Genomic DNA, 54,769 nt, shown 5'->3' on the forward strand with positions numbered 1-54,769 from the left:
CACACAGTGCACTGGGCTATCACCCACCAGCGCCCGAGACCATCATCCCGATGGAACACAGGCCGATCATGCACTAACAATAACATTGGACCCGTCAGATAGGGCTGCTCAATCCTGTCGCGATGTTCGAAGAGCGCGCCTCGCGGGGCGAGGTTAACAATTGGCGCAAGAAGTGGCTTCATTCGCCTAAACAGCACGATATGGCGGGCACCCATGCGACGCGTGTCCTCAATTGGGCGGTGGAAGAGGGGAAGCTGAAAGAGCATCACTGCCACAAGCTCAAGAAGCTCTACCAATCGAACCGCACAGAGATCATCTGGACGAGCGGCGATATCGCCCAGTTCAACAAACACGCGCCTAAATGGGTCCAAAGGATCCTGACCGCAGGATGCGAAACCGGTTTGCGAGCAGCTGATCTGGTTCAGGTCCAGATGGACCAATTCGAAGACACGCCGCACGGCAAGCGCCTTCGTTTCAGGACCAGTAAGCGCGGCCAGATCGCATATATCCCTGCCACCTCAGCCCTTGAGAAACTGATCGCAGAGACGCCGGAAGGCCAAGATGTGTTGCTGGTGTCAGAGCTTGGCAGGCCTTTGACGGCCCGTTGGGCATCGAACCAGATCACAAAGTGGCGGCGCGAAGCTCAGGTCCCCCCGTGGATCGACGGCAGGGAGAAGACTCTGTCTGACACGCGCGGGACGGCGGCGACAAGATTGCTGAATGCCGATCTGTCTTTGCGCCAGATCGCGGTGCTGATGGGGTGGTCGGTTCGCTACGCGGCGCAGGTAATCGAGCATTATGCGCAGGTTAGCCCGGACGAAAGCGATGCGGTTTTGCGCAAGCTCAATCGAGCAAAATTACTGTCTCAAGACACAAAAATGTAAACGCCCCTGTAAACGCGGGGCCTCAAACACGGCAAGGAGTGATGTAAGTGATTGTTTTTAAATGGAGGCGAGTACCGGAATCGAACCGGTGTACACGGATTTGCAATCCGCTGCGTCACCACTCCGCCAACTCGCCTTTGTAAGTGTTTTCAAACACTTGTAGTGGTGTGCTCGGCGTTCTAGCAGCTTTCAGCGAGGACGTCCAGTGGGACGAGAAGCGAAAGTGGCGGTTGCGTTGAAAATTCTTTGGGATGCACGGGGCGGGACAAATCGCCGGAATGAGGCGCGTGCGGCCAAAGGGACATTGCCGCAACCCGCGGGATGTGGCAAAAGCCCGTAAGCCAAAGGAAATTACGAGCAATCAGATGACCAACTTCGCAGACCGCCGCCGCACCATGGTCGACACTCAGGTCCGGCCTTCCGACGTGACCAAGTTTCCCATCATCGACGCGATGCTGAGGGTCGAGCGGGAAAAGTTCGTGCCGGATGCACAGCGCGAGGCGGCCTATGCCGGAGATCTGATCGACCTGGGGGGCGGGCGACACCTGCTTGAGCCTCGCACCCTGGCGAAGATGTTGGATTTTCTGAATATTTCGAAAGACGAAGCCGTTCTCGATATTGCTCCGGGGCTGGGATATTCGACGGCGGTGGCCGCGCGTATGGCGCAGCTGGTCGTTGCGGTCGAAGAGGACGGGCTGGCCGAAGAGGCGCAGTCGGCGCTGGTCGAAGCCGGGGCCGACAATGCGGTCGTGCATCAGGGTCCGTTGGTCGAGGGTGCCGCCGAACACGGCCCGTATGACGTGATCATGGTTCAGGGCGGTGTCGAAGACGTCCCGGAAGCGCTGTTGGATCAGCTGAAGGACCACGGGCGCATTGCCTGCGTGTTCATGGATGGCAATCTGGGGACCGTGCGCGTTGGACACAAGGTGAATGGCCGGGTCAACTGGCGAAATGCCTTCAATGCAAGCGCGCCGGTGCTGGCTGGTTTCGAGAAAGAAAGGGCATTTGTGCTATAGTCTCGAAATTTGATTTTAGCTCCTTCTTGCAACCACGTGGAATCACGCCCAAACTGGCGCAGAGGCAAGGCTGATTTACAAATAAGGGGCACTAGAATGCACAGAGCGACAGGGCGCAAGCTTGCAAAAGCGCTTGTTCTGACGATGGGCGTTTCGATTGCGGCAATTTCGCCGCGCGCGGGTATCGCGGATAACCTTACTGACGCGATGATCGGGGCATATAACACCAGCGGTCTGCTGGAGCAGAACCGCGCATTGTTGCGCGTCGCCGATGAAGATGTGGCGATTGCGCTTTCCGCACTGCGGCCAATCATCGACTGGACGGCGCGGATCAGGAGCACCACCAATCAGAACCAGACCAACGGTGTGTCGGCAAGCAACGATCGGAATGATTTTTTCACCGGATTGGAGTTGCGGCAGCTGGTCTATGATGGCGGGGCCTCGGTTCTGAACAAGCAATCCGCGCAGGAAACGGTTCTTGCCACGCGGCAAAGCCTTGTCGGTATCGAACAGGGTGTACTGCTCAGTGCTGTCAGGGCATATCTTGACGTATTGCTCCGGGAAGAGACGGTTGCCATCCGGCAGAACAACGTTCGGCTGCTGGGTGAAGAATTGCGGGCGTCCCAGGACCGGTTCGAAGTCGGCGAAGTCACGCGGACCGATGTGGCGCTTTCCGAATCCCGCCTGGCGAACGCGCGGGCAAACCTTGCCGACGCCGAAGGCGCGTTGACGACTGCGCGTGCCGAATATGTTAACGTTGTTGGCAAGGAGCCGGGGCGCACGGCGGGTCAGCCCCCGCTTGCCAGGCTCCCGAGTTCACTGAGCAGTGCGACCAATCTGGCGGCGCGGAACCACCCGGCCATTCTGTCAGCGCAGCATCAGGTGCGGGCGTTGGATCTTGCGGTGCAACAGCAACGTGCAGGTTTGGGGCCAACCGTCAATTTTGAGGCTGACGCGGGCATCGTCGAGAATTTCGGCGACGATGATTACAGCGGCGATGCCGTTGTTCGGTTTCAGTTCCGGCAAAGGATCTATGCGGGCGGTCGGATTGCCGCCAACGTTCGCCGGGCCATGGCACAGCGCGATGCATCGCGTGCAAACCTGTTGAATGTGCAGAAAGACGTCACGCAGGATGTCAGCGACGCATATGCCCGGTATCAGACTGCGGGCGCCAGCCTTACCGCATCGAACGAACGCGTTCGCGCTGCACAGGTCGCTTTTGACGGAATTCGCGAAGAGGCGACACTTGGTGCGCGCACAACTCTGGACGTTCTGACTGCTGAACAGGATTTGCTGGATGCGCAATTGGCGCAAGTCGCGGCGCGAACTGAAAGGGCGGGGGCGTCATACCAGTTGTTGCAAGCCCAAGGTCTGCTCACTGCCGAGCAATTGGGGCTGGCTGTTCAGATCTATGATCCAACGCTATATTATAACCTCGTCAAGAAAGCTCCTGCGCAGATCAGCAAGCAGAGCCGGGACCTGGATCGCGTCCTGAACGCGCTTGGAAGGAAATAGGCGTGGGCGCATCCGTTGTGGCGCGACCGCAAGTTCGCTAAACTCAACCCATAGGGTAGGAGTGTTGTCAGAGAATGTCGGATCCCGTGACAAAAGCCGAAGCTGAGGACGTTCTGTCGTCGATCCGCCGTCTTGTTCGTGAGCAGGACGGGGACCAGAACGTGCCTGCGCAGAAGGCGCGCAGAAAGCCCGGACGGCTTTTGCTGACGCCAGCATTGCGTATTGCCGACACCTCTGAAGGCAGGAAACTCGCCCGTGCACCTCTGGTGTTGGGGCGAGCGCAGCAGGTTGCGGATTCGGCCGACCATGCGGCAACCCGGCAGCACGACACCGGTTCCGGAAATTCGGCGCATCAATCGTTTGAAAACCGTTCGCAGCCTGAACCTTCGCCTGTAGCGGCAACTCCTGAGGAAAAAGCAATCGGGAAGCCAGGCTTTGACGATGGGGTGATACGGGTGGAACCGGCGATCAGCCTCAGCGCCAAGATCGAGGCGCTGGAGGCCGTAATTGCGCAGACCGACGACCAGTGGGAGCCTGACGGAGAAGGCACGGACGCTTATGCCGGAACCCGGACCGGGACGATGGAGTGGGACGAGGACGATCGCCTGTCTCTGAGCGAAAGTGGCAGTGTCGAGGAACCGTCAGAGCCAGCCAGACCCGTCCCCTATGTTCTGGAGAATGAGCCCGTGACTGACGAGGAGTATCGACCTGCCGCCAAAGTCGCCGACGGCGCTCTGGATGACGATTTCTATGACTATGATGACGAAGACATGCTGGATGCGGACTATGCGCAGGTAGCAGAGGCCGTGATCGACGAAGAAGCCTTGCGTCAGCTAGTGGTGGATATTGTCCGCGAAGAGCTTCAGGGTCCGCTGGGCGAGCGGATCACCCGCAACGTGCGCAAGCTGGTGCGCAGGGAAATACACCGGGCTCTGGATTCCCAGGATCTGGAATAGCACTCTTTAACTGCGTTTGGGTTCTTCGGCCAGCTTCAGCAACTGATCAAGGTCCATGTGCCGCTCCAGATGGTCGGCGAGCATTTCCAGCGTTTCCTCGACACCGTCTTCGTAACCGTTTTGCGACTGCACGCCCAAACCGGCCAGAAAGCTGGCGCGGAACGGATCGGATGAAAACAGGCCGTGCAGATAGCTGCCGCGTATGCGCCCGTCGGGGTTGGTGGCGCCTTCGGGACGGCCATTGATGTCCAACCATGCGCGGGCGCAGTCGGGGCCTTGGGTGCGCCCGATGTGGATCTCGTATCCGTTGACGGGTTCGCGGTGTGGCAGGGCCACTGCCTCGGTCAAGGTCACTTGCTTGTCTCCGACCATCATGGTGTGGACATCCAGCAGGCCCAGCCCCTCGACCCGGCCTTTGAACCCTTCGATGCCGTCGGGGTCGTCGATGCTTTTGCCCAGCATCTGATATCCGCCGCAAAGTCCCAGAACGTGACCGCCGCGCCGCACGTGGGCATAAAGGTCGATATCCCAGCCTTGCGTCCGGAAATAGGCCAGATCCCCGATGGTCGACTTGCTGCCAGGCAGCAGCACCAGATCGGCATCGCCGGGCAGGGGGCGTCCGGCGGGAATGATTTCGACGCTGACATCCGGTTCCGCCGACAACGGGTCGAGATCGTCGAAATTCGCCATCCGTTCAAGCTGTGGCACCACGATTTTGCAGGTACCACCGGTGTGAGAGCGGATATCCATCATGTCCTCGGCGGGCAGTTTCCAGGCATCGTTGAACCACGGAACAACCCCCAGACAGGGCCAGCCGGTGCGGTTGGCGATGTCGTCGCGGCCCTCGTCAAAGAGCGACACATCGCCCTTGAAACGGTTGATGGCAAACCCCCGGATCATCGACAGATCTTCGGGGGCCAGAACTGCCTGGGTGCCGACGATCTGTGCGATGACGCCGCCGCGATGGATGTCACCGACCAGCACCACGGGCACGCCTGCGGCGCAGGCAAACCCCATGTTGGCGATGTCGCCTTTGCGCAGGTTGGTTTCGGCAGGGCTGCCTGCGCCTTCGATCAGCACGAGATCAGCGTCGGAACATAGCCGATCGAAGCTTTCCAATGCGGCGCCGAGAAGTTTAGGTTTATCTTTGCGGTAATCACCTGCCTTCATCGTTCCGGCACGTCTGCCATGAACGATGATTTGCGCCCCGGTGTCAGTTTCGGGTTTCAGCAGGATTGGATTCATATCCGTATGTGTGGCGCGTTTGGCTGCTCGTGCTTGCAATGCTTGCGCGCGCCCGATCTCGCCACCGTTTGCAGTGACAGCGGCGTTGTTGGACATGTTCTGCGGCTTGAACGGCGCCACCCTGAGACCGCGCCGGGTAAATGCGCGGGCCAGTCCAGCAACGAGCATCGATTTTCCGACATTGCTGCCGGTGCCCTGAATCATGATGGCGCGAACCATGCGGTGCCTCCTTCTTGCGACAGCACATCACCCGAAATTGTGGCCGGGGAAAAGGCCCGGACAGCACTTAAATGGCGGCAAAACCGACATATCGGGACATGGCGCAGGAAACTGCGGCGACAAAAAAAACGCGCCGCCAACCGGGCGCGCTTTTGAATGGGCGAAATCAGATTTACGCCGCTTCGGCCTGCATAGCTGCGTTGCGACGTTCGCTTTCCTCGCGCGACAACGCAACCGATGTGCGGATGCCGCGGCCTACGAATTCCATCAGGCCGCTTACAACGCGTTCGTTCGGGTCGATCCCGGCACAGGTCAGCACTTCGCGCCCGTCGCGTGAACGGGCCCAGCGGGCGATCTGTTCCGGGCCATTGCCATATTTCTTGTCGTCGGCGATGGCATCATCCAGTGCGGCCAGTACGACAGCCGCAAACAATTTCCGAGCACGGTTGCCCTGCTCGTTGTTAAAGGCGGTGCCGTCAACGAAATCTCTCATCTCGTCTTCCTTGTTGTTCTTGCTCTTGCAATTTTCGGCGTGGCGTTCCTTATGACCGATGAAGCGTGATTCGGATACACCTAATATGCATAGTTGCGTTGCGTAAACTGCATGGCTCGCTGCAACTGCAGCACTAGGTGTCGTTGTCTTGCCAGGTCCGGTCCCGCCAGATATAGGGTCGCCGAACGGCGCATCAACCATGTGTGAAGGAAATATGTAATGCCCAAGATCAATGGGAACGAAATCCGCCCCGGCAACGTGCTGGAGCATAACGGCGGACTTTGGGCCGCGGTCAAGGTGGATCATGTGAAGCCGGGCAAGGGCGGGGCCTTTGCCCAGGTCGAGATGCGCAACCTGCGCAACGGTTCGAAACTGAACGAGCGCTTCCGGTCGGCGGACAAGGTCGAGCGGGTCCGGCTGGAGCAGAAAGATCAGCAATTTCTGTATGAAAGCGATGGGATGCTGGTGTTCATGGATGCCGAAACCTATGAACAGATCGAATTGCCTGCGGATCTACTGGGCGAGCGCCGCCCTTTCCTGCAGGACGGCATGACCATCGTCGTCGAGTTTTATGAAAGCGAAGCGCTGAACGCCACGCTGCCGCAGAAAGTCACCTGCAAGATCGTGGAAACCGAGCCGGTGGTCAAAGGACAGACGGCGGCGAATTCGTTCAAGCCGGCGATCCTCGACAACGGCGTCAAGGTGATGGTGCCGCCGTTTGTCGGGCAGGACGAAATGATCGTCGTGAATACCGAGACCATGGAATATTCCGAGCGCGCATAACGTAACGTCATGTGATCCGGGATTTTTGAATGCCCGCCAAAGCTGAATGTGGCGGGCATTTTTTATCGTCGTACGGCCTGACCTTCGAAGATTTCCAGAATCAGTTCATACTTGATCCGGTTGGCGCTGACCTGACGATAAAAGGCGATCAGGAATGCGGTCGGGCCCTGAATACGCGTCAGACCGCTTGTTGCGGCAACAACCGTGCCGACGTCGGTCTTGCCATTCAGCACCAGCCATCCGCCAAGCATCAGAACCCCCACCGTTCCGGCACCATTGATGGTACTGAGCAGGAATTTGGCCGACAGCTTCCACAGGAACATCTGGCGGCGCGTATCAAAAATCGCGTCAAAACGGTCGGTGACCGCCTGAACTGCATCCTCGATATCCCGCGCCGTCAATTGATCGGTCGCCGCCCGCAGGATGCGGACACGCTCGGCGACAAATTTGTTGACCTTGCGCTGCGAAATCAGAACGATCACGACCTGCGGAAGGATCATCGACAGGGCGATCAGGCCCAAGCCGGGTTGAGTTGACGAGATATAGCCGATCACACTGATCAGCGTACCGACCTGTACGACCGGGTCTGAAAACGCACCCCCTGCAAACTTGCCCAGTTCTTCGGCCTCTGCCGAGATTGCGGTGGCCAGAGTGCCCTTGCGCACCTGTTGATCCTGTTCTTCAACTTCGGACGCGCGCCCAAGCAGCCTTTGTCGGATCAGGCGAATGATGTCTTCGCCCAATATGCCGGATCGAAATCCCATCAACCATTTCAGAACAAGGCTCACAAGGATGACCCCCATCATCCCCAGGCCGAGCAGGACAAGCTGTTCCTTGTCGATCTGGCCCGAGGTCAGGTGGTTGACAATGTCGCGCTGAAATTCGAGCGGCACCGCCGCCAGCGCGGCAATCGCGATGGACAGGATAATCAACACGATCTGGCGGCCTGAACTGACGCGCCAGATGGCGGAGTAGAGTTGAAACATGAGTGCACCCCTATCCGGTTTGTAAACGGAGTTTGGCGCGGGAGGAGGCGGAGTTCAAACCGAGTTTTGCGATGTGTTCTGGCGCGGTGTTCAGGCGGGCAGGCGGACTTGAGCGGTGCCGGCAATCATTTCACCCTGCGCCCGGTTCAGGCGCAGGTAGGCAATGGCCTTGCTGCCGGCGCGGGTAAACAACGTGCCGACCGATTTCCCGTCGGCGGTGATGTCAGTCCCAACCGGCGCGTCACCATCGATTTCGACGATTTTCAACCCTTTGCGCAATTCGGTCTTGTGCTTCATGCGTGCAGTGACTTCTTGGCCGACATAACAGCCCTTTTTGAAATCCACGCCGTTCAGAAATTCGAAACCCGCTTCTAGAATATAACAGTCAGGGGTCAGTTCGATGCCGGTTTCGGGAATGCAATGTGCTACCCGGATCGAGTTCCAATCGGTGCCGTCGTCGCCTTCCGGCATGTTTGTATAGGCGCGCCAGCCCATGTCCGGGTGGCGGGGGTCTGTCAGGGCTCCGGTGGGTTTTGTACCTGTGCCGCGTTGCAGGTGCAGGCCGCTGTCGGCGATTGTCACATCGGCGCGCAGCTTGTACATGCTGAGCCGTTTGATCAGGCCGTCGGCTAGTTCCTCGGCCACGTCCAGCAGGATGCCGTCACCGTCGCGGGCCAGAAAGAAATCGGCCAGATACTTGCCCTGAGGGGTCAGCAGGGCGGCATAGACCAGGCCATCCTTCAGCCGCGCGATATCATTGGTGATCAGGCCCTGCAGAAAGGATTCGATATCTTTTCCGGTGAGGCGCAGGATTCGGCGGGTGGGCATGGTGCAAGTCCTCGTCAATCGTCTGGGCCGTTGATATAGGAGAACCCGTGACCATGACCAGAGGTGACGGACGTGCCAGCCCCGATCAGCATCGTGATCCCGACCCTGAACGCGGCGGCCAGCCTGCCGGATACGTTGGCGGCGTTGTTCGAAGGGTTGCAGGCCGGGTTGATCCGCGAACTGATCGTCAGCGACGGAGGCTCGGAAGATGCCACGCTGCAGATCGCCGAAGCAGCCGGAGCGGTGATCGTAACCGGGCCGCCGTCGCGCGGTGGCCAGTTGCGGCGCGGGTGTGACATGGCGCAGGGGGACCGGCTGTTGGTGCTGCATGCCGATACGGTTCTGGAACCGGGGTGGAGCGAGGCCGTGGCCGCACATATGCACATGTCGCGGGCGCCTGCGACATTCTTTTTATCATTTCATGCCAAAGGGTTACGCCCGAATTGGGTGGCCGGATGGGCCAACCTGCGCAGCCGCGTTTTCGGGTTGCCCTATGGTGATCAGGGCCTGCTGGTGACGCGCGTGGACTACACCAAGGCGGGCGGGTTTCCCGACCAGCCGTTGATGGAGGATGTGGCGATGATCCGGGCCTTGCCGCGTGTCAGAATGCTGCCGGTGCGGGCGACGACCAGTGCGGAAAAGTACCAGCGGGCCGGATGGTTTCGGCGGGGCGCGCGCAACCTGTGGACGTTCACGCGCTATTGTCTGGGGGCGGATCCTGAACGGCTGGCGCGGGAGTATCGGCGCTGAGACTGCGGCGCAGTTCGACCAGCGATTTGCCAAGTCGAAATGGTGCGGCGAAGCTGACGAGGCAGAGCGCGACGATCTGCAGGATCAGGATATGAGCGTTGTCCTGAAGGTATTGCCATTCGTCCCGCAGCTTGCCGACCTGTTCGATCAGGTCATCATAACTTTGCGCCAGTATCGTGTAATCCCCTGCAATTGCAGGGACTTTTCGGCGCAGATTGTCAATCGCCGTCTGGGTCGGTTCGTCCAGTGTGGTGAAGACGAGAAACTGGTCGATGTTGAACGCATCGGCCTGCGCCACCATGTCGTGCATCTCGTCCATCTCATCCTTGGCCTTGCCGCCAAAGAGGAAATGCAGGCCCTGCAGGGGGGCGACCTCGTTGGTGACTTCGATGAACAGGGGCAGTTCGGCATTGCTGGCGGTGGAGGCCGAGAGGAACTCGACCTTGTCGCATAATGCAGCAATATCAACATCATAGGCCGGATCGCAAAAGCGCAGCCGGAACCGGGCGGCGTCGCGGTCAAAGGCTTGCGTGGCGGCAAAGGCCACGTCGATCTGACGGTCCAGGCGCGAGCTGTCGGTGGTATAAAGCCCGGCCAGAACAGCAACCAGGGCACCGATGCCGCCCAAAACGACCCAGACCAGATCGGCCAGTTTCCACGCCCTGTGACCGGCGGGTTTGCGAAAGAAGAACGCGGTGCCGACCGATCCGATCAGAAAGAACAGGATCAGCAGGGGCAACTGGTTGTCGGTTATGAACATCATGCGGCGGAGTTTACGACCTGCGCGGGTTTTCGCAACGGTCCTCACGAAGATGTAGGAGCGGCGCGAATTGAGCGAATTGTACAGGTTTTCAGGGGGGTGTTGTGCGAAATGTACAGGTTATTTCGGTGATCTCCGGGCGGACCCAAGCCCGGCCCGGAGGGGGTGCCAGCAGACGGGCACCGGCATTCGGCGCTTGGTCAGGGCAGGCGGTTGAAACACCGTTCCGCCCGTTGGACCGGGCTTTCCGGGCTGGCAGGAACGGGAACATCGCTCAGTCTGAATCGGTTGATTTCTTCGGGCGACATCCAGTGGACATTGTCGGGTCCCGCCACTGTCAGAGTGTACCAGTAGAACGATTCAGGAATGCCGATCTTGCGATAGAAGTTCAGATAGAGCTGATGTTCGGGGGCGTCGCGTGGCAGGTCCGCGCCGGTGTCAACAGCCAGGCCAAAAAAACCCGCAGCCCAGGAGTGCACCCCGACACAGGCGCCGGATTCGATCACCCGGTGTCGGCCCATCAGCGCCATGTCGGTGCCGCCCGAGGCGACCAGACCATTCGCCGGTACCACCGTCTTGAAGCCCTCGGACCGGACGTAGCTGGTGAGCTGATTCAGCGAGTTCTCGTCATCGGCCGACCCGGGAACAAAAAGCAGCGATATGGTATCTGCCTGCGGGCTGCCCGCGCGGGCCTGACGCAGGCTGTCAACGGTGGTGTCGTCAATGACCCCGGTCATGACAAGCTGATGGTCGCGGGCGGTGAATTCGGTTTGCGGATATCCGCAACCGGCAAGAAGCAGGCTGGCCGCGGCCAGCGCCGGTTTGATGTATCTCAGGTTGATCATGCACAGCCTTTCTCGGCCTGAACCCGTCGGAGGATATCCAGACGCTCTTCGATCTCGTCGACCGTTATGGTGTCGATATCGCTGTCGAGAAGAATATCGTCGTCGCCGGTCAGGATCGCGGCGGTTGTGCTGATCGCCAGATCCGTTTCTGCGCCGCGCAGCTGGGATTGCAGAACCGCGCGTTCCTGCCCGAGCGATATACAGTCTCGTGCCCGGTAGTCGGCGGCGATTTCTTCGGGGGTAGTGCAGGCTGCGAGACCGGCAAGGGCCAGCCCGATCAAAATGTGTTTGTTTTTCATTGTCCTGAGTGTCGTTGTTGAAAATGTATCATGCCCGGATGGGCCAACCCGTCATTATCCCTGCAGGGCGGGATGTCACGCGCGATTGGGGTCAAAATCCATCTCGTCGGATAACGTTTTCGGGAGGCTGCGCCGTCAGCCGGACGGGGAATGGCGGATCGCGGCGGCGGGTTTCAACGCGTGAGAATAGTTGGATTGTGGCGCGTGGGCAGGAGGGGTGTTTACATCCATTTTCGGATCGTGAGGTGATTGAGTGGATGGGGCATCCATCCTATAGCTTGCTTCGGTTTCTCTGGTGACACGGTTTCCGAATTGGCAGCGCCCTTAGCCGTCAATTTTCGGAAGTCTTCTTGTTTTCTGTAACCTCGGCAATGCTTGTTCTCTTGGAACAAGTTCAAAGCGAACTTTCAGAGCCCCGGTATTCTCGACAAAGTAAATCTGATTGGGTTGTATGTTTACGCTAATTTTAATGTCAGGCTCCAATCCCAGCAGTACCGGCAGCAGCTCTCCTATTCTTGCTTTTTTGACACCAACAATTTGAGTTTTCCCCGGGTCGGCAACGTGGATGTAATGCGTGTTTCGTCGCAACTTGGTGACCAATTCTCCGTCAATATAAATTCCATATATGCTTTTTCCATAAGTCTTTGGTTTATATATGTAAACAAGGCCTTTGCCGCTTGGGGGATGGGAAATGGAGGTGAATTCTTCACTTTCTGCCGCTGAGGCGAGAAACAAAGCCATAGTGGCGAATACCAATGCTATTATTGGAGCAGGCGCGAATCTGCGGTCGGTTGCCATTTTTCCCCCTTTGCAGTGCTCTGATCCGCAACCCAAAAAATTGCTGAGTTGTGGAGACATCCGAATTTGATCACGACGTCGGGAATGTGACGTCTTCGGAAAAAGTGTGCCGATAGTGATGCAGTATCCGACCGCGCTTTGGGGATTGTCAACGTTGTGGGGGGATGGGGTTCTAACCCATCGTCGCGGCGGGTTTGTAAAAGGTGGTGGCGTGCATCCGTCTGTCGGTTCGGGTTGGGTGTTGAGGGAGGAGTGGTGGGTTGGAAACCCAACCTACAGTTGCCTCGTTACGTCTTTGGGTTCACAAAGTTGTTAATCAATTTATCGCTCGCCATAACAAACTTCGTTACATCTTCCATTAACCGTTTCACTCGACCCTCGTCGATTTTTTTTAACTGTCCGTGGCTGTTTAGGTGGCCGGTATGCACAATTTCATTTCTTTGTAAAACCAATGTGTTAATGTTTCTAAGTAAGTTTCTTCTGTTGAGGTCGTTTTCGACTTTGCCGCATAGCCCCTTCAGTCCCAAGCTTGAAAATAGTTTGTCGATAGCTTCAACTCTGTGTGAAGTGTAGCGTGACAAGTGATTTTGAACCATGGTGCGAATTCTTCGAAATGGTCTTTTCATTACAACAACTTCAAGAGCAGTTCTTGCATTAAGTCCAGATTTTTCAAGTATTGAAATTAATTCGTCGCTCGGTCTCCTAGATTTGAGATGAACAACAAGGATATCTGAGAACTTAGATGTGAAAAAGTGATCCATTGCTGCAACAGATGTTACAACTGCTGCTCGAATGAGATCTTTTTCAAATAATGAGCTATCGGTACCCGATGCTATTTGAAACTTTCTTTCCTCATATATATCTACAAGTGAGTTTGCTCTCAATATTGTTTGACTAAATTGATAAAGTGGTTTGCTCAAACATCCAACTCCTCCACAAACCGGGCGTTCTCCTGGATGTACTGGAAGCGCAGTTCGGGTTTTTTGCCCATCAGGCGTTCGACCAGGTCGCCGGTTTCGCCGGGTTCGTCCTCGTCGATGGTGACCCGGATCAGTTTGCGCGATTTCGGATCCATCGTGGTCTCTTTGAGGTCCTTGGCGTCCATCTCGCCCAGACCCTTGAAGCGGCTGACGTCGATCTTGCCCCTGCCGCCCAGACCTTTTTCCAGCCATGCGTCGCGTTCGGGTTCGTCCAGGCAATAGACCCGGTGGGCGCCTTGCGTCAGGCGGTAGAGCGGCGGGCAGGCGAGATAGAGGTGGCCCGCGTCGATCATCGGGCGCATCTGGGTGAAGAAGAAGGTCATCAGGAGCGAGGCGATATGCGCGCCGTCGACATCGGCGTCGGTCATGATGATGATCTTGTCATAACGCAGGTCGTCGATGTTGAACTTGCTGCCAAGCCCGACGCCCAGCGCCTGTGTCAGGTCGCTGATTTCGGCATTGGTGCCCAGTTTCGAGGAGGCCGCGCCCAGCACGTTGAGGATTTTGCCGCGCAGGGGCAGCAGGGCCTGGGTTTTACGGTCGCGGGCCATCTTGGCCGAGCCGCCCGCCGAATCGCCCTCGACGATGAACAGCTCGGTGCCGTCGCGGCTGGTGGCGGAGCAATCGACCAGCTTGCCGGGCAGGCGCAGTTTCTTGGTGGCCGACTTGCGGGCGGTTTCCTTTTCCTGACGGCGGCGCAGGCGTTCCTCGGCGCGCAGGATCAGGAAGTCGAGGATGGCGCCGGCGGATTTGGTGTCGGCGGCGAGCCAGTTGTCGAAATGGTCGCGGACCGAGTTTTCGACCAGCCGCTGTGCCTCGACCGTGGCGAGGCGGTCCTTGGTCTGGCCGACGAATTCGGGTTCGCGGATGAAACACGAGACCAGCGCGCAGCCGCCGGTGGTCAGGTCATCGCGGGTGATCTGGCCCGCTTTCTTGTTGTTGATCAGCTCGCCATAGGCCTTGATGCCCTTGACGATCGCGGCCCAGAAGCCGGATTCGTGGGTGCCGCCCTCGGGGGTGGGAACGGTGTTGCAGTAGGACTGGATGAAGCCGTCGCGCGAGGGCGTCCAGTTGATCGCCCATTCGACCTTGCCGGGGGTGCCGAATTTCTCGTTGAAATCGACGGTGCCGGCAAAGGGCTGATCGGCATAGGTGGAGGAGCCGTTCATCGTCTCCTTGAGGTAATCGCTGAGGCCGCCGGGGAAGTGGAACGTGGCTTCGAGCGGGGTTTCGCCGTCGTCGATGGCGGATTTCCAGCGAATTTCGACGCCCGAGAAGAGATAGGCCTTGGAGCGGATCGACTTGAACAGGCGGGCCGGTTTGAAGCGGTGGTGGCCAAAGATTTCCTCGTCGGCATGGAAGGTGACGGTGGTGCCGCGCCGGTTGGGGGCGGCGCCGATCTTTTCCACCGGGCCGAGCGGCAGGCCGCGCGAGAATCGCTGTTCGTAAAGTTGCTTGTCGCGGGCCACCTGCACGACCATGGAATCGGAGAGCGCGTTGACCACGGATGCGCCGACGCCATGCAGGCCGCCCGAGGTCTGGTAGGCCTTGCCCGAGAACTTGCCGCCCGCGTGCAGGGTGCACAGGATCACCTCGAGCGCGGATTTGCCGGGGAACTTGGGGTGCGGGTCGATGGGGATGCCGCGGCCGTTGTCGCGCACGGTGAGCGCGAAATCGGCGTGCAGTTCGACCTCGATCCGGTTGGCGTGGCCGGCCACGGCCTCGTCCATCGAGTTGTCGAGGATCTCGGCCAGCATGTGATGCAGCGCGCGCTCGTCGGTGCCGCCGATATACATGCCGGGGCGTTTGCGGACGGGTTCCAGACCTTCGAGCACCTCGATGGAGGAGGCGTCGTAAGTGGTGGAGGCGGGTGCGCTCAACAGATCTTCGGGCATGGGGCTGCTCTTGTTATCAGGTTTGGCCCATTATGGCAGGTGATGTGGTCGGTTGGAAGAGGGGCGCGAGGTGTTGTGGGCAATTGGCCCGATTTGCGCGGTGCGACCTGTGCCGGTCCGGCTGCTGGCAATCGGAATTTGCCAAATGAATTGCGCACCCTAGAGTAGTTTCAAAGTGATACAAGGATTTGACATCCGGCTGCAGTCATGTGGCCGAAACCGGAAAGGGAATTGGTGGAATGAATTTTCAACTGATTGCAGCGGCCTGCATCGCGGTTTGTGCGGCGGGCAAGGGCATCGCGCAGCAGAGTGCGGACACGATTTATACTGGCGGGCCGATCCTGACCATCAACGACGCGCAACCGGTGGCCGAGGCCGTGGCGGTAAAGGACGGCCGCATTCTGGCCGTCGGCGATCTGGCGGATCTTCTGGCGCTTCAGGGCGATCAGACCGCTGTCTTTGACCTGGAGGGGCGCACGATGCTGCCCGGCTTTGTCGACAGTCACGGGCATGCGGTGATGGGGGGGCTGCAGGCGCTGTCGGCCAACCTGTTGCCGCCGCCAGATGGGCCGAATGCGGATATCGCGTCGATACAGAAATCACTGTCCGATTGGCTGGCGGAGAACCGGGACATCGTCGACCGGGTCAACCTGATTGTCGGGTTCGGTTATGACGAAAGCCAGCTTGTCGAAAAACGCCCGCCCACGCGATACGAGCTGGACGAAGTATCAACCGAGCATCCGATCATCATCGTGCATCAGTCGGGTCATTTTGGCGTTGCCAATTCGAAGGCGCTGGAGGTGGCCGGAATAGGCGTGGGTGCAACGCCGCCGCCCGGCGGCGTGATCCGGTTTGACAAGAATGGCGAACCCAACGGCGTGCTGGAGGAAAACGCATTCTTTGGCGTTCTCATGCCCTTGATCGGCGGTCTTGGTGCCGAAGGCATGCAGGAATTCGCCCGGGCCGGGACGAAATTATGGGCGAGCTTTGGCTATACGACCGGGCAGGAAGGACGTTCGACGCCGGAGGTGGTGGAAACGTTGAAGCTGGTGGCGGCGGCGGGGGAAATTCCCATCGATGTCGTGGCCTATCCGGATGTTCTGGTGGACCGGGATTATATCGCGGCCAACGCGTCGAAAACTTACGTCGATGGCGTTCGCGTCGGGGGCGCCAAACTGACCATCGACGGTTCGCCACAGGGGTTCACGGCGCTGCGCGACAGGCCATACCATGATCCGGTCGGGGACTATCCGCCGGGATATGCCGGTTATGCCGCCGCAACCATGGAGCAGACCCTGGACGCCGTTCACTGGGCTTACGAGAACGGCATCCAGATCTTGACGCATTCAAACGGTGAAGGGGCGTCTGACATGCTTCTTGCCGCCATCGCGGCGGCGCAGGAGGAGTTCGGCGCCATCGAAACGCGCCCGGTGCTTGTTCACGGCCAGTTCCTGCGGGAAGATCAGGTCGACACCATCAAGGCGCTTGGAGTGTTCCCGTCGCTGTTTCCCATGCACACGTTCTATTGGGGGGACTGGCACCGGGATCACACGGTCGGGCCGGTCAATGCGGACAATATCTCGCCCACGGGCTGGGTGGTTGATCGGGGGATGATGTTCGGCTCGCACCATGATGCGCCGGTGGCGTTCCCCGACAGCATGCGCATCCTTTCGGCCACGGTCACGCGGCGGACCCGGTCGGGGGACATTCTGGGGCCGCACCAGCGCGTCGACGTTCCGACGGCGCTGAAGGCGATGACGATCTGGCCCGCCTGGCAGCATTTCGAGGAAGACGACAAGGGTTCGATCGAGATTGGCAAACTGGCGGATTTCGTCCTGCTGTCGGACAATCCCCTGTCGGTCGAACCGGAGGCGTTGGCGGAAATCGATGTGCTGGCGACCATCAAGGAGGACACGGTTGTCTATCAGGCCGAAGACGGGGTCAGGAAGGGGGATTTGAACAGCGGAGCCCTGTTCGGGGATCCGCATGCGTCGCATGGTTTTCTTGAAGCGATGCAGCGCGCGTTTGGGGCCCTGTGAGCGTGTTCGAGCGATCGGGGTCATGAAATGCGGCGGCGGGCGAGGGGCCAGCCCCTCGCGCTCTCCGGGGTATTGGAGACCAGAAAGAAGCGGCTGAGGGTGGCGGAAACGGATGAGTTTGCATGCGTTGGAAGGTCGGCAGCAATGCGGTCGCGGACATGGTGCGGTTGCCGTCGCCGCGTCCGGCCCATCGGGGTCGGGGTATCGTTCGCGAAATGAGCGGAACATGGAATTGGATTGGCGTGGATCCGTACGTGTCTGCGAAGAGGCGGCGCAGAAATCATGTCGCGTTGAAGATTTGGCCGGGACTTGGGAGAGTGGCAAGGCAAGATGACCGAACTTCGGGCGAGATTGTCTGAGGTCTTCGTAAACAGGAGAACAAAATGCTGCGTATGGCGATCATGGCTGTTGCCGTTGGGATGGTGTCCGGCGCTGCCACGGGGCAGGAGAGATACGATCTGGTGATAACGGGTGCCCGAGTGGTCGATCCCGAGACAATGCTGGATCAGGTGCGCAATATCGGCATCAGGGGCAATGAAATCGCCATCGTCACGCCGGACCCGATCACGGGGACCGACCAGATAGATGCTGGCGGTCTGATTGCCGCGCCCGGTTTCATCGACTTTCACGCGCATGGGCAGGACCCGTACAGTGAAAAGGTTTCGATTTTTGACGGCCGCACGACGCAGATGGATCTTGAGGCCGGGGCCCTGCCGGTGTCGGTCTATTACGATGCCAAGTCCGGGGTATCCCTGGCCAATTACGGTGTGTCCGTAGGCCACGCCTCGGCGCGGCTGCTGTTGATGGACGGGGTGGAATCGCATGGCAGCCCGATGATGACCCACGCCCTTGAAAAGGCCGGAGAGACAGGAAACCGCTGGTCTGTCGACAAGGCCACCGATACGCAGCTTGACGAGATCGACGCGCTTGTGAGGAACGGCATTCATGAAGGCGGTCTCGGTATCGGGGTCATGGTTGGCTATTATCCATCGGCGCGCAGCGAAGGCGTTTTGCGAATGGCCGACGTGGCTGCGGATGAGGGCAGTTTTTTGACCACCCACCCCCGATATCTGAGCAACATCGCCCCGAGCGGTCTGCTGGGGCAGGAAGAATTCATCGCGTTGTCAATGACCTATGATGTGCCACTGGTGTTGCATCATGTGCCCACCAATGCGCTGTCCGACACGCCTGCCGCGCTGGCGATGATCGATCGGGCCAATGCGAACGGAGGCGAAATCCTTGCCGAGGCGTTTCCCTATGTCAAAGGGTCGAGTTTCATTGCCGCCGAGATCCTGTCGCCCGGTTGGCAGGAACGGACGGGCATGGATTATTCCGACCTGACATGGGTCGAAACCGGGGAAACGCTGACCGAGGAGACGTTCAACAGGTACCGCGCTGAAAGGCCCGACGGGTTTTTCGTGATGGAGCATATCAAGGAGAAAGACATGCTGGCCGCGGTCCTGCATCCCGATGTGATCATCGGCAGCGACGGCATGCCCCTTGTCGATGCCGACGGGCATTCGCTGCCATTCGATGCACCATTCGGGGCGGGCAATGGTCATCCGCGCAGCGCCGGAACATTCGGCACCTACCTTCGGCTCGCCATCGACGATGGTGGCCTCACCATGCCGCAGATCATCGCCAAGACCTCGTTCCTGCAGGCGGAGTTCCTTGAGCAATTTGCCCCGTCGATGGCCAGACGCGGCCGGATTCAGGCCGGGACCTTTGCTGACATCACCATCTTTGACCCGGATGAGGTCAATGGAATGGCGGGTTATGAAGCCGGCACGAACAGCCTCGCCTCGGTAGGGTTCCGGCATGTGATCGTGAACGGGCAGCCGGTGATCCGCGACGGCGCGTTGGTTCCCGATGTTCATCCCGGACAAGCAATTCGGGCTGGTGAATGAGCGCCGCCCGGAGTTCAGAGCGACTTTGGAGACGACCGCGACAACGGTCGGCCATGCATGGGCTGATAAGTTCGTTCGGATAACGGGAGGAGCAGGTGCCGTCACAGCGAAGAATTGACGTCAACGACAAGATGCAGACGGGGTACAGCTATGTGCTGGAGGCCCCGATGGGCGCGGATTTCGCGCCGGGGTTCGAGCCGTATTATTCACCCTGGCAGATGCTGGAAATGGGCGTGTTCGAAGGCAAATACTGTACCGATTGCGGCGATGAGTTTCCGCCCGACTGGTTCGAGAACGCGAAGTTCAGCGACATACCGGACCCCAAGGTCAATTATTTCGGGGTGAAAAGCCGCCAGCCCCTGAGCCATTGGCGGGAAAAGGGCTGGATCGTGGGGCCGGACCCGCGCGGGTGGTTTCAATGGTATTGCCGTTACTATCTGGGCCGGCGTCTGCCCGAGGTGGATGCGGTTCAGATCAAGCGGTGGCGGGCGTTTGCGCGGCACCGGGGCCAGATCCTTGCCAATTGCTATCCCGGCGATTTGTTCTGCCGTCCGCGCCAGCGTCAGGCGCTGTTGCAGTGGGCTTATGATCCGATGATCTGAAGGGGATAACCCCGGCATTCATCAGCATGTTCATCGAAATAGTGTACGTTTCTTAATGGTTGGCGATGCCGCCGGCGGCTTTCTGGCAGGTTGGAGCTTCCCGATGCGTTATGCAATTGTTGCGCCCGCGCTGTACGTGATTGCCGGGGCAGGCAGGTTATATGCGTTTCCATGGGTGGGTCGGCAGCCAAATTTTAGGTCTCGAAGCGTATGCGGATCCTCTCTAGGCTGTGGGAGATTTGACGAGCAAGAGGGAAGTGAAACCAGATGAGTTGGATCAGGACGGTGCCGTTCGAGCAGGCCACGGGCAAGTTGCGCAAGCTGTATGAGCGGGTGACGGGGCCGGGGAACAACGTGGACAACATCATGATGGCGCATTCACTGAGGCCGCATTCGATGGAAGGGCATATGGAGCTGTACAAGAACGTACTGCATCACACCGGCAACCGGGTGCCCAAGTGGTTTCTGGAAACGCTGGGGGTCTGGGTCAGTTCGCTCAACGGCTGCGGCTATTGCGTGGAGCATCATTTCCAGGGATTGCAGCGCCTGTTGGGGGATGCGACGCGGGGCGATGCGATCCGGGCGGCAATCGAGGCGCGGCGGCTGGAAGAGGCGCCTTTGGATGCGGCGCAGGTTGCGGCGATGGGATATGCGCGCAAGCTGACCGAGACACCCGAAGCGATGATCGAGGCGGACGTGGCGGCGCTGCGGCGGGCCGGGTGGGAGGATGGCGAGATCCTGGAGATCAACCAGGTCTGTGCCTATTTTTCTTACGCGAACCGGACGGTGCTGGGGCTGGGCTGTTCGACCGAGGGCGACATTCTGGGGCTGTCGCCGAACAACTCGGATGATCCCGACGATTGGGGACATCGGTAAAGGGCGAGGGCGAGAGGCGCTGCCCCACCGCCATTGACGCTTAAACCAATGGCGCACCAATGGTGGCTCGCCGTGGTATTTGAGACCGGAAAGAAGCAGGGGTCAGTTTCGGGCGGTCCAGTCGAGGATGGCGCGGGCGACCGCCTGGGGATTTTGGTGGTGCAGCCAGTGGTCCGCGCCGGGAATGTCGACGCGGGTGAGACCGGGGGCGAAATCTTCGAGCCCGTGGGTGGCTTCGGGCAGCAGCGCCTTGTCGTCGGGACCCCAGATCAGCAGGTGCGGGCAGGTGACACGCAGCCGTTCGGTGGGCAGATCCGGCAGGTCGGTCAGTGGCTGGCCGGGATCGGCGATGCGCAGGGGCGAGGCGCGGTACCAGTTCAGCATGGCGTTCAGCCGACCCGGGCGCGCCCATTCGGTGCGGCAGGCGGCCATCCGGTCATCTGTCAGCCAATCGAGCCCCATGCCGTGACGGAAGAACTGTTCGAGTTTGGCGTAATTGTCGGCGGCGAGCCAATCGGCGGCATCGGGCGCGCGCAGTCGGTTGATATATTGCGAGGCCTCTGATTGCGCGCCGCCCGAGGCCATGGCGCGCTGGAACGGTACCGGGTGGACGCCGTTGGCGACGATCAGCCGCGAAACGAGGTCGGGGCGGAACATGGCCAGCCCATAGGCTACTGAGGCACCCCAATCGTGGCCGAGAACGGTGAGGGGCTGGCCCACCAGGCCGATCAGGGCGGCCATGTCGGAAACCAGTTTCGAGAGGGCATAGTTCTCGACCCCGTCGGGCGTCCAGCTTTGGCCATAGCCGCGCTGGTCGGGGGCGATGCAGAAGAAGCGGTGCGCGAGATGGGGGGCGAGATCGGACCACGCGCCGCCATATTCGGGAAACCCGTGCAGCATCAGCAGCCGGGGCAGCGCTGGGTCGCCCCATTTGCGCAGAAAGAAGGGATGGCCGTTCAGGGTGACGGTTTCGCTTTGCATCGCGGTTCCTTTCGCGGGCAGCATGCATCCGATGCGTTGTGGGGTCCAGTTTTGGATAAAGATGCATGTGTTTGACACCGATCAACGCGGGTTTTTGGCGTTTGTGCTAGTCTTTCATAAGTCAGAGGAGACAAGGAGAACGAGCGGATGGTGACAGCGCCCCGGCCCGAAGAAAATGCAGTGCGCCCGAATGGCGCGGACCCCGACGCGATCAAGGCGGAACCCAGCGCGGAGCGGGTGCGGCAGGCGTTCGAAAGCGGCAAGTACCCGTATTCGAAGAAGATGATCCGGCGCGAATACGAGGCCGAAAAGGCCAAGCTGCAGGCCGAATTGCTAAAGGTCCAGCATTGGGCTCAGGAGACCGGCGAGCGGTTCGTGTTGCTGTTCGAGGGCCGGGATGCGGCGGGCAAGGGCGGCACCATCAAGCGTTTCATGGAGCACCTGAACCCGCGCCAGGCCCGCGTGGTGGCGCTGAACAAGCCCACCTGGGAGGAGAAGGGGCAGTGGTATTACCAGCGCTATGTGCAGGAGATGCCGACGGTTGGCGAAATGGTGTTCTATGACCGGTCCTGGTACAACCGCGCGGGCGTCGAGCGGGTCATGGGATTCTGCACGCCCAACGAATACCTGGAATTCATGCGGCAGACGCCCGAGCTGGAGCGGATGCTGGTGCGCTCGGGCATCCGGTTCTACAAATACTGGTTCTCGGTCACCCGCGACGAGCAGATGCGCCGGTTCAAGTCTCGCGAGACCGACCCTTTGAAACAGTGGAAGCTGTCGCCCATCGACAAGGCGAGCCTCGACAAGTGGGACGACTACACCGAGGCGAAGGAGGCGATGTTCTTTTATACCGACACGGCGGACGCGCCCTGGACCATCGTCAAGTCGAACGACAAGAAACGCGCGCGCCTGAACTGCATGCGGCATTTCCTGTCGACGCTGGATTATCCGGGCAAGGATCACGCGCTGGTGGGAGTACCCGATCCGCTGATCGTGGGGCAGGCGCATCACGTGATCCACAAGTCCGATCACATTCTGGGCTCCGCGATACACCCGGAGGCGCGCGTGAAGTGATCCGATCCGGAAGGGCGGGGTTCAGAACGCCCCTTGCAGCGCAATCAGCAGGGGGCGGAGGTCTGAATAGGTGTCCTGCAGCGCGTCCAGCGGGCGGTTGTACGCCGCGGGCGGCAGGTCGTTCCAGACGGTCAGGGATTTGCGACGCAGCACGTTCGCGTTGGGATGGTCCTGATCGAAAGGGGCGGGGACGCGTCTGAGTTCGGGCTCGCTGATGCGGTAGCCCCTGGCCCGGTAGCCTTCCAGAAGTCGTGACATCTCATCCCCCATGGGGCCGCTCATCTGCTCGCGCCAGGTGGCGAGCGCCGGTTTGTCGAATGTCATGACGCCGCCGCCGATGCTGACATATTCAGGCGAGATGCCAAAGAAGACGCCCAGCGCGGGCGAGGTTCCCGGCAGGGTCCACAGCATGTGCAGGTGGGTGTGATAGGGGGTCTTGTCCTTGGAGAAGCGGATATCGCGTTGCGGGCGGAACAGCTTGCTGTGCGTGCCCGGCCCGATGGTTTGCGCGAATTGATCCAGCAGCAGGGTTGCGGGCGATTTCAGATCGGCCTCGAACCAGAGTTTGTTGTCGTTGAACCAGTCGCGGGAGTTGTTGCGCGCCAGTTCGCCAAGAAAGGCGCGGGCCTTGGGAATCAGGTCTGCGAAAGGGTCGGGCATGGGGCGGTTCCTCCATCCTGCACAGTTTAGCAGGTGGGACGGATCAGGGGTATGGCGTTCGTCGGCTCTTGTAAGTGGCGACCGCCGGTCATAAGCCTGACCGGATGAGCACGACCATGACATTTGGGGCGCATGCCCGCGCTATTGCCGTTCTGGGGCTGCCGCTGATCGGCGGGCATCTGGCGCAGTTCGCCATCGGGTTGACCGATACCGTCATGCTGGGCTGGTACAGTGTCGAGGCGCTGGCGGCGGTGACGCTGGCCGGAAGCTACTTTTTTGTCCTGTTCCTGATGGGGGCCGGATTCGGCTGGGCGGTGATGCCGATGGTCGCGGCGGCAGCGGCGGAAGAGGACGAAACCAGCATCCGGCGTGCGACACGCATGGGGTTGTGGCTGTCGATCTTGTTCACCGTGCTGGCGATGCCGCTGTTGTGGTGGTCCTATCCGATCCTGCTGGCGCTGGGTCAGGAAGAGGGCGTGGCGGCGCTGGCGGCGGAGTATCTGCGGGTGGCGGGCTGGGGCCTGATGCCGATGCTTCTGGTCATGGCGCTGAAATCCTATCTGGCGGCGCTGGAGCGAACCCAGATCGTGCTGTGGATCGCGGTGGGCGCGGCGGTGGTGAATGCGTTCACCAACTATGCGCTGATTTTCGGCAACTGGGGCGCGCCGGAGCTGGGCATCATCGGGGCGGCGGTCGCGTCGGTCACGACCCAGCTTGTGTCGCTGGTTGCGGTGATCGTCTATGCCGTGCACGAGTTGCCCGAACATCGCCTGTTCCAGCGGTTCTGGCGGCCCGACTGGGAGATGTTCGCGCGGGTTTTTCGGCTGGGTGTGCCGATCGGGCTGACCAACCTGAGCGAGGTCAGCCTGTTTGCGGCCTCGGCCATGATGATGGGCTGGCTGGGCGCGGTGCCGCTGGCGGCGCATGGAATCGCCATTCAGCTGGCTTCGGCCACCTTCATGGTGCATCTGGGGCTGAGCAATGCGGCGACGATCCGGGCAGGCAATGCCTTTGGCCGCCGGGATCGCAAGCGTATGGCGCGCGGGGCGGTAGTGGTGATCGTCATGTCGCTGGCCGTATCGCTGATCGCGATCGTCCTGTTCCTGACCTGCGCCAAGCCCCTGATTTCGCTGTTTCTGGAAACGGACGACCCGTTGCGGCCCGAGATCCTGGCCATCGGTGTCGGGCTGCTGGCGATGGCGGCGCTGTTCCAACTGGTCGACGGGGCGCAGGTGATGGCGCTGGGGCTGTTGCGCGGGGCGCAGGACACGGCGGTGCCGATGGTGATGGCAGCGCTGAGCTATTGGGTGATCGGCATTCCGGCATCATACCTGCTGGGCTTTGTCTATGGCTATGAGGGGATCGGTGTCTGGGCCGGGCTGGTGGTGGGGCTGGCCTTTGCAGGCGTGATGCTGATGACCCGGTTCTGGGGCCGGGTGATCCGCAAGGTGGGTCCGCGACCGGATCAGCCGCCAAGTCGTTCCAGCAACCGGCAATAGGCGGTCTGGCCACGGCGGAAATTGGCGAGGCGGAAGAACTCGTTCGGGGCGTGCAGCTTCTCGTCGCCGATGGAAAAGCCGAACATGACCCCGTGCACCCCCAATTCGCGCAGGAACAACGTCATGATCGGGATCGAGCCGCCGACCCGGGTGATGAACGGTTTGTCGCCATAGACCTCTTCGAGGACCTGTCCGGCCACCTGCGTTGCGTTATGGCCGCGCGGCACGAGAAAAGGATCGGCGTCGCCTGCCAGATGTTCGATGCGCGTGGTGACGCCCGGAGGCGTGTGGCGGGCGACATGGGCGCGGATCAGTTCGGCGATCTGTTCCGGTGTCTGATTGGCGACCAGCCGGCAGGTGATCTTGGCGCTGGCGCGGGCGGGCAGGACGGTTTTGCTGCCATCGCCCTGATAGCCGCCGGTCAGGCCGTTGAGTTCAAGCGTGGGTCTGGCCCAGAGGCGTTCGCGGACGGAGTATCCGGTTTCCCCGAACGGCGCGGGCGCGCCGGTTTCGGCGAGGTATTCGGCTTCGTCAAAAGGCACGCGGGCGATCTGGGCGCGGTCTTCGGCCGTCAGATCCACGACGTCGTCGTAGAAGCCGTCGATGGTGATACGGCCGGTTTCGGCGTCCTTCATCGACGCAAGGATCTGGCTGAGCGCCATCAGCGGGTTGTTGACGCCGCCGCCATGCAGGCCGGAATGCAGATCGGCGGAGGGGCCGTCGACGATCACCTCGACCCCCACCAGCCCCTTGAGGCCCATGACAAGCTGTGCCTCGTCCGCCGTCCATTGCAGCCCGTCGGCGGAAAAGATCATGTCGCAGGACAGGCGGCGCGCCTCGGCCCTGATGAAGTCGGGCATGTCGGGCGAGCCGATCTCCTCCTGCCCTTCAAAGAGGAATTTCACGTTGACCGGCAGGCGTTTTTGGGTGGCCAGCAATGCTTCGATGGCGAGGATGGGGATGAACATGCCGCCCTTGTCGTCCGAGGCGCCGCGACCAAAGACACAGCCCTGCCGGATCTGGGGGTCAAACGGCGGGCTGTCCCACAGTTCGAACGGGTCGGCGGGCTGGACGTCGAAATGCCCATAGATCAACACCGTGGGCCGGTCGGCCCCGGCATGCATCCAGTCGCCATAGACCGCCGGGTGGCCGGTGGTTGGCAGGACCGCGACATGTTCGATCCCTGCTTTGCCCAGCCTGTCCGCAACCCAATTGGCGGCGCGTTCCACATCCGGCATATGCGCGGGCATTGCCGAGACGGAGGGGATGCGCACGAAGTCCAGAAGTTCCTGTTCGAACCGGTTTTGATGCGTGTCGAGATAATCCTGCCAGTGCATTTTCGCGACTCCCGTTTTCCTGCGCGGAAGAGTGGCGGCATTGCAGGCGCGAGGCAATCGAAACCGGGCGTCAGTCTTTGCTGAGACGGTCGGCCTTTTTGCGCACCAGAACCGTGCGCAGGTCGTGCATCGCCAGCAGCAGGGCGTCGGTGACCTGATCGAGCTGTTCGGGCGTTGCCTTGGATTGCGCCCAATGTGTCGTGAGGTTCAAGTAATCCACGGCTCGGTGGATGTCGTCGATGTCGCGCTGGGCGAGCAGCGCCTTGCGTTCGGCCATCCAGCGTTCGATTTCGGCCATGTCCTCGGGCGTCAGGGTGCGCTGGCCGTGTGGCTTGATCTCGCCATTGCGGATGTTGACGACGGCGATCTGGTCCATCTCGATCCGCTGGTGGCGGTTGTTGGTGTCCAGACGAAAGACGAAGGCGCCGTTTTCGCGGACACGGAAGTAGTATTCGGGCAGGTCCATCGCCGTTGCCTTTCGGTCAGGTCAGGGATGCGCAAAAGCGCTGGATGCGGGTGCAGGCTTCGGTCAGGGCGGTGTCCGAGGTGGCGTAGCTGACGCGGAAATTCGGCGACAGGCCAAAGGCCGCGCCGAAGACGACAGCGACGTCGGCCTCTTCCAGCAGGGCGGTGGCGAAGGCCTCGTCACTGTCAATGCGGGTGCCCTTGGGCGTGGTCTTGCCGATCAGACCGGCGATGGAGGGATAGACATAGAATGCGCCTTCGGGTGTGGGGCAGGTGATGCCGTCGATTTCGCCGAGCATCGAGACCACCAGATCGCGGCGGCGTTTGAAGGTCTGGTTATTGGGGGCGAGAAATTCCTGGGTGCCGTTCAACGCCTCGACCGCCGCCCACTGGCTGACCGAGCAGGGGTTCGAGGTGGACTGCGACTGGACCTTGCGCATGGCGGCGATCAGTTCGTCCGGGCCGGCGGCATAGCCGATGCGCCAGCCGGTCATGGCATAGGCCTTGGAAACCCCGTTGCAGGTGAGCGTGCGGCCGTATAGCCCCGGTTCGACCTGTACCGGAGTGCAGAATTCGAACCCGTCATAGGCGAGGTGTTCGTACATGTCGTCGCTCATCACCCAGACATGCGGGTGGCGCATCAGCACATCCGTGAGTGCCTTGAGTTCGTCATGGGAATAGCCCGCGCCGGTCGGGTTCGAGGGCGAGTTGAAGATGAACCACTTGGTGCGCGGCGTGATCGCTGCCTCAAGCTGTTCGGCGGTCAGCTTGAAGCGGTTTTTCAGCGTGGTCCTGACCACCACCGGCGTGCCGCCCGCCAGCAGCACCATATCGGGATAGCTGACCCAGTAGGGCGCGGGGATGATCACCTCGTCGCCGTCGTTCAGAGTTGCCATGAGGGCGTTGTAAAGCGTCTGTTTGCCGCCGGTTCCGACCGAGACCTGCGCGGGCGTGTAGTCGAGCCCGTGGTCGCGTTTCATCTTGGCGCAGACCGCCTGTTTCAGCTCGATGATCCCGTCGGGGGCGGTGTATTTGGTCTTGCCTGCGGCAATAGCGGCGACGGCGGCGTCCTTGATGTTCTGCGGTGTGTCGAAGTCCGGCTCTCCCGCGCTGAGGCCGATCACGTCGCGTCCGGCGGCCTTGAGTTCGGCCGCCTTGGCCGTCATCGCGATGGTGGGCGAGGGTTTGACGCGAGACAATGTCGCAGACAGGAAACTCATGGGCGGCCTCGGTTTGTATCTTGTGCGCGACTGTCATAGGGTGCGCCCGAATTGGGATCAAGCGATATGGAAACGGCAAAGGAGCATGCAATGAGCGATGACAACAACTGGTTCGGACCGGATGCAGCTACCTTTGGGGACCGCGTTGCAGGCGCGCGCGAAGCCGCGGGCATGACGCAAACGCAGCTGGCGCGTCGGCTGGGGGTCAAGAAGGCGACGATCATGGGGTGGGAGGACGATGTGTCAGAACCCCGTGCCAACAAGCTGTCAATGCTGGCGGGCATGTTGAACGTGTCGATCAAGTGGCTTTTGACCGGTGAAGGCGAGGGCGCGGATGTGCCGGGCGAACCGGTCGATGCCTCGTCTGATCTGGCGGAAGTTCTGGCGGATCTGCGCGCGTTGCGCGGCTCGATGCGGGAAAATGCCGAGCGCGCCGCGCGCCTGGAAAAACGCCTGCGTCAGTTGGCGGGGTCCGTTGAATGACCGAAACGCGCGAGAACCGCATCAGGCGGATGAAAATGCGCTCGATGCGGCGCGGGATCAAGGAGATGGACCTGATCCTGTCGGCCTATGCGGATCGCAACCTGCCCGGGATGGACGGTGTGGCGCTGGATCTGTACGACGCGCTGCTGCATGAGAACGATCAGGACCTGTATCAATGGGTCACGGGGCAGGTGCCCGCGCCCGAGAAATATGGCGCATTGATCGGCGATATCGCGCAAACCTTTCAAAAATAGCGAAATTTTACCTTAACCGATTCTTCGGCTTTGCCGGTGCATCCTGTTTGCGCAGTTTGGCGAGTCGGAGAACGGGATGAGTATCGAAAGAAAGTTTACCGTATCGGAACACAAAAGCTTCATGGGCATCTATCTGGAGGCGCTGGCGCTGGTCGAGCGGCTTCACCGGTTGCTTCTGGACGTGATCAAGGACGAATTCGAGCGGGTCGGGATTCTGGAGATCAACGCGGTACAGGCGCTGCTTCTGTTCAATATCGGCGATCACGAAGTGACGGCGGGCGAATTGAAAAGCCGCGGCTACTATCAGGGCAGCAATGTCAGCTATAACCTGAAGAAGCTGGTCGAAATGGGATACATGCACCACCAGCGGTGCGAGATCGACCGGCGCTCGGTCCGGGTCAGGCTGACACAGAAGGGGCGCAACATCCGTGATATCGTGTCGGAGCTTTTTGCAAGGCATGCCGAGGGGTTGCAATCCAAAGGCGTTCTGGGGGCGGATGGTGTGGAAAACATCACCTCGTCCCTGCGCCGGGTCGAGCGGTACTGGACGGATCAGATCCGGTATATTTATTGATCCCCGGGCCGGAGCGACGACAGGGTCAGACCTTGGAGTTCGCGCATGAGCTTGCGGGCCATGGTGGCCTCGAAATCCTCGAACCCCAGGGCGGATTCGACAAAGGCATCCGGGCCCAGAATGACCCAAGCCTCGTAATAGGCGATCAGTTCACCGACCTGCAACAGCCGCTTGTCGTCGATATCGGGGTCGTCGGCGCCGATGACCAGACCATTGATGGTCAGATTTGCATCGGCAAGGCCGTCTTTCACCTCGCGCGGGTGGGGGCCGATATTGTGTTTCCCGTCTCCGGACAGGTCCAGCGTGCGTTTCCAGCATGCTTCCTGCTGTGCCAGCAGGTCGGCGCCGAACAGCATGGCCGCGCCGACCGCCGTGCCGCTGGGGGCGGGTGCGCGGCGGGTTGCGGCAAGGGTTGCAGTGATGCGCGCCAGATCATCGGCGCTGATGATATCGGTCCAGCCCTGCAGCAGGCGTTGATGGCCGGCCTCGCTCCATTCATAGATGGCCAGGCGCACCGGGGCCGACGGGTGTGACAGCAGGGCTTGCGTCACGCGGGGATGCTGCAACGCCCGGGCCAGCCCGTCGAGTTGCAGCCGGTATTCGCGGCTGTCGACCGAACCGGACACGTCGAGGCCGAGCGCCAGCGCCTGCCGGCATTGCGCGGTGGCCTGCGAGGTCAGCAACATGAAAAGGCAGGCGGCGACGCGCAGGATCACTCGGCAACCCCTAAGTTTGCCTGGCTGACGATCAGGCCGGACACCTCGCGCTCGAGCTTGCGCCGCATGGCCCTTTCGAAATCGTCGAACCCGTTGGCGATTTCCAGAAAGGCGGAAGGCCCCTTGAGCACGTTTTCACGATAGAAGGGGATCAGTTCGGTTGCCGCCTCGTAAGCGCCGCTCATGATGACGAGGCCGTTGACCACGACATTCTGGAACGGGAAATGCCGATAGGCTTCGGTCGGGCCGTAGCCGTCATTGTTGATCCCGTCGCCTGACACGTCGATGGTCTGGCGCTGGCATTTCGGCGCCCGCTGCAACAGGACCGCGCCGAAGCTGAGGGCATGTCCCATCGCGGTTGGGAAGATGCCCCCGGTCCTTTCCGACGCGGCAAGTATGGACGAGGCGGCATAAAGGTCTTCGGCGCCTCGGACGATCCGCCAGTCCAGCAACACGCGCTGGTTGAACCGCCCGTTCCATTCAAAGACGGCAAGCGCCACCGGCAGCGGGGCCGAGAGAAACGCATGTTCGACCTCGGGCGCGAGCAGGGCGGCGGCCAGCCCGTTGCGTTGCAGGGCATATTCGGCCTCGTCAACCGAGGAGGACACGTCAATCGCCAGCACCAGCGCAAGGCGACAATCCTGCGCCCTGAGAGGGCTTGCCAGCAAGGCAAACCCCAGTATCGCCAGCCAGCGGATCACCAGTGTCCCGTGTTTTCCATGCTGACCCACGGCTCGGCCGGGTCAAGAGCCGTACCGTTCTGCAGCAGTTCGACCGAGATATTGTCCGGCGAGCGGACAAAGGCCATGCGCCCGTCGCGGGGCGGGCGGTTGATGGTCACGCCGTTATCCTGCAGGTGCTGGCAGGCGGCATAGATGTCATCGACGCCATAGGCCAGATGCCCGAAATGGCGGCTGTCGCTGGGCAGGGCGTCGTCGCCATCCCAGTTGTAGGTCAGCTCGATCGGGGCGTCTTCCTGGCCCGGCGGCGCCATGAAGACCAGCGTGAAACGCCCGTTCTCGTTTTCATATCTCCGGGTCTCCTTCAGGCCGAGCAATTCGTAGAAGGCCATGGATTTTTCCAGATCCTTCACGCGCACCATGGTGTGCAGATAGGTCAGCGCCATCGCGGTCATCCTTTGTCAGAAAGTCATCGCGTCCAAGCTTAGCGCGTCACGCCCGTTAGTCGAGGGTTCGGGCGCGGGAAACTCAAAAAGATCGTGCGGTAAATTTCCCGGGCGATTGTACCTTATGTCGCCTTTCCGGGGGGTGGGATATCGATATATAGTGGTGGGCGACTCATTTCACGAAAGGACGTGTCGATGCCGCTTTCCCCAGATCAACTGTCCGAGATCGAGGCGCAGCGCGCGCAGACGCAGCCGACCCGCCGGGTGGTCGCACCGGGAATGGAAGAGCGGTTGTATTCCGCGCATCCGGTTCTGGATCACGGTTTTGTCCGGGTCATCGACTATATGGGCGATGATGCCGCGATCTGTCAGGCCGCACGGGTGTCGTACGGAAAGGGCACCAAGTCGGTGCAGAATGACGAAGGGCTGATCCGGTACCTGATGCGGCACTGGCACTCGACGCCGTTCGAGATGTGCGAGATCAAGCTGCATGTCAAACTTCCCGTCTTTGTTGCGCGGCAGTGGATCCGCCACCGCACCGCCAACGTGAACGAGTATTCGGCGCGCTATTCGATTCTGGACCGCGAGTTCTATATCCCCGCGCCCGAGCATGTTGCGGCGCAGTCCGAGGTCAACAACCAGGGCCGGGGCGACACATTGCAGGGCGAAGAGGCGGCGCGTGTGCTGGAGATTCTCAAGGCCGACAGCGCCCGCTGCTATGACAATTACGAGGCGATGATCGGGCAGGACGGCCAGCAGGGGCTGGCGCGCGAACTGGCGCGGATGAACCTGCCTGCCAACGTCTATACCCAGTGGTACTGGAAGGTGGACCTGCACAACCTGTTCCATTTCCTGCGTTTGCGGGCGGATGCTCATGCGCAGTATGAAATCCGGGTCTATGCCGAAACCATGTGCCAGATCGTGGCCGACTGGGTGCCGTTCGCTTATAGGGCGTTCGAGGATTACCGTCTGGGCGCGGTCAACCTGTCGGCGCAGATGGTCGACAGCCTGCGCCGGATGCTGAAGGGCGAGGACGTCACGCAGGAAAACTCGGGCCTGTCGGCCCGCGAATGGCGCGAGTTCGAGGCCGTCATCCGGGGCGACCAGGTCAACCCGACCTGACCAGAGGCGGGGCGTTGCCTGTCCGGAGGATCGAGGTGTTTTTGGGGAATGGTCAACGGCCGTCAATTCAGCCGTTGTCCTTTTCTGTTCGCGCCGCGCGATGCGCGGAAGGTCGTTACAACGCTTTCAAATCAGAAGCCATCTGACGGCCGTCGCGTCCGTCCTGAAGCTCGTACGAAACTTTCTGATTGTCAGCGAGCCCTGTCAGGCCCGATCGTTCTACGGCCGAGATATGAACAAACACATCTTTGCCCCCTTCATCGGGCGCAATAAATCCATAGCCTTTGGTTGTATTAAACCACTTCACGGTGCCAGTTGGCATTTCCCGTGTCTCCTTCTCCTTGGTCGTTGCCCCGGAATTTGGGGCGAGTTCGGTCCACCCACCGTCAACTTACCGGAATGCAAAGACAAACCGGCAAAAAAGGCGGGTTTCACCTTTCTCACAATTGCATCTCATTGTAAAAAATCAAGAACAACACTCCGGTCAAAACCGGATTGTCTATTTTTTCAGCAAACCCGGTTTTTGGGGGAAAAATGCGGCTATATGGCCTCAAAACCTGTGACACGTGCCGTAAGGCATTGAAATCAATTCCGGAAATGGAATTTATTGACGTGCGCTCCGGCGGCGTGCCAGCGGAAGTCATGGCGCGGGCGTTGGCGGAGTTCGGCGATGTTTTGCTCAACACCCGGTCGACGACCTGGCGCGGGCTGGACGAAAACGAACGCGCGAAACCGCCTGCAGAATTGCTGGCGGCGCATCCGACGCTGATGAAACGGCCGCTGATCGAGAGTGACGGCGCGTTATATCTGGGCTGGACGGATAAAACCCGCGCCGCCCTTGGCGTTTCCTGAGCGGCTGATTATCTGCGGGTCCAGGCAACCGGAGGAAAGATATGCGAAACGCCGCCATGGTGCTGGGTGTCGTCGCCGGACTGATCGGCATGATTGTCGGGTTTTTCGGCTATGGCTATGTCACGCTGATCGAGCAGTTCGGCGAGATCGAGGGCGTGGCCGAGCAGGTGCAGAACGTCACCCTGATCCAGACCGTTTCGATCCTGTCGCCGATGCTGGCCATCGCGGGCGGGGCCATGGCGCGGGCGCGGGCGTTATGGGGTGGGGTGTTGTTGTTGCTGTCGGCGGGCGGGATGTATCACGCCTTTGGCTTCAACGCCTTCACGATGTTTCCCATCGCTTTTGCCGGTCTGGCCGGGGTGCTTGGGCTCGCCGCTGGAAAGCCGGACGAACCCAAGGCGCATTTCTAGACGTCAGGAGAGGCGCAGCACACGGTCAAGCGAGAGCGGACCGGCGCCCTTGATCACAAGAACCAGCAACAGGAAAGTCCACATCACGCGCTGGTCGATCAGCGTCACCGTGTTGTCGAACAGGCTGCCGAGCTTGACGCCGTGGCCGGTGACGTCGACGATGGTCTGCACCCAGATAAAGCCGATCATGCCGATGGCCGACAGGCGGGTCAGCAGGCCGAGTACGACCAGTGCAGGCAGGACGAATTCGGCAACCGTACCGGCAAAGATGACGAGACGCTGAAAGATGTTCATCTGGGTGACGTCATAAAGAACCGCCTCGGCGGCTTTGGGGAAGATCTGGCCGAAGGCGCCCGCCGAGGGCGAAAAGATCGATCCGTCGATCTTGAGCATGGCCGAATTCCAGTAATAGAACAGCAGGACTGCGGCGAAAACGATCCGCGCCAGTGTCGGTGTCAGCATGTCCGACGCGCGGTCGAGCTTACCAGAGACACTGTTGTGAAGGGTAATCAGTGCAGCAGTCATCATGTCAGCCTTTCGGTAGTCAAAGAAGCGATGGCGTTGCCCTGCAGGAGCAGGGTCAATGTGGCGCCCAGATCAAAGTCATCTGCCTTTGACAGGGCGTATTCATGGGCCTGGCCGATGGAGTGTCCGGCCATAAGCATCTCGATCCAGTCCGCGCCACCTGGCGGCAGCAAGTGAGGGGCCGGGTCGAACTCGGTGCGGGTGATCAGGATGTCCTGCGCGCCGGGTTGCGGTTTCGGGGCGCCGTCTTGGGTGTTGAAGCGCCAGATATCGTGCACCGGCCAGGGAGAGCGGAGCAGGACCATCGACGGGGCGAAGGTCAGCCGTGCGGACAGCAGTTTCTCGGTGTCGATGGCAAGCGCCTCGGGCGGGATGGGTGTGCTGTCGGCGGCGTGGTAGGAGCGGCGCAACGCCAGTTCCAGCCGCGCCACATCGGGGAGGTAGCCCAGATGCGACAGTTGCTCCATCCCTGCAAGGAAATCCGGGAAGGCCTTGCCATAATGCATCATCAGCGGCGAGCTGGGGGGATGTCTGCGCAGGAAGATACCCGCCAGCCCATCCATGTTCTGTGCGCCCAGAAGCTTGGCGATGACGGGAAAGGCCTGGTGCATCGCCTCGGTCAGAGACACGGCCACGTTGTTGCGATAAACGCTGAACCGGCGGCCCGCAGGCTGGTTGTGCGCATCGCTGAGGCCCTCGGGAACCGGTTGGGCGGCATCAAGGATCGCGTCGTGGAAAGTGGTTTGCGAGACACTCATGCCGGTATCCGTTCGAGCGCGGCTTGTGCGCGTTCGGCCTCGGCCCGCAGAACCGGCCAGTCGGGTACGTCGGTGTCCCATTCGATCAGGACGGGTTTGGGCCCGGACCGATCCAGCACATAGTCCAGCAGCGCCCAGACCGGGTCGACCACCTCGCGCCCGTGGCTGTCGATCAGCAGGGGTCTGCCGTGGTCGTCGTGATCCTCGTCATGGCCGCCGAGGTGGATTTCGCCCACCTGTTCAAGCGGGTAGGCTTCAATGTAACCCTGCGGCGAGAAGTCGAGATTGGTGGCCGAGACAAAGACGTTGTTGACGTCCAGCAACAGGCCACAACCGGTGCGCCGGCTGATCTCGCGCAGGAAATCCGGTTCGGTCCAGGTGCTTTCATCAAAGGCCAGATAACTGGAAGGGTTTTCCAGCAGCATCTTGCGCCCGACCGTCTCTTGCAGCTGATCGATATGTTCGCAGACCCGCGCCAGCGTCGCATCTGTATAGGGCAAGGGCAGTAGATCGTTCAGGAAATGGCTGTCATGGGTGGACCAGGCCAGATGCTCGGAAAAGCTGGCAGGGTTGAGCCAGCCGACGAGGTGTTTCAGGCGGGCCAGGTGATCTGGGTCCAGGGGGCCTTCACCGCCGATGGAAAGGCCGACACCATGGACCGAAATCGGGAATTGTTCGGACAGGTGACGCAGTTGCGCCAAAGGGCGGCCACCGTCGCCCATGTAGTTCTCGGCATGAATTTCCAGCCACGCCACGGGGGCGGCCGCATCAAGGATCTGGGCAAAATGCTGGGGCTTGTACCCGACGCCCGGCGCCGCCGGCAGGCGGTTCGATCTGAGCGCATCATCCAACATCAGCCCGTCTCCTGTCTGATTGGAAAAGGGCGAGCATTGTCCATACCCGCCCTTTGGTGTTCGGCGTAGATTTATGCCGGCAGGTCGCGGTCCAGCGCTTCGAGCGAGCCTTTGCGGGCGCTGCCGTCGGCCTGTGCGGGCAGGTCGATGCCTTCGCAGGTGCCGGCGTCGACCAGAGTCCAGGCGTTGCCCTGATAGTCAACGGTCGAAGTTCCGGCGCAGGTGGTGCCGGGGCCCGCGGCGCAGTCGTTCTGACCCGCCAGAGAAACGCCATAGCACTTTTCCTTGGCTTGCGCGCTTGCGGTGGTGGCTGCACCGGAGATTGCGGCGGCAACGGCGCTTGCGATGACCAGGGTTTTTGCGGTGTTCGACATCTCGATTTTCCTCTTGATGACTTGGTTGGTTTGTTCGTGACACTGACAAAGGTAGGGGCTGGGTGCGCACAGTTAAATTCACGACCCCGTGTCTCACAGCCCCGTCAGCGAGTGTAACGCCGGCTTTGAGTCTAGTATATTGTTTTTTAAGGGTAATATGAATTATATTGCCCTTCCGGCCCGAAAAAAAGACCGGAAGGGCGGGGAATGTTACAGAAGATCGGGGGGCGTTGCGGCCCGCGACAGGTCTTTTGTTACATCTTCAAGTGACTGAACACTTGTCTGTTTTTCGCCAAGGCGGCGGACCGAGACCGTGCGCTCTTCGACTTCGCGGTGTCCGACGGCCAGAATGACCGGGACCTTGCCGACCGAATGTTCGCGAACCTTGTAGTTGATCTTTTCGTTGCGAATATCGGCCTCGGCGCGCACGCCAGCCTTTTGCAGCCCGGCCACGACCTCGTTCACGTAATCATCGGCCTCGGAGGTGATCGAGGCGACGACGACCTGGCGCGGGGCCAGCCAGAAGGGCAGCTTGCCGGCGTGTTCCTCGATCAGGATGCCGATGAAACGCTCGAACGAGCCCAGCGTCGCGCGGTGCAGCATGACGGGGCGATGCTTGGCGCCATCGGCGCCGATATAGGTTGCATCCAGCCGTTCGGGCAACACGAAATCCACCTGGAATGTGCCGCATTGCCAGTCGCGCCCGATGGCATCCGTCAGCACGAATTCCAGCTTGGGGCCATAAAACGCGCCTTCGCCGGGGTTCAGTTCGGGTTCGATTCCGGCAGCGCGGGTGGCGGACAGAAGCGCCGCCTCGGCCTTGTCCCAGACCGCATCCGATCCGGCGCGGGTTTCGGGGCGGTCGGAGAATTTCACCGAGAAATCTTCGAACCCCAGATCCTTGTAGATCACGCTGAGGAAGCGAATGAACTCGGCGGTTTCCGCCTCGATCTGCTCTTCGGTCGAGAAGATATGGGCGTCATCCTGCGTGAATCCGCGCACCCGCATGATGCCGTGCAGCGCGCCTGAAGGTTCGTAGCGGTTGCACGAGCCGAACTCGGCCATGCGCAGCGGCAGGTCGCGATAGGATTTCAGGCCCTGCTTGAAGATCTCGACATGGCAGGGGCAGTTCATCGGCTTGAGGGCATTCACGGCCTTTTCGCGGGCGTGTTCCTCGTCGACTTCGACGATGAACATGTTTTCCTGATACTTGTCCCAGTGGCCCGAGCGTTCCCACAGCTTGCGGTCGACGACCTGCGGCGTGTTCACCTCGACATAGCCGCCGCGGCGCTGCTGGCGGCGCATGTAGTCCTGCAACTGGGTGTAGATGGTCCAGCCGTTGGGGTGCCAGAAGATCTGGCCCGGCGCCTCTTCCTGCATGTGAAACAGGTCCATCTCGCGGCCCAGTTTGCGATGGTCGCGCTTTGCGGCCTCTTCCAGCATGTGCAGATGCGCCTTGAGCTTTTCCTTGCCGGTGAAGGCCACGCCATAGATGCGCTGCAGCATGGCGCGGCTGGAGTCGCCCCGCCAATAGGCGCCCGCAATGGACATCAGCTTGAAGGCGTCGCCCGGCAACTGACCGGTATGCTGCAGGTGCGGACCACGGCAGAGATCCTGCCAATGGCCGTGCCAGTACATGCGCAGCGGCTCGGTGCCGGGAATGGCCTCGATCAGCTCGACCTTGTAGGGTTCGTTATTGGCCTTGTAGAACTCGATCGCACGCTCACGGTCCCAGATCTCGGTGGTGACCGGGTCGCGCTTGTTGATGATTTCCTTCATCTTTTTTTCGATCAGGCCGAGGTCTTCGGGAGTGAAGGGCTCAGCCCGGTCGAAATCGTAATACCAGCCGTTCTCGATCACGGGGCCAATGGTGACCTTGGTTGCGGGCCAGATTTCCTGCACCGCACGCGCCATGACATGGGCGAGGTCGTGGCGGATCAGCTCGTTGGCCTGCGCCTCGTCCTTGAGGGTGTGGATGGCGATGTCGGCGTCGGTCTCGATGGGCCATTGCAGGTCCCAGTGCCGGCCGTTCACCGTGGCCGAGATGGCCTTTTTCGCGAGCGAAGTCGAAATGTCGGCGGCGACCTGCGCGGGCGTGACGCCTGCGTCATAGGATCGTGCATTGCCATCGGGAAAGGTTAGGGAGACTGACTGTGAGTCCAGGGCCATATCGGCTCTCCTCGTCGGTTTGGCGCCCACTGAACGCCCGGTTGCGGGTTATTTGCGTTCGGGTCGTTTGGCAGGTGCCGGTGCCTGTGTCAAGGGCGGGAGCGAGGGGCGCTGCCCCTAGCGCTCCCCGGGGTATTTTGGACCAGAAAGAAGGCAGGGGCGATTGCGCTTGCGGGACCCGCGTGCATGATGCGGGCGATGAAGGAGACTGTTTGATGACGGCAACGAATTTTCTGGAGACGGAGCAGGGACGGCGGCTGGCCTATCACAAGACTGAGGGGGCAGGGCCGGTGATCGTTTTCCTGGGGGGCCTCAAGTCGGATATGGAGGGCACCAAGGCAGTGCATCTGGAGGCCTGGGCGAAGGCGCGCGGGCAGGCTTATCTGCGGTTCGACTATTCCGGTCACGGGGAAAGCTCGGGTCACTTCGAGGAAGGCTGTATCGGCGATTGGCACGAGGATACGGTGGCGGCGGTTTCGGCGCTGACCGATGGGCCGCTGATCGTGGTCGGCTCGTCCATGGGAGGGTGGCAGGCATTGTTGCTGGCGCGGGCATGCCCCGGACGGATTGCCGGGATGGTCACCATCGCGGCGGCGCCGGATTTCACCGAGGATGGCTGGTGGGCGTCGTTTACCGACGAGCAGAAAGCGGCCCTGGCTGCGTCGGGTCGGGTGGAGTTGCCGTCGGATTACATGGAGCCTTACGTGGTCACCCGGCGAATGATCGAGGATGGGCGCAACCGGCTGGTGCTGCGCACGCGGCTGGATCTGCCTTTTCCGGTACGGTGCCTGCAAGGTACGGCGGACACGGCGGTGTCGACAGAAACGGCAGTCCGCCTGCTGGACCATGCGACCTGCGGGGACATGCGCCTGCTGCTGGTCAAGGATGCCGATCACCGGTTTTCGGACGGCCCATGCCTGGGTCTGATCGAGGCGGCGGTGCTGGATGTAATGGGAGCGGGGTGATGCGGGCGTTCGGGAAGTTTCTGGGACGCCTTTTGCTGGTTCTGCTGGCCGCTGCAGGGGTGCTGTGGTGGTTCGGGCCGTATGAAGAGGTCGATCTGTCCCCCCGGTTTGATCCGCGCAAGTTCGGCGAGGGGGTGCAGGTCTATTTCGAGAGTGTCGAGGCACAGTTTGACGACATCACTCCGGGCGTTGAAAAGCGGGTGATCTGGCAACCGGGCGCGGAGGAGCAGCGTACGCCCTATTCGGTTCTGTACATTCACGGGTTTTCGGCCACATCCGAGGAAATCCGCCCGGTGCCCGATCGGGTGGCAGAGTCGTTGGGGGCGAACCTAGTTTATACGCGTCTGCAAGGGCATGGGCGCGGCGGCGACGCCATGGCCGAAGGCACCGCATCGGGGTGGTTGCGCGACACCGCCGAGGCGCTGGCCGCGGCGCGGGCGGTGGGGGAGAAGGTGGTGGTGATCTCAACCTCGACCGGGGGCGCGCTGGCGGCGGCTGCGGCGGTGGATGCGGAGATGAGCGAGGGCATTGCCGCGCTGGTTTTCGTATCGCCGAATTTCGGGGTGAATGACCGCGCGGCCTGGGTGCCGACCCTGCCGGGCGCGCGCCTGTGGCTGCCGCTGGTGATGGGAGGGGAGCGGGGCGCGCCGGACCCTGATCCCGACATCAACACCTTTTGGGCCACGCATTATTCCTGGGAGGCGGTGGTGCCGATGTCGGCGCTGGTCAGGGCGGTCGTGGCGCTGGATTTCTCGGGGGTAACGATCCCGGCCTTGTTCTGGTATTCGCCCGACGATCAGGTGGTGCGGCCCGACATGACGCATCAGATCGCAGGGCGCTGGGGCGGGGCGGTGACCGAGCATCTGGTGACGATGGGGGAAAGGGATGACCCGTCATCGCACGTGATTGCCGGTGATCTGGTGTCACCCGGCCAGACCGAGGCGGCGGTCAGCGGCATTTTGGACTGGCTGACGCAGCAGGGGATCGAGTGATGGAGCGGCGGGTCGGCCTGACCACGATCGGGGTGGAGGATCCGGAAACCGCCGCCAAATCTAATGAGCAATTGGGCTGGCAGCGGTCCGACAGTTCGGATGGTGTCATAGTCTTTGATCTGATCGGGCAGACACTGGGGCTCTATCCGTTGTCCACGCTGGCTGATGAGATTGGTGTTGATAAAGCCGAACTGGGACAGGGGGCGATGACGCTCAGCAAAGCCTTTGGGACGGGCGCGGACATTCTGAAATTCGCCTCGGATGTGTTCTGGGCCGGACATCATGACTTTTTGCACATCCCCGACGGCACGATCTGGGAGGTTGCGTTCAACCCGTTCTTGGCGCTTGGGCCGAAGCGTGAGTTCCGATGGAAAGAGTTTTGATGAGCGATATCATATGGATGAAGAAGGTCTGTGACTATGTGACCGCGCGCGTGCCACGGGACGAGCGCGGCCTGAATGATCACGCCATGACGGCTTGGCAGTTCGGTTGCATGTTGATTTGTGCTCTTGGGCAAGCGGATGAGCAACCTTGGGGCGCATCCTTGCGGGAAACGCCGAGACCCCCTGCTGTCTTGCCGCCGGTGGAGGATATTGCGGTTGCAGTGTTGGCTGCGGCAGATCAGCGAAAAGAGGTCACATGGCTTCGTTGGGATGGCACACCTTTGCCGCCCAAACCAATGAGAGCGGGGAGAATCGTCTGGACAAGAGTTGGAGAGACCTGCCCATGGCCGCCAGCGCCGCCGACTGTGCAGGCGGCGCATGGGTTGGGTCCGGCGCGTTTGTCGGCGGAGGCGCAGGAAATTTTGGACTTGCTGGGGTTGATCCGTGATGGCCGCTGGACAGATGCAGCGCGACCAGTGTTGTGGAGAAGGCAACCGCGTGCGTGGGATATGGATGTGCCTGCTGATCCGGAGTTCCAGGCAGGTGTCGAGCGGTGTCTGGAAACAATGCCAGTGGACGTGCGCGATGCGATACATCGGATTGCGTCCCCGCCGCAGGAAGCGGAGATTGCGGCGGAACTGAACCGTTTTCTTGCTGTTCAGGCCAAGCAGGACGCAAGGGCTCGGGAATATGGTCACACCCCGCCGCCACCGGACAAAGATGCGTTGCGACAGGAGATCATTAGGGGATGGGCGATGCGGAAGGTGCATGAGGCGGAACACTTGTTCCATGCCCGATGGCGGCTGAACACGGGATGGCATCCCGAGGAAAATGTACTGTTGCCGCTTTTTCATGACCCTTTGGTCCACCAGATGCTGGCCAGGGTACGGGAAAGGATCGGCTGATGCGCAAACCCGGCAGCATGTGGAGTCTTGAAACGCTGGGCCGGGTGCGTTTGTCGCGGCATTTTTTCATGCGGGATTTTCTGTATTCCGAAATCGGGAATTTTCACGAGCGGCAGAACATTCCCGACAATCCTGATCTGGCGATCGAGACGGGGCGGGCGTTTTGTGAGGCGCTGATGGACCCGCTGGAGGAAACCTTTGGCCGGGTGGCGGTGCGGTCGGGCTATCGCTCGGCGGCGCTCAACCGGTTCGGCAACGAGAACCGGCTGAACTGCGCGCGCAACGATCATCCGCTGGAATGCCATATCTGGGACCGGGGCGAAGGAGATGCCCGCATCGCCGGAGCTTCGGTGGTGATCCCTTGGTTTGCCGACCGTTTTGCGCAGGGGCGGGACTGGCGCGATCTGGCATGGTGGATGCATGACCATCTGGATTACTCCGAGATCTGGTTCTTTCCCAAGCTCTGTGCCTTCAATCTGGTGTGGCGGCCCAAACCGCTCAGGCGCATCGACAGCTATATCGCGCCGCGCGGGCGGTTGCTGGCGCCAGGGGCGGAACCGGAGGAGCCACGTGAATCGCGCCGCGCGCGATACGCGGATTTCCCCGAGTTTCGCGGCGTTCGCTATCCGTAACGTTCCGCTTGCCTGATCGCGGCCAAGGTCTCATTCTGGGACCGGATGCGCCAGGTGAAGCGCTGTTTGCAAGGACGGTTCAGATGGTCGAGCCTTTGGTTCTCCTGCCCGGAATGATGTGCGATGCGCGCCTTTTCGAGGAACAGTTGCGGTGTTTCTCGCGCGAGCGGGCGGTGACGGTCGGGGCGATCACGCAAGGGGAAAGGGTTGAAGAGATCGCCTCGGGGTTGCTGGACCAGTTGCCGCGCCGGTTCGCCCTGGCGGGTCTCAGCATGGGTGGGATTGTCGCGATGGAAATCATTCGGCGCGCGCCGGACAGGGTGTCGCGGTTGTGCCTGATGGATACCGATGCCCTGTCGGATACACCGCAGATCGCGGCATCGCGCGAGCCGCTGATGGTTAGGGCCAAGGCCGGGCGGCTGGAAGACGTGATGCACGAGACCTTCCGGGCCGAGTTTCTGGCGCCGGGGCCGCGCAGGATGGATGTTCTGAACCGGTTCTACAGGATGGCGATGGATCTGGGGTCAGAGGTATTCGTGCGCCAGATGCGGGCCTTGCAGCGGCGACCGGACCAGCAGGGCACGTTGTGCAAGATCAAGGTGCCGACGCTGGTTCTGTGCGGGGCGCATGACGGGCTGACGCCGGTCAGGCGCCATACGTTCATGTCGGAACTGATTCCGCATGCGGAACTGGCGATCATCGAAGAGGCGGGCCACTTGCCAACAATGGAGGCGCCGGACAAGGTGACGGGCGCCCTGAAACGCTGGCTGGGCAGGCCGCATCAGGGGTAGAGGGCAGCGCGTTCTTCTTTGCTCAGCACCGTGGGCCGGGCCGAGGGATGTCCGGTGGCGATGTCGAAGAACGGGGTCTTGCGCCATCGGCCTGACAGCCGGGCCGAGATCGCTCTGCGCAAGACCGCCATAAGGGCGGGGCGCAGGTTTTCGTGCCGCCGAACGCCGTCGTTACCCAGAACATAGCCTTTGGAGATGACAGGCCCCAGACGCTCGGGCTCGCTCAGGCGCTTGACGCATATCCCGGCAAACGGGATTTTGGGCGACTTCATCGTGTTGCCAATGGGGCTGTTGCAGCAGCGCGCGTACCAGCGATACAACCCTTTCGGTCCCAGCTGCATAAGCGCGAGGTGTTCCTTGCCGCTGTCGATCACGACGGTATCCGGGCTGAGCTGGAAAATGTCGACCGGCCCGGGGGCCGGGTCGGGTTGCCCGAAATAAAGTTCCGCCGCGCGACAATCCGGGCAGAAGCAGGCGACGCGGGTGCCGGATGCCACACCAGCAGCAGTGATATGGCCGGTCAGCTTCCCGCAAGTACAGGCGAAAGAGAGCGGCGTGCCGCCATGGACCGGCACGGATCAGGCCGCGGAGTTCTTGTTCGCCGCTTTTTTGGCGCTGGCCGGGCGGCGGACGTTTTTCGTCATGAAATCAATCACCAGCGGGCGAATGTTGTCACGCCAGCTGCGGCCGGCGAAGATGCCGTAATGGCCCGCGCCGGGTTCGACATGGCTGGCCTTTTTGCTGGCGGGTACACCGGTGCTGAGGTCGAGCGCGGCGATGCATTGGCCCGGGGCCGAAATGTCATCATCGGCCCCTTCGACGGACATGATGGCCACGTCGGTGATCTTGCCGAGATCCACCTTGTGCCCATCGACGATGAATTCGTTGCGCGCAATCTCGCGGTTCTTGAACACCCGTTCGACCGTCGACAGGTAGAATTCGGCAGTCATGTCCATCACGGCGAGATATTCGTCATAGAATCGGTTGTGCGCGTCGTGATCCGACGCCTCGTCACGCATCACGCGGTGGATCTGGTCCGAAAAGGCCTTGGAGTGACGCTCGGCGTTCATCGACATGAATGACGCGAGTTGCAGCAGGCCTGGATAAACCATGCGCCCGACGCCCTTGTACTTGAAGCCGACGCGCTGAATCATCGACTGTTCCAGCTGGCCCATGGTCACGCGTCGACCGAAGTCGGTGACTTCGGTCGGGGTTGCGTCTGGGTCCACCGGGCCGCCGATCAGGGTTAGCGTGCTGGGCTGCGCTTTTGGGTCAAGCTCGGCCAGATAGGCAGTGGCGGCCAGCGTCAGCGGCGCGGGCTGACAGACCGCGATGACATGGGTGTCCGCTCCAAGTGCGCGCATGAAATCAACGAGGTAGAGCGTGTAATCTTCGACATCGAACTTGCCCGCGGAAACTGGAATGTCACGCGCATTGTGCCAATCGGTGATGTAGACTTCGCAATTGACCAGCAGGCTTTTCACCGTCGAGCGCAACAGCGTGGCATAGTGGCCCGACATGGGCGCGACCAGCAATACCTTGTGCGGCTGTTCCTCGCGCCCGTTGACCTTGAAGTGGATCAGGTCGCCAAAGGGGCGTTCGACGACCGTGTCGATTTCGACAAGGTGATCCTTGCCGTCTTCACAGGTGAAGGTGCGAATGCCCCAATCGGGCTTGGCAACCATGCGCTGAAAGGTGCGTTCCGTGACTTCGCCCCAGGCCGCCATCCAGTTGAAGGCGGGATTGGGGAACATGCTGAACAGTGGATAGGAGGCCATGGAATTGGCCGTGGCGCCAAGCCATTGGTTCGTGTTGCGGGCCGTTTCCATCAGGTCGTAGGTCATCATGTAGCGCATGAAACGGGCCTCCAGAGTCCCATTTTGAGAGTTCGGACCAATCGTCGCTTTGCCCCCAGCAACCTACGACGTTATTCTGCATAGCAGCGAGGTTAGGGGGATTTCCTTAAAATGACAACTACAGACGACAAGACGCCGGAACTGAGTGGCGAACATATTGAACAGCTTAAAGAAAACATGGCCAAGGTCGAAGAGCTGTCCAAGCGCCTTGTCGAGATCATGGCCGGGAAAAAACCGCATACCCCGGCGCTGGACGCCCCGAATCAAGAGCTTTTTGCAAAGGCAGCAACGGCTTATTGGGCCGAGGCTTGGCAGAATCCCGCCAAGTTGCTGGAACAACAGATCGAATATTGGGGTAAATCGGTGATGAATTTCGCCGCAGCGCAGCAGGCGATGGCAAAGGGCGCTGGGGTGTCAGAGGACGAGGGCCCGAAAGATCGGCGCTTTTCCAACCCTTTGTGGGACACGAACCCCTATTTCCGGCTGATCCGCCAGCAATACCAGACAAACGCCGAAGCGATTGCGCAGGCGGTCGCGTCGGTGGAGGATATCGACGACAAGGATCGCCGGCGTCTGAATTACTTCTCGAAGCAGATCATCGACATGATGGCGCCAACGAATTTCCTGGCAACCAACCCGGATGCGCTGGAAAAGGCCGTCGAGACCGAAGGGAAATCCCTGATCAAGGGGCTTGAAAACCTGGTCTCGGATCTTGAGGCCAACAATGGCGAGCTTGTTGTGCGGCTGGCGGATGAGAACGCGTTCGAGATCGGCGGCAATATTGCCACGACGCCGGGCGATGTCGTTTATCGCAACCGGATGATGGAACTGATCCAGTACAAGCCGGTCACCGAGACAGTGCACGAAACCCCCATCGTTCTGTTCCCACCTTGGATCAACAAGTTCTATATTCTTGACCTCAAGGCGCAGAACAGCCTGATCAAGTGGATCACCGAGCAGGGCTATACCCTGTTCGTGGTCAGCTGGGTCAACCCCGATTCCTCTTACGCCGATGTCGGGATGGAGGACTATATCCAGGACGGGTTCCTGACCGCCATCGAAGAGGTCAAGAAAATCTGCAATGTCAAGCAGGTCAATGCCGTGGGCTATTGCATCGCCGGCACGACGCTGAGCCTGACGCTGTCGCTGCTCAAGCAGCGCGGCGACAAGTCGGTGAAGTCGGCCACCTTCTTTACCGCGCTGACCGATTTCTCGGATCAGGGCGAGTTCACGCCGTTTCTGCAGGACGATTTCATCGACGGGATCGAGGATCAGGTGGCCAAGGACGGCGTTCTGCGGTCGTGGATCATGGCGCGCACTTTTTCCTATCTGCGCTCGAACGACCTGATCTATTCTCCGGCGATCCGCAGCTACATGATGGGGGAAACACCGCCCGCCTTCGACCTGCTGTACTGGAACGGCGACGGGGCCAACCTGCCGGGCAAGATGGCGATGCAATACCTGCGCGGGCTGTGCCAGCGCAACGAGTTCGTCACCGACGGGTTCGAACTGATGGGGCACAAGCTGCATGTGCGGGATGTGGATGTTCCGCTGATGGCGATCACGTGCGAGACCGACCACATTGCGGCGTGGAAGGATTGCTATCGCGGGGTGCAGCAGATGGGGTCACGGTCAAAGACCTTCGTGGTTTCGGAGTCGGGCCATATCGCGGGCATCGTCAACCCGCCCAGCAAGAAGAAATACGGCCATTACACCAATCCCGACATGAAAGCTGATGCCGACACCTGGATGAAAGAAGCGGATTTCAATGAAGGCTCCTGGTGGCCAATGTGGGAAGCCTGGCTGAAGACGCGGTCGGGCAAGCAGGTTCCCGCGCGCGATACTGGCGATTCGGATCACCCGCGCCTGACCTCCGCCCCGGGAACCTACGTCGCGGTCAAGGCAAGCGACTGATTTCATTTTGAAACCAAACTTTTTCTGCATCGCAGCGAGAAAAAACTTGAAATGCTGCGATGCAGAAAGCATATTCCTCTCAAGCTGATGAACACCGGGGTGGGCCCGGACAGCAAAAGAGGATTAGGACAATGGCAAAGACCCAAGACTTTACCGCGATCATGAAAGACATGATGGGCGCATTCCCGGTTGACACCAAAGCCATGGAAGACGCGTTCAAATCGACCGCAAGCCTGAACGAAAAGCTGTCGGGCGTTGCCCTGGAAGCTGCCGGGAAGTCGGCTGAAATCTCGAACAAGTGGACCAAGGAAACCCTGGCCAAGCTGACCGAGATGTCGAAAGCCAAGGCAGAGCCGGCCGATTACGCAAAAGCCGCAACCGATTTCGCAAGCGCCTCGGCCGAAGTTGCCGCCGAGAACATGGCCGCTTTCGCTGAAATCGCCAAGAAAGTTCAGACCGAAACCGTCGAGCTGCTGATGGCCGCTGGCAAGGACATCACCGAAGATGCAACCGCCGCTGTCAAGAAGGCCACCAACGAGGTGACCGCTGCTGCCAAGAAAGCTTCGGCAGCCAAGTAAGCACGACCGCGAAATTGCACCCTCTCCTCCCAAATCGGTGCAATCGCTGAGGGCAGATCGCAAGATCTGCCCTTTCTTTTTGGGCATGTTGGCAAAGAGTGTTCGTCAGATTCCAGTCCCAAGCGGAGATGACAACATTGAACTGGGGCTGGTCCGGAACCACCGGACAAGAAGGCAGTCGGATACTGTTGGCAGTCATCAGGTCTGAGTTGACGAATTTGCGAAAGTACTTGATTTCCAAGTCAAGGCCCTAGATTTTCCGACCGGAAATTCGCTGCGTAAGATTTGCTGTTTTTCGCAGAAAGAAAGCCCTCTGGTTCTAGAAAGAAATGAACAGTCCATTGCACAAGACAACTGAAGAAATTCGCAACCACACCCTTCAACTATTTGCCGGTGTGTGTGGGGAACGAGACCGCCGTGGCAACGCAAAATTCTACAGAAAGGGAAGTGCACGAATTCTCGATGACTTTTTCTTTAGTTTTCTCGAGAAAGCGCGCATTCAGAATTTCATGGAATGTGGAGCGCATGAGGCGACGGCCTCACGCAAATTTCTGAATAATGGCGGGGCAAGAGCCATTACTATTGAAGCGAACCCTGATATTTTTGAACGCAAAACGCGAAACGTGAGCGAGCTTGGCGCAGAGGTTCTGAACGTAGGGCTTGCGGAAAAGGCTGGAACACTTGATTTTCATATCCCCGACAAGAATCTGGGGGCTGCATCATTTCGATCAAAGACAGATGGTGAAACAACAATCAAGGTTCAGACGACTACGATAGATGATTTGCGATTGAACCATGGGCTGAAAGGCAGTTTGGCGCTTTGGGTGGATGTTGAAGGATTTGCTTTCGAGGTTCTGAAGGGCGCAGAGAAAACGCTTGGAGATCCAGAAACCTTAATTCTCAAGGTTGAGATGGAACACCGTCCACGTTGGCGGGATCAGAGAACGTATCTTGAAGTTGCCTCTTTGCTCGAGGGGGAGGGCTTCGTCCCTATCGTTGGCGACATCGAATATGTTGACCAGTTCAATATCGTGTATGCCAGAAAAGATGTGGTCGCAGAGCACAGGGAATTGGTGGACTCTGTGCATAGTCGGATGCGTGATCTTGTCGAGCAGGCGCCAACCTGATCAATGGATTAGAATTCGGATCGGTATCGGCCGGTCGTGCTGATTGCCACCGATGGAATGCCAAAGACCGTAGCCTGCCGCACGGAGGCTCCCTCGTTCACAACGTGGGGCTGCGGTTCTGGATCATCCAGTCTCCACCCGGTTTCGTCGGTCTTTCTTTTTCTTCTGCACTCGCATAACCTCTGCTGCATTGCATCATCCTTGGGAGGGAACGGGGTGGCTGAACAGGAAAAACCGCTGCTGATCAAACGCTATGCCAGCCGACGGCTTTATAACACGGAAACCAGCGACTACGTGACGCTGGAAGATATCGCCGGTTTCATCCGGAGCGGGCGCGAGGTTCAGATCGTCGATCTGAAAAGCGGTGATGACCTGACCCGTCAATATCTGCTTCAAATCATTGCCGAACATGAAAGCCGGGGCGAAAACGTTCTGCCGGTGGGGGTGCTCAACGATCTGGTGCGCAGCTACATGCTGCCCGGTGGGGGCATGATGCCGCAATTCCTGCAAAGCTCGTTCGAGATGCTGCGCGAAAGCCAGACCAAGATGATGGAAAACATGAACGCAATGAACCCGATGAGCAAGATTCCCGGGTTCGAGGCGATGCAGGCGCAGCAACAGGCGTTTCTGAAGGCGATGACGGGCGGTTTGTCCGGAAACTGGTCGGCACCGGGAAAACCCGACGAGGAAGAGAAATCGGAAAAGGGCGAGGATCTGGACGAGATCAAGAAGCAGCTGGCCGAATTGCAGAACAAGCTGTCAAAGCTGAGCTGATGGTCTATTCGGGAAGGCCCGCGCGGCGCAGGCCTTCCAACCATCTTTCCCAATCTTCTTGGTAGCGAACGGGAACGATCTGGCGCACTTGGGAAATCGTCAGACCTGGCATTTTTTCCAGCAACCGGACGACGGATGCCTGTGCCTCCTCTGTCAGACCCAGCATGCCCAGCGCGGCCGCCTCCTGCCGCATCAGAGAGGCATAGGCGGGCGTGTCCTTCAATCCAGTGCGGGCGTTTTCGACGCAAATCTCGTATTGACCCGAGACATAGGCCGCAATCCCGTATCCTCCGCGCCAGAATGCGCGCAAGGGATCACGGGGCGAAAGAGCGATGGCACGTTCAAAGGCTGCACGCGACTCCTCGAATTGACCGCTCACACCATACAATGCGGCAAAGTTGCCGTAGCCGGTCGCAAGATTGGGGTTCAGCGTGACGGCGCGACCCAGATGGGTTTCGGCGTCTTCAAATTCGCGGGCGAATTGGTTGGCCATCCCGAGCAGCGCATGGGCATGCGCGTTGTTGCTGTCCAAATCGACGGCGATTTCCGCAGCGGACCTGGCGGATTGGATGGCGGCATTGGTGTCCCTGCGCCAGATATGCAGCATGGCGACCAGATCACAAACAGCGATACCCGCATGCGCATCGCCGAGATTGGGATCGGATGCGATGGCCTCGGTCAGCAGCTTGCGGGCAGTGTTGTTGTCGGATTGTGTGAACTTTCCCAGGTGCCAGCGGGCCTGAAGCACCTTGTCCCATGACGAGAGCTTGTCGGGCCGCTTGGCGCGAGCGCGCTGGGTTTCGGCCCCCAGCGTCTCGGGTGCGACCGCGGACACGATGGCCTGCGTGATCTCATCCTGAACCGCAAAGATGTCGTCGATGGCGCGGTCATAGCGATCGGCCCAGATATGCGCGCCGGTGGCGCCGTCGATCAACTGCGCCGTGACCCGCACGCGGTTGCCGGCCTTGCGCACACTGCCTTCGAGAAGGTAACGCACGCCAAGTTCGCGGCAGACCTGATCGACACGGATGGCCTGACCCTTGTAGGTAAATGTGGTGTTGCGGGCGATGACGAAGAACTCGCGGAAATGCGACAGGGCGGTGATGATGTCTTCGGCGATGCCGTCCGAGAAATATTCCTGCTCGGGATCGGTCGACATGTTATCGAAGGCGAGAACCGCAATGCCGGGATTGTCCGGTACCGCGGCTTGTGGGCTGGGCGCTTTTGGCCGATCCGCAATCCAATGATGCACGCGCACCGGGTGGTCGATGTTTTTCAGGCTCTGCGGTCCGGCGTCCTGGAACGCGGCCTCGATGCGTTGGCCGATTCCCTGCCGGACGATGTCCGATATGCAGATGCCGCCGGGTTCGGCCAAGGTTTCAAGCCGGGCGGCAAGGTTGACGCCGTCGCCATAGATGTCGCCCGCCTCGTTGATGATGTCGCCAAGATTGACGCCGATGCGCAGGCGCAGGTCCTGCGCCGCATCTTCGCGCAACCGGGTCTGAACGGCGATGGCACAGGAAACGGCATCGGCGACACTGGCGAACTCGACCAGTGCGCCGTCTCCCATCAACTTGACGATCCGGCCCGAATGCTGCGTGACCAGAGGGTCGAACACGGTCTGGCGCAGTTTGATGAGCCGGGACAGGGTGCCTTGTTCGTCCCGCGCCATCAGCGCGGAAAAGCCAACCACATCGGCGGCGAGAATGGCGGCCAGTCGGCGCGGCATCAGATTCCTCCGGTTGGCGGGCAGGTTTGCCCACTACCGGGTATTCCAACAGAAAAACGGTAACTTGCCTACAACAAAGGTGGCGTGTCAGGTGCCGTAGACGGGAACGGGGTGCGTCGCCTCTGTCATCGCGGCCAGCAGGATGTCGGCAATTGCGTCCAGTTCGTCACGCGTCAGGCGCACCGGCAGGCGTACGTCGCAGGCCTGCATCAACATGGCGCGGGTCCGGGGCAACTCGACCTGTTCGGGCAGGAACTGCCAGTTCCAGAAGGCGCGGGCGTTGTCCTCGCTCAGGCCGAAAACCTGAACCTTGACACCGCGGGCCTCTGCCGCAGCCGCAAAAGCGCGAATTTCGTCTTCGGTCAGGCCGACAAGATTGAACTGGATCGAATCCGGGGCGCGGCGTTCGGGGGCCAGCGGTGCGGGGACGCGGATATGGGGCGAGGCCTGCAGGCGATCGGCCACATAATCATGGTTGATCAGCCCGTGGAAGACGCGGCGCGCAAGTTCCGGCAGTTGCGGGCGGATCACCGCGGCGCTGAGATTGCTCATGCGCAGATTGTAGAGTGGCAGCTTGTTCTGCCAGCGGGCAAAGGCCTGTTCCAGCTCGGGCGAGTTGTCGCCACGCGGGCCTTTGTGCTTTTTCCAGTTGTGTTCATAGGCGCCCGACATGATGACGGCCTGTGCGATCAGATCGGCATCATCGGTGATCAGGATGCCGCCTTCGCCGGCGTTGATCATCTTGTAGGACTGAAACGAGAAACAGCCGACCTTGCCGATGGTGCCGACATTGCGATCCGCCCAGGTGGTGCCAAGCGAATGCGCCGCATCTTCGATCACCGGGATGCCGCGCGCGTCGCACAGCTCCATGATCCTGTCCATGTCCGAGGTATGGCCGCGCATGTGGCTGATGATGACCGCCTGCACGTTGTCCAGTTTGGCGGTGAAATCATTGATATCAATTCGATAATTACCGCCCACTTCACAGAGCACCGGAATGCAGTCGGCATGCACGACAGAGGACGGCACAGCGGCAAAGGTAAAGCCGGGGATCAGCACGCGAGCGTCGCGCGGCAGACCCAGCGCCTTGAGAGACAGGAACAGAGCGGCAGAGCAGGAAGATACCGCCAGCGCGTATTTCGCGCCCAGAAGTTCGGCAAACTCGGTTTCGAGCAGCGCCACGGGCGCGTCCTGCGGCGCGGTATAGCGGAACAGGTCACCGGATTGCAGCAGCGCGTCGATGGCGTCGCGGGCGGCGGTGGGGATGGGTTCGGCGTCGTGAACGTTGGGCGGCTGTATCATATTTAGCTTTCCTGAATTCTAACTTCTGAAAAAGTAAATTCAGGATACGGCAATGCCAAGGCTGATTTTGCCGTTTCGGCGAAATTTCACTCAACTGTCACGATTATGGCTCAGACGCCGAGACGGTCCCGCAGCGAGAACCAGGTCATGGCCAGAACCAGCAGCGGATTGCGAAGGGCGGGGCCGCCGGGGAAGGGCATGGCGGGCACGCGAGACATGGTGTCGAACCCCTCGGCCTGTCCCTGAATCGCCAACGCCATGAGTTGCCCGGCATGGGTCGCCGTGCCGACGCCGTGGCCGGAATAACCCGAGGCTGACAGGATGTTGGGGGCCAGGCGGGTCAGATAGGGCATGCGGCGCATGGTGATGGCCAGCGTGCCGCCCCAAGCATAGTCGATGCGGATATCGCGCAGATGCGGGAAGATTTCGACCATCGGCTTGCGCACCTTGGCGGCAATGTCGGATGGAAAGCGATATCCATAACTTTCGCCGCCACCGAACAACAACCGCCCATCGCCGCTGAGACGGAAGTAATTCACCACGAATTTGGTGTCGGCAACGGCCACATCGCGGGTCAGTACTTTCGCGGCATCCTCTCCCAGGGGCTCGGTCGCAGCGATGAAGTTGTTGATCGGCATCACGCGCGAGGCCACTTTCCGGTTCAGCGTACCCAGATAGCCGTTGCAGGCCAAAACCACATGCTCGGCCGTTATCGAGCCGTTGGCCGTGCGCACCCTGGCCGGGCGGGCCTCTTCGATTTCCAGCACTTCCGTCTGTTCAAAGATGCGAACGCCCGCCGCCTGCGCCGCGCGGGCAAGCCCCAGCGCGAAATTCAACGGGTGCAGATGCGCCGCCCCCATGTCCAGATAGCCGCCCCGGTAGGCCGGGGACGGGCAGAGACCCTGTGCTGCCTTGGCGTCCAGTGCTTCGATCTGGTCATAGCCGTAGCGAGCGCGCAGGTGTTCGGCATGGTCGTGCAGGCCGCACCGTTCGGCATCGCTGAACCCCAGAGTGGCAATGCCGGGTTTCAGATCGCAGTCGATGTCGTGACGGGCAATCAGATCCTTGACCAGCGCCTTGGCATCCTCGGCCAAATCCCACAGCCTGGCCGCGTCGTCGCCGCCCATAAGTTTTTCAAGATCTTCCTGATCCATCCGCTGCGCGCTGCCCAGTTGCCCGCCGTTGCGCCCCGAGGCGCCAAAGCCAACGCGATGCGCTTCGAGCAGCACGACATCGAACCCGGCCTCGGCCAGGTGCAGCGCGGCAGAGACGCCGGTATAGCCACCGCCCACCACGCAGACATCCGCCCGCACATCGCCGCTCAACGGCGGGCAGGGGGCCTGTGCATGCGCCGTTGCCGCGTACCAACTGGGCGGGAACTTTCCGCGCCGGTCATTGCTGTACAGCAGGTTCATCCCGCCCCCTGTCTTTTACTCGTTTCCCATCTGGAAATGCGCGACCGCGCCGCCCGGTTCAGACGTTGAGCAGAAGGTGCTCGCGCTCCCACGGCGAAATCACCTGCAGGAACTCCTCGTATTCCGCCCGCTTCACGATGCCATAGACGCGCGCGAATTCCGGGCCCAGCACCTCGTGCAGCTTTTCGGCCTCGTCGAAGAGATCCAGGGCATTGCCCATGACCTGCGGGATGTCGCCATCGCCCTCATAGGCGTCGCCATAGAATTGGCGGCGCGGGCGTTCCTGTTCGATCAGGCCCAGATACCCGCAGGCCAGCGACAGCGCGATGCCCAGATAAGGGTTGCAATCCATCCCGGCAATGCGGTTTTCGATGCGGCGGCTTTCGGGCCCCGACAGGGGCACGCGGATGCCGGTGGTGCGGTTGTCGCGGCCCCATTCCAGGTTGATGGGGGCGGCGTGATCCTTCACATAGCGCCGGTACGAGTTCACATAGGGCGCCATCACCGCCAGACCGGCCGGCATGTGGTTCTGCAGACCGGCGATGAAGTGATAGAAGGCGTCGGTTTCGCCCCCTTGCGGTCCCGAGAACAGGTTCTGCCCGGTTTCGATATCCACGATCGAATGGTGGATATGCATCGCCGATCCCGGCTCATCCTCGATCGGCTTGGCCATGAAGGTGGCAAAGCAGTCGTGACGCAGCGCGGCTTCGCGGATCAGGCGCTTGAAGTAGAACACCTCGTCGGCCAGTTTCACGGGGTTGCCGTGGCGCAGGTTGATCTCGAGCTGACCGGCGCCGCCTTCCTGGGTGATGCCGTCGATTTCGAACCCCTGTGCCTCGGCGAAGTCATAGATATCGTCGATCACGGGGCCGAATTCGTCGACCGCGGTCATCGAATAGGCCTGTCGCGCCGCCGCCGGGCGGCCGGAGCGGCCCATCATCGGCTCGATTTCCTTGGCGGGGTCGATGTTACGTGCCACCAGATAGAATTCCATCTCGGGCGCGACGATCGGTTTCCAGCCCTTGTCGAGATAAAGCTCCACCACCCGTTTCAGCACGTTGCGCGGGCTGAACGGAATCGGGTCGCCGTCGCGGTCATAGGCGTCGTGGATCACCTGCAGCGTCCAGTCGCCCGTCCAGGGCGCGGCCGTGGCGGTGGACATGTCCGGTTTGAGGATCATGTCGCGTTCGATGAACCCGTCCTCGCCCGCAGCCTCGCCCCAGTCGCCGGTGATGGTCTGGTAGAAGATGCTGTCAGGCAGGTGGAAATAGGTTTGG

58 protein-coding genes and 1 tRNA gene (1 of these 59 cut by a window edge) are annotated in these 54,769 nt (G+C 60.6%); 28 read left to right on the top strand and 31 right to left on the bottom strand.

The annotated features are described in order from the left end of the window. The first annotated feature begins 200 nt into the window (after positions 1-200). The gene (locus ACR0LZ_RS09625) at positions 201-884 is read left to right on the top strand and encodes a tyrosine-type recombinase/integrase (RefSeq protein WP_480749587.1); all 684 of its coding nucleotides are present in this window, start codon (positions 201-203) and stop codon (positions 882-884) included. 62 nt (positions 885-946) lie between these two features. Here the strand turns inward: ACR0LZ_RS09625 and ACR0LZ_RS09630 are convergent. Then, a tRNA-Cys gene (locus ACR0LZ_RS09630) sits at positions 947-1,020 on the bottom strand. A gap of 229 nt (positions 1,021-1,249) precedes the next feature. Between ACR0LZ_RS09630 and ACR0LZ_RS09635 the strand changes: the two genes are divergently transcribed. The 3 genes from ACR0LZ_RS09635 (at position 1,250) to ACR0LZ_RS09645 (ending at position 4,371) form a co-directional block, all read left to right on the top strand. Continuing rightward, entirely contained in the window at positions 1,250-1,900 is a 651-nt protein-coding gene (locus ACR0LZ_RS09635) for a protein-L-isoaspartate O-methyltransferase family protein (protein ID WP_480749588.1), read from the top strand. Positions 1,901-1,996: 96 nt separating this feature from the next. Next, entirely contained in the window at positions 1,997-3,415 is a 1,419-nt protein-coding gene (locus ACR0LZ_RS09640) for a TolC family outer membrane protein (protein WP_480749589.1), read from the top strand. Positions 3,416-3,489: 74 nt separating this feature from the next. Continuing rightward, entirely contained in the window at positions 3,490-4,371 is an 882-nt protein-coding gene (locus ACR0LZ_RS09645) for a hypothetical protein (protein ID WP_480749590.1), read from the top strand. 6 nt (positions 4,372-4,377) lie between these two features. Here ACR0LZ_RS09645 and ACR0LZ_RS09650 read toward each other — a convergent pair whose 3' ends face one another. Together ACR0LZ_RS09650 and ACR0LZ_RS09655 are read right to left on the bottom strand one after the other, a co-directional pair. Continuing rightward, a complete protein-coding gene (locus tag ACR0LZ_RS09650; RefSeq protein WP_480749591.1) occupies positions 4,378-5,835 on the bottom strand; it encodes a cobyric acid synthase in 1,458 nt (485 codons plus the stop codon). 172 nt (positions 5,836-6,007) lie between these two features. Continuing rightward, a complete protein-coding gene (locus ACR0LZ_RS09655; protein ID WP_480749592.1) occupies positions 6,008-6,328 on the bottom strand; it encodes a DUF6280 family protein in 321 nt (106 codons plus the stop codon). Between the two features lie 219 nt (positions 6,329-6,547). Here ACR0LZ_RS09655 and efp point away from each other — a divergent pair, with 219 nt between their 5' ends. Further along, a complete protein-coding gene (gene efp, locus ACR0LZ_RS09660; RefSeq protein ID WP_480749593.1) occupies positions 6,548-7,111 on the top strand; it encodes an elongation factor P in 564 nt (187 codons plus the stop codon). A gap of 62 nt (positions 7,112-7,173) precedes the next feature. Here efp and ACR0LZ_RS09665 read toward each other — a convergent pair whose 3' ends face one another. Beyond that, positions 7,174-8,097 carry an ABC transporter transmembrane domain-containing protein gene (locus tag ACR0LZ_RS09665; RefSeq protein ID WP_480749594.1) on the bottom strand — a complete coding sequence of 308 codons (924 nt, stop codon included), beginning with the start codon at positions 8,095-8,097 and terminating at the stop codon, positions 7,174-7,176. 90 nt (positions 8,098-8,187) lie between these two features. Further along, positions 8,188-8,925 (bottom strand): CAF17-like 4Fe-4S cluster assembly/insertion protein YgfZ, encoded by a 738-nt coding sequence (gene ygfZ, locus ACR0LZ_RS09670; RefSeq protein WP_480749595.1) that lies wholly within the window; start codon positions 8,923-8,925, stop codon positions 8,188-8,190. Between the two features lie 72 nt (positions 8,926-8,997). Here ygfZ and ACR0LZ_RS09675 point away from each other — a divergent pair, with 72 nt between their 5' ends. Continuing rightward, the gene (locus ACR0LZ_RS09675; RefSeq protein WP_480749596.1) at positions 8,998-9,675 is read left to right on the top strand and encodes a TIGR04283 family arsenosugar biosynthesis glycosyltransferase; all 678 of its coding nucleotides are present in this window, start codon (positions 8,998-9,000) and stop codon (positions 9,673-9,675) included. Here ACR0LZ_RS09675 and ACR0LZ_RS09680 read toward each other — a convergent pair. The 6 genes from ACR0LZ_RS09680 to parE all read right to left on the bottom strand — a co-directional run bounded on the left by ACR0LZ_RS09680 (position 9,617) and on the right by parE (position 15,252). After that, on the bottom strand, positions 9,617-10,438 hold the full coding sequence (locus ACR0LZ_RS09680; protein ID WP_480749597.1) for a hypothetical protein: 822 nt from the start codon (positions 10,436-10,438) through the stop codon (positions 9,617-9,619). The genes ACR0LZ_RS09675 and ACR0LZ_RS09680 overlap by 59 nt on opposite strands. Positions 10,439-10,635: 197 nt before the next feature. After that, a complete protein-coding gene (locus tag ACR0LZ_RS09685; RefSeq protein ID WP_480749598.1) occupies positions 10,636-11,280 on the bottom strand; it encodes an alpha/beta hydrolase in 645 nt (214 codons plus the stop codon). Then, entirely contained in the window at positions 11,277-11,579 is a 303-nt protein-coding gene (locus ACR0LZ_RS09690) for a hypothetical protein (RefSeq protein WP_480749599.1), read from the bottom strand. The genes ACR0LZ_RS09685 and ACR0LZ_RS09690 overlap by 4 nt, the downstream gene beginning before the upstream one ends. Positions 11,580-11,903: 324 nt before the next feature. Further along, positions 11,904-12,377, bottom strand: coding sequence for a hypothetical protein (locus ACR0LZ_RS09695; RefSeq protein WP_480749600.1), 474 nt, complete (start codon positions 12,375-12,377; stop codon positions 11,904-11,906). 287 nt (positions 12,378-12,664) lie between these two features. Continuing rightward, positions 12,665-13,297, bottom strand: coding sequence for a HEPN domain-containing protein (locus ACR0LZ_RS09700; RefSeq protein ID WP_480749601.1), 633 nt, complete (start codon positions 13,295-13,297; stop codon positions 12,665-12,667). Continuing rightward, positions 13,294-15,252, bottom strand: coding sequence for a DNA topoisomerase IV subunit B (gene parE / locus ACR0LZ_RS09705; RefSeq protein WP_480749602.1), 1,959 nt, complete (start codon positions 15,250-15,252; stop codon positions 13,294-13,296). The genes ACR0LZ_RS09700 and parE overlap by 4 nt, the downstream gene beginning before the upstream one ends. 239 nt (positions 15,253-15,491) lie before the next feature. On the opposite strand from parE, the gene ACR0LZ_RS09710 reads away from it, so the two are divergent. From ACR0LZ_RS09710 to ACR0LZ_RS09725, 4 genes are all read left to right on the top strand, one after another. Continuing rightward, positions 15,492-17,291, top strand: a complete 1,800-nt coding sequence (locus ACR0LZ_RS09710) for an amidohydrolase (protein ID WP_480749603.1) — start codon at positions 15,492-15,494, stop codon at positions 17,289-17,291. Positions 17,292-17,674: 383 nt separating this feature from the next. Beyond that, positions 17,675-19,198 carry an amidohydrolase family protein gene (locus ACR0LZ_RS09715; RefSeq protein WP_480749604.1) on the top strand — a complete coding sequence of 508 codons (1,524 nt, stop codon included), beginning with the start codon at positions 17,675-17,677 and terminating at the stop codon, positions 19,196-19,198. 95 nt (positions 19,199-19,293) lie between these two features. Beyond that, a complete protein-coding gene (locus ACR0LZ_RS09720) occupies positions 19,294-19,800 on the top strand; it encodes a hypothetical protein (protein WP_480749605.1) in 507 nt (168 codons plus the stop codon). A gap of 267 nt (positions 19,801-20,067) precedes the next feature. Then, complete coding sequence (locus tag ACR0LZ_RS09725; RefSeq protein WP_480749606.1) at positions 20,068-20,676, top strand: carboxymuconolactone decarboxylase family protein; 609 nt, start codon at positions 20,068-20,070, stop codon at positions 20,674-20,676. A 102-nt stretch (positions 20,677-20,778) separates the two neighbouring features. Here the strand turns inward: ACR0LZ_RS09725 and ACR0LZ_RS09730 are convergent, their stop codons facing one another. Next, positions 20,779-21,657, bottom strand: coding sequence for an alpha/beta fold hydrolase (locus ACR0LZ_RS09730; protein WP_480749816.1), 879 nt, complete (start codon positions 21,655-21,657; stop codon positions 20,779-20,781). Positions 21,658-21,804: 147 nt separating this feature from the next. On the opposite strand from ACR0LZ_RS09730, the gene ppk2 reads away from it, so the two are divergent. Continuing rightward, positions 21,805-22,731: a polyphosphate kinase 2 gene (gene ppk2, locus ACR0LZ_RS09735; protein ID WP_480749607.1), complete on the top strand. Its 927-nt coding sequence runs from the start codon at positions 21,805-21,807 to the stop codon at positions 22,729-22,731. Between the two features lie 21 nt (positions 22,732-22,752). Here ppk2 and ACR0LZ_RS09740 read toward each other — a convergent pair whose 3' ends face one another. Next, positions 22,753-23,391 (bottom strand): TIGR02453 family protein, encoded by a 639-nt coding sequence (locus ACR0LZ_RS09740; RefSeq protein WP_480749608.1) that lies wholly within the window; start codon positions 23,389-23,391, stop codon positions 22,753-22,755. Between the two features lie 116 nt (positions 23,392-23,507). Between ACR0LZ_RS09740 and ACR0LZ_RS09745 the strand changes: the two genes are divergently transcribed. Further along, positions 23,508-24,890 carry an MATE family efflux transporter gene (locus ACR0LZ_RS09745; RefSeq protein WP_480749609.1) on the top strand — a complete coding sequence of 461 codons (1,383 nt, stop codon included), beginning with the start codon at positions 23,508-23,510 and terminating at the stop codon, positions 24,888-24,890. On the opposite strand, the gene ACR0LZ_RS09750 is transcribed toward ACR0LZ_RS09745, so the two are convergent. The 3 genes from ACR0LZ_RS09750 to ACR0LZ_RS09760 all read right to left on the bottom strand — a co-directional run bounded on the left by ACR0LZ_RS09750 (position 24,857) and on the right by ACR0LZ_RS09760 (position 27,912). Beyond that, positions 24,857-26,227: a dipeptidase gene (locus ACR0LZ_RS09750; RefSeq protein WP_480749610.1), complete on the bottom strand. Its 1,371-nt coding sequence runs from the start codon at positions 26,225-26,227 to the stop codon at positions 24,857-24,859. The genes ACR0LZ_RS09745 and ACR0LZ_RS09750 overlap by 34 nt on opposite strands. A 70-nt stretch (positions 26,228-26,297) precedes the next feature. Then, positions 26,298-26,693 (bottom strand): hypothetical protein, encoded by a 396-nt coding sequence (locus ACR0LZ_RS09755; RefSeq protein WP_480749612.1) that lies wholly within the window; start codon positions 26,691-26,693, stop codon positions 26,298-26,300. Positions 26,694-26,709: 16 nt separating this feature from the next. Next, positions 26,710-27,912, bottom strand: coding sequence for a pyridoxal phosphate-dependent aminotransferase (locus tag ACR0LZ_RS09760; protein WP_480749613.1), 1,203 nt, complete (start codon positions 27,910-27,912; stop codon positions 26,710-26,712). Positions 27,913-28,002: 90 nt separating this feature from the next. Here ACR0LZ_RS09760 and ACR0LZ_RS09765 point away from each other — a divergent pair, with 90 nt between their 5' ends. The 3 genes from ACR0LZ_RS09765 (at position 28,003) to ACR0LZ_RS09775 (ending at position 29,223) form a co-directional block, all read left to right on the top strand. Then, positions 28,003-28,395 (top strand): helix-turn-helix domain-containing protein, encoded by a 393-nt coding sequence (locus tag ACR0LZ_RS09765; RefSeq protein ID WP_480749614.1) that lies wholly within the window; start codon positions 28,003-28,005, stop codon positions 28,393-28,395. Further along, the gene (locus ACR0LZ_RS09770; RefSeq protein WP_480749615.1) at positions 28,392-28,649 is read left to right on the top strand and encodes a succinate dehydrogenase assembly factor 2; all 258 of its coding nucleotides are present in this window, start codon (positions 28,392-28,394) and stop codon (positions 28,647-28,649) included. Before ACR0LZ_RS09765 ends, ACR0LZ_RS09770 begins: the two co-directional genes overlap by 4 nt. Positions 28,650-28,725: 76 nt before the next feature. Beyond that, positions 28,726-29,223 carry a MarR family winged helix-turn-helix transcriptional regulator gene (locus tag ACR0LZ_RS09775; RefSeq protein ID WP_480749616.1) on the top strand — a complete coding sequence of 166 codons (498 nt, stop codon included), beginning with the start codon at positions 28,726-28,728 and terminating at the stop codon, positions 29,221-29,223. Here the strand turns inward: ACR0LZ_RS09775 and ACR0LZ_RS09780 are convergent. Genes ACR0LZ_RS09780 through ACR0LZ_RS09790 form a run of 3 tightly spaced genes read right to left on the bottom strand, consistent with a single transcriptional unit; the run spans position 29,217 to position 31,065 of the window. Further along, positions 29,217-29,939: a DUF1194 domain-containing protein gene (locus ACR0LZ_RS09780; RefSeq protein WP_480749617.1), complete on the bottom strand. Its 723-nt coding sequence runs from the start codon at positions 29,937-29,939 to the stop codon at positions 29,217-29,219. The genes ACR0LZ_RS09775 and ACR0LZ_RS09780 overlap by 7 nt on opposite strands. Beyond that, positions 29,936-30,640: a DUF1194 domain-containing protein gene (locus ACR0LZ_RS09785; RefSeq protein WP_480749618.1), complete on the bottom strand. Its 705-nt coding sequence runs from the start codon at positions 30,638-30,640 to the stop codon at positions 29,936-29,938. Before ACR0LZ_RS09785 ends, ACR0LZ_RS09780 begins: the two co-directional genes overlap by 4 nt. After that, positions 30,637-31,065: a VOC family protein gene (locus ACR0LZ_RS09790; protein ID WP_480749619.1), complete on the bottom strand. Its 429-nt coding sequence runs from the start codon at positions 31,063-31,065 to the stop codon at positions 30,637-30,639. Before ACR0LZ_RS09790 ends, ACR0LZ_RS09785 begins: the two co-directional genes overlap by 4 nt. Positions 31,066-31,260: 195 nt before the next feature. On the opposite strand from ACR0LZ_RS09790, the gene thyX reads away from it, so the two are divergent. Further along, positions 31,261-32,187 carry an FAD-dependent thymidylate synthase gene (thyX, locus tag ACR0LZ_RS09795; protein ID WP_480749620.1) on the top strand — a complete coding sequence of 309 codons (927 nt, stop codon included), beginning with the start codon at positions 31,261-31,263 and terminating at the stop codon, positions 32,185-32,187. Between the two features lie 115 nt (positions 32,188-32,302). Here thyX and ACR0LZ_RS09800 read toward each other — a convergent pair whose 3' ends face one another. Continuing rightward, the gene (locus ACR0LZ_RS09800; protein WP_480749621.1) at positions 32,303-32,509 is read right to left on the bottom strand and encodes a cold-shock protein; all 207 of its coding nucleotides are present in this window, start codon (positions 32,507-32,509) and stop codon (positions 32,303-32,305) included. Positions 32,510-32,721: 212 nt separating this feature from the next. Here ACR0LZ_RS09800 and ACR0LZ_RS09805 point away from each other — a divergent pair, with 212 nt between their 5' ends. Together ACR0LZ_RS09805 and ACR0LZ_RS09810 are read left to right on the top strand one after the other, a co-directional pair. Next, a complete protein-coding gene (locus ACR0LZ_RS09805; RefSeq protein ID WP_480749622.1) occupies positions 32,722-33,039 on the top strand; it encodes an ArsC/Spx/MgsR family protein in 318 nt (105 codons plus the stop codon). A 41-nt stretch (positions 33,040-33,080) separates the two neighbouring features. After that, positions 33,081-33,449, top strand: coding sequence for a hypothetical protein (locus ACR0LZ_RS09810; RefSeq protein WP_480749623.1), 369 nt, complete (start codon positions 33,081-33,083; stop codon positions 33,447-33,449). Between the two features lie 3 nt (positions 33,450-33,452). Here ACR0LZ_RS09810 and ACR0LZ_RS09815 read toward each other — a convergent pair whose 3' ends face one another. The 5 genes from ACR0LZ_RS09815 to thrS all read right to left on the bottom strand — a co-directional run bounded on the left by ACR0LZ_RS09815 (position 33,453) and on the right by thrS (position 38,129). After that, positions 33,453-33,974: a DoxX family protein gene (locus ACR0LZ_RS09815; RefSeq protein ID WP_480749624.1), complete on the bottom strand. Its 522-nt coding sequence runs from the start codon at positions 33,972-33,974 to the stop codon at positions 33,453-33,455. Next, positions 33,974-34,732 (bottom strand): HvfC/BufC family peptide modification chaperone, encoded by a 759-nt coding sequence (locus ACR0LZ_RS09820; RefSeq protein WP_480749625.1) that lies wholly within the window; start codon positions 34,730-34,732, stop codon positions 33,974-33,976. The genes ACR0LZ_RS09815 and ACR0LZ_RS09820 overlap by 1 nt, the downstream gene beginning before the upstream one ends. After that, positions 34,729-35,586: an MNIO family bufferin maturase gene (bufB, locus tag ACR0LZ_RS09825; RefSeq protein ID WP_480749626.1), complete on the bottom strand. Its 858-nt coding sequence runs from the start codon at positions 35,584-35,586 to the stop codon at positions 34,729-34,731. Before bufB ends, ACR0LZ_RS09820 begins: the two co-directional genes overlap by 4 nt. A gap of 71 nt (positions 35,587-35,657) precedes the next feature. Continuing rightward, positions 35,658-35,960, bottom strand: a complete 303-nt coding sequence (locus tag ACR0LZ_RS09830; RefSeq protein ID WP_480599634.1) for a BufA1 family periplasmic bufferin-type metallophore — start codon at positions 35,958-35,960, stop codon at positions 35,658-35,660. A 210-nt stretch (positions 35,961-36,170) separates the two neighbouring features. Then, positions 36,171-38,129, bottom strand: coding sequence for a threonine--tRNA ligase (gene thrS, locus ACR0LZ_RS09835; protein ID WP_480749627.1), 1,959 nt, complete (start codon positions 38,127-38,129; stop codon positions 36,171-36,173). A gap of 215 nt (positions 38,130-38,344) precedes the next feature. On the opposite strand from thrS, the gene ACR0LZ_RS09840 reads away from it, so the two are divergent. From ACR0LZ_RS09840 to ACR0LZ_RS09865, 6 genes are all read left to right on the top strand, one after another. Beyond that, positions 38,345-39,094 carry an alpha/beta hydrolase gene (locus ACR0LZ_RS09840; protein WP_480749628.1) on the top strand — a complete coding sequence of 250 codons (750 nt, stop codon included), beginning with the start codon at positions 38,345-38,347 and terminating at the stop codon, positions 39,092-39,094. Next, complete coding sequence (locus tag ACR0LZ_RS09845) at positions 39,094-40,086, top strand: alpha/beta hydrolase (protein ID WP_480749629.1); 993 nt, start codon at positions 39,094-39,096, stop codon at positions 40,084-40,086. Before ACR0LZ_RS09840 ends, ACR0LZ_RS09845 begins: the two co-directional genes overlap by 1 nt. Next, positions 40,086-40,469, top strand: a complete 384-nt coding sequence (locus ACR0LZ_RS09850) for a VOC family protein (protein ID WP_480749630.1) — start codon at positions 40,086-40,088, stop codon at positions 40,467-40,469. Before ACR0LZ_RS09845 ends, ACR0LZ_RS09850 begins: the two co-directional genes overlap by 1 nt. After that, positions 40,469-41,374, top strand: a complete 906-nt coding sequence (locus ACR0LZ_RS09855) for a hypothetical protein (RefSeq protein ID WP_480749631.1) — start codon at positions 40,469-40,471, stop codon at positions 41,372-41,374. The genes ACR0LZ_RS09850 and ACR0LZ_RS09855 overlap by 1 nt, the downstream gene beginning before the upstream one ends. A gap of 17 nt (positions 41,375-41,391) precedes the next feature. Then, on the top strand, positions 41,392-42,006 hold the full coding sequence (locus ACR0LZ_RS09860) for a hypothetical protein (RefSeq protein WP_480749817.1): 615 nt from the start codon (positions 41,392-41,394) through the stop codon (positions 42,004-42,006). Positions 42,007-42,089: 83 nt separating this feature from the next. Then, positions 42,090-42,797 carry an alpha/beta fold hydrolase gene (locus ACR0LZ_RS09865; RefSeq protein WP_480749632.1) on the top strand — a complete coding sequence of 236 codons (708 nt, stop codon included), beginning with the start codon at positions 42,090-42,092 and terminating at the stop codon, positions 42,795-42,797. Here the strand turns inward: ACR0LZ_RS09865 and ACR0LZ_RS09870 are convergent. Then, positions 42,788-43,372: a DUF6151 family protein gene (locus ACR0LZ_RS09870; RefSeq protein WP_480749633.1), complete on the bottom strand. Its 585-nt coding sequence runs from the start codon at positions 43,370-43,372 to the stop codon at positions 42,788-42,790. The genes ACR0LZ_RS09865 and ACR0LZ_RS09870 overlap by 10 nt on opposite strands. Before the next feature lie 3 nt (positions 43,373-43,375). Then, entirely contained in the window at positions 43,376-44,653 is a 1,278-nt protein-coding gene (gene phaZ, locus ACR0LZ_RS09875) for a polyhydroxyalkanoate depolymerase (protein WP_480749634.1), read from the bottom strand. 111 nt (positions 44,654-44,764) lie between these two features. On the opposite strand from phaZ, the gene ACR0LZ_RS09880 reads away from it, so the two are divergent. The 4 genes from ACR0LZ_RS09880 to phaR all read left to right on the top strand — a co-directional run bounded on the left by ACR0LZ_RS09880 (position 44,765) and on the right by phaR (position 49,046). Continuing rightward, entirely contained in the window at positions 44,765-46,567 is a 1,803-nt protein-coding gene (locus tag ACR0LZ_RS09880; RefSeq protein WP_480749635.1) for a PHA/PHB synthase family protein, read from the top strand. A 131-nt stretch (positions 46,568-46,698) separates the two neighbouring features. Further along, positions 46,699-47,145 carry a phasin family protein gene (locus ACR0LZ_RS09885; protein ID WP_480749636.1) on the top strand — a complete coding sequence of 149 codons (447 nt, stop codon included), beginning with the start codon at positions 46,699-46,701 and terminating at the stop codon, positions 47,143-47,145. A gap of 341 nt (positions 47,146-47,486) precedes the next feature. Next, entirely contained in the window at positions 47,487-48,272 is a 786-nt protein-coding gene (locus tag ACR0LZ_RS09890; protein WP_480749637.1) for an FkbM family methyltransferase, read from the top strand. A 216-nt stretch (positions 48,273-48,488) separates the two neighbouring features. Beyond that, the gene (gene phaR, locus ACR0LZ_RS09895; protein WP_480749638.1) at positions 48,489-49,046 is read left to right on the top strand and encodes a polyhydroxyalkanoate synthesis repressor PhaR; all 558 of its coding nucleotides are present in this window, start codon (positions 48,489-48,491) and stop codon (positions 49,044-49,046) included. A 4-nt stretch (positions 49,047-49,050) separates the two neighbouring features. On the opposite strand, the gene ACR0LZ_RS09900 is transcribed toward phaR, so the two are convergent. The 4 genes from ACR0LZ_RS09900 to ACR0LZ_RS09915 form a co-directional block, all read right to left on the bottom strand. Further along, positions 49,051-50,775: an adenylate/guanylate cyclase domain-containing protein gene (locus ACR0LZ_RS09900; RefSeq protein WP_480749639.1), complete on the bottom strand. Its 1,725-nt coding sequence runs from the start codon at positions 50,773-50,775 to the stop codon at positions 49,051-49,053. Between the two features lie 87 nt (positions 50,776-50,862). After that, positions 50,863-52,077, bottom strand: coding sequence for a DegT/DnrJ/EryC1/StrS family aminotransferase (locus ACR0LZ_RS09905; RefSeq protein WP_480749640.1), 1,215 nt, complete (start codon positions 52,075-52,077; stop codon positions 50,863-50,865). 110 nt (positions 52,078-52,187) lie between these two features. Then, positions 52,188-53,492 carry an NAD(P)/FAD-dependent oxidoreductase gene (locus tag ACR0LZ_RS09910; RefSeq protein WP_480749641.1) on the bottom strand — a complete coding sequence of 435 codons (1,305 nt, stop codon included), beginning with the start codon at positions 53,490-53,492 and terminating at the stop codon, positions 52,188-52,190. A 58-nt stretch (positions 53,493-53,550) separates the two neighbouring features. After that, positions 53,551-54,769, bottom strand: the 3' portion of a protein-coding gene (locus ACR0LZ_RS09915) for a glutamine synthetase family protein (protein WP_480749642.1). The gene runs 140 nt beyond the window's last position; 1,219 of the gene's 1,359 nt are visible here — the last part of the coding sequence; its start codon lies off the right edge, out of view — the gene reads right to left on this strand; its stop codon occupies positions 53,551-53,553.

It is taken from the genome of Ruegeria sp. CI1 (assembly GCF_056536925.1).

Coding starts and splice junctions, on each gene's coding strand:
- ACR0LZ_RS09860 (WP_480749817.1), top strand. CDS start 41,392: ATGTGGAGTCTTGAAACGCTGGGCCGGGTGCGTTTGTCGCGGCATTTT.
- ygfZ (WP_480749595.1), bottom strand. CDS start 8,925: ATGCCCACCCGCCGAATCCTGCGCCTCACCGGAAAAGATATCGAATCC.
- ACR0LZ_RS09775 (WP_480749616.1), top strand. CDS start 28,726: ATGAGTATCGAAAGAAAGTTTACCGTATCGGAACACAAAAGCTTCATG.
- ACR0LZ_RS09680 (WP_480749597.1), bottom strand. CDS start 10,438: ATGATGTTCATAACCGACAACCAGTTGCCCCTGCTGATCCTGTTCTTT.
- ACR0LZ_RS09910 (WP_480749641.1), bottom strand. CDS start 53,492: ATGAACCTGCTGTACAGCAATGACCGGCGCGGAAAGTTCCCGCCCAGT.
- ACR0LZ_RS09625 (WP_480749587.1), top strand. CDS start 201: ATGGCGGGCACCCATGCGACGCGTGTCCTCAATTGGGCGGTGGAAGAG.
- ACR0LZ_RS09810 (WP_480749623.1), top strand. CDS start 33,081: ATGCGAAACGCCGCCATGGTGCTGGGTGTCGTCGCCGGACTGATCGGC.
- ACR0LZ_RS09695 (WP_480749600.1), bottom strand. CDS start 12,377: ATGGCAACCGACCGCAGATTCGCGCCTGCTCCAATAATAGCATTGGTA.
- ACR0LZ_RS09690 (WP_480749599.1), bottom strand. CDS start 11,579: ATGAAAAACAAACACATTTTGATCGGGCTGGCCCTTGCCGGTCTCGCA.
- ACR0LZ_RS09905 (WP_480749640.1), bottom strand. CDS start 52,077: ATGATACAGCCGCCCAACGTTCACGACGCCGAACCCATCCCCACCGCC.
- ACR0LZ_RS09740 (WP_480749608.1), bottom strand. CDS start 23,391: ATGCCCGACCCTTTCGCAGACCTGATTCCCAAGGCCCGCGCCTTTCTT.
- ACR0LZ_RS09830 (WP_480599634.1), bottom strand. CDS start 35,960: ATGTCGAACACCGCAAAAACCCTGGTCATCGCAAGCGCCGTTGCCGCC.
- ACR0LZ_RS09635 (WP_480749588.1), top strand. CDS start 1,250: ATGACCAACTTCGCAGACCGCCGCCGCACCATGGTCGACACTCAGGTC.
- ACR0LZ_RS09790 (WP_480749619.1), bottom strand. CDS start 31,065: ATGGCGCTGACCTATCTGCACACCATGGTGCGCGTGAAGGATCTGGAA.
- thyX (WP_480749620.1), top strand. CDS start 31,261: ATGCCGCTTTCCCCAGATCAACTGTCCGAGATCGAGGCGCAGCGCGCG.
- ACR0LZ_RS09805 (WP_480749622.1), top strand. CDS start 32,722: ATGCGGCTATATGGCCTCAAAACCTGTGACACGTGCCGTAAGGCATTG.
- ACR0LZ_RS09725 (WP_480749606.1), top strand. CDS start 20,068: ATGAGTTGGATCAGGACGGTGCCGTTCGAGCAGGCCACGGGCAAGTTG.
- phaZ (WP_480749634.1), bottom strand. CDS start 44,653: ATGCGCTACATGATGACCTACGACCTGATGGAAACGGCCCGCAACACG.
- ACR0LZ_RS09640 (WP_480749589.1), top strand. CDS start 1,997: ATGCACAGAGCGACAGGGCGCAAGCTTGCAAAAGCGCTTGTTCTGACG.
- ACR0LZ_RS09800 (WP_480749621.1), bottom strand. CDS start 32,509: ATGCCAACTGGCACCGTGAAGTGGTTTAATACAACCAAAGGCTATGGA.
- ACR0LZ_RS09850 (WP_480749630.1), top strand. CDS start 40,086: ATGGAGCGGCGGGTCGGCCTGACCACGATCGGGGTGGAGGATCCGGAA.
- parE (WP_480749602.1), bottom strand. CDS start 15,252: ATGCCCGAAGATCTGTTGAGCGCACCCGCCTCCACCACTTACGACGCC.
- ACR0LZ_RS09665 (WP_480749594.1), bottom strand. CDS start 8,097: ATGTTTCAACTCTACTCCGCCATCTGGCGCGTCAGTTCAGGCCGCCAG.
- ACR0LZ_RS09900 (WP_480749639.1), bottom strand. CDS start 50,775: ATGCCGCGCCGACTGGCCGCCATTCTCGCCGCCGATGTGGTTGGCTTT.
- ACR0LZ_RS09745 (WP_480749609.1), top strand. CDS start 23,508: ATGACATTTGGGGCGCATGCCCGCGCTATTGCCGTTCTGGGGCTGCCG.
- ACR0LZ_RS09685 (WP_480749598.1), bottom strand. CDS start 11,280: ATGATCAACCTGAGATACATCAAACCGGCGCTGGCCGCGGCCAGCCTG.
- thrS (WP_480749627.1), bottom strand. CDS start 38,129: ATGGCCCTGGACTCACAGTCAGTCTCCCTAACCTTTCCCGATGGCAAT.
- bufB (WP_480749626.1), bottom strand. CDS start 35,586: ATGTTGGATGATGCGCTCAGATCGAACCGCCTGCCGGCGGCGCCGGGC.
- ACR0LZ_RS09755 (WP_480749612.1), bottom strand. CDS start 26,693: ATGGACCTGCCCGAATACTACTTCCGTGTCCGCGAAAACGGCGCCTTC.
- ACR0LZ_RS09750 (WP_480749610.1), bottom strand. CDS start 26,227: ATGCACTGGCAGGATTATCTCGACACGCATCAAAACCGGTTCGAACAG.
- ACR0LZ_RS09840 (WP_480749628.1), top strand. CDS start 38,345: ATGACGGCAACGAATTTTCTGGAGACGGAGCAGGGACGGCGGCTGGCC.
- efp (WP_480749593.1), top strand. CDS start 6,548: ATGCCCAAGATCAATGGGAACGAAATCCGCCCCGGCAACGTGCTGGAG.
- ppk2 (WP_480749607.1), top strand. CDS start 21,805: ATGGTGACAGCGCCCCGGCCCGAAGAAAATGCAGTGCGCCCGAATGGC.
- ACR0LZ_RS09645 (WP_480749590.1), top strand. CDS start 3,490: ATGTCGGATCCCGTGACAAAAGCCGAAGCTGAGGACGTTCTGTCGTCG.
- ACR0LZ_RS09655 (WP_480749592.1), bottom strand. CDS start 6,328: ATGAGAGATTTCGTTGACGGCACCGCCTTTAACAACGAGCAGGGCAAC.
- ACR0LZ_RS09770 (WP_480749615.1), top strand. CDS start 28,392: ATGACCGAAACGCGCGAGAACCGCATCAGGCGGATGAAAATGCGCTCG.
- ACR0LZ_RS09730 (WP_480749816.1), bottom strand. CDS start 21,657: ATGCAAAGCGAAACCGTCACCCTGAACGGCCATCCCTTCTTTCTGCGC.
- ACR0LZ_RS09765 (WP_480749614.1), top strand. CDS start 28,003: ATGAGCGATGACAACAACTGGTTCGGACCGGATGCAGCTACCTTTGGG.
- ACR0LZ_RS09760 (WP_480749613.1), bottom strand. CDS start 27,912: ATGAGTTTCCTGTCTGCGACATTGTCTCGCGTCAAACCCTCGCCCACC.
- ACR0LZ_RS09855 (WP_480749631.1), top strand. CDS start 40,469: ATGAGCGATATCATATGGATGAAGAAGGTCTGTGACTATGTGACCGCG.
- ACR0LZ_RS09845 (WP_480749629.1), top strand. CDS start 39,094: ATGCGGGCGTTCGGGAAGTTTCTGGGACGCCTTTTGCTGGTTCTGCTG.
- ACR0LZ_RS09710 (WP_480749603.1), top strand. CDS start 15,492: ATGAATTTTCAACTGATTGCAGCGGCCTGCATCGCGGTTTGTGCGGCG.
- ACR0LZ_RS09880 (WP_480749635.1), top strand. CDS start 44,765: ATGACAACTACAGACGACAAGACGCCGGAACTGAGTGGCGAACATATT.
- ACR0LZ_RS09885 (WP_480749636.1), top strand. CDS start 46,699: ATGGCAAAGACCCAAGACTTTACCGCGATCATGAAAGACATGATGGGC.
- ACR0LZ_RS09815 (WP_480749624.1), bottom strand. CDS start 33,974: ATGACTGCTGCACTGATTACCCTTCACAACAGTGTCTCTGGTAAGCTC.
- ACR0LZ_RS09865 (WP_480749632.1), top strand. CDS start 42,090: ATGGTCGAGCCTTTGGTTCTCCTGCCCGGAATGATGTGCGATGCGCGC.
- ACR0LZ_RS09820 (WP_480749625.1), bottom strand. CDS start 34,732: ATGAGTGTCTCGCAAACCACTTTCCACGACGCGATCCTTGATGCCGCC.
- ACR0LZ_RS09715 (WP_480749604.1), top strand. CDS start 17,675: ATGCTGCGTATGGCGATCATGGCTGTTGCCGTTGGGATGGTGTCCGGC.
- ACR0LZ_RS09650 (WP_480749591.1), bottom strand. CDS start 5,835: ATGGTTCGCGCCATCATGATTCAGGGCACCGGCAGCAATGTCGGAAAA.